Origin of the sequence: Gilliamella bombicola, assembly GCF_900094945.1 — a bacterium.
GTDB lineage: Bacteria > Pseudomonadota > Gammaproteobacteria > Enterobacterales > Orbaceae > Gilliamella > Gilliamella bombicola.
Genome location: NZ_FMAQ01000006.1, coordinates 1 through 57,671 on the forward strand (window position 1 = coordinate 1; position 57,671 = coordinate 57,671).

The window sequence follows — 57,671 nt, forward strand, 5'->3', positions numbered from 1 at the left end:
ACTAATCCATCAAGTGCAGCAAATCCGATAAGTTTGCCGTATGTGGGGAGTAACTTAGGTCATATAACAATGGTCGTCCCGTCATCACAGAGTTCAATTAGTATGAATGATTTGGTTGTTCAGGGTAATTGGGAAGATGATGATGGGGATGGACAGGGAACAAATGGAGTTACCGCATCGGGGAGTATATCGGTATCATTTACGGATAAGGATGGCAATACTGTTAATCGTAGTGATGCATTAGATATATGTAATGCTCCTTATAGGGTAAGGTTAATAAGTACAGGAGGAAGTTTAACTACCCAGTATGGGGTGCCAAGGAGTAGTAATTTCGGTGGAGCTATGGTGGATTATTATATCAATCCGTATAACACTGTTGCTCGAGTTTGTTACGCAAGGCCGAATTTGTTAATGGGTGGTACTACTATCCATTCTAATGATGAACCTCGCTTTGCCGGTTCAGCTAACATATGGAGTCCTGTTAAGGGTTTTTTAACTCAGTCAACGAGTTCATCATCTTACGACCAAAATTTTCCTACAACGGGTGCTGATGGTTTGTATTTTGATTTAGACATAGGTGGAGTAGATGGAAGTCAGTTGACGTGGTCTGTTGTCACGAATGGTAGTATAAGCGCAACGGTAAGTTGGATAAAGCCGCGTTCTGGTTCATTCACGGCCCCAGATGGAAATATCCTACAAGCTGATGAATGGATTAGAGATAAATCCAGTTATGTAACACGGGTAATGTTAAGAGGTCCAAGGGCAAGTAGTAATCAGATAGATTCAGATAGTCCTAGTCGTTTAAGCGTACCAAGTTTACCACAGACCTTTGAGTTGGTGGGAAGGGATGGTCGAGGTAATGAGGTGAGGTATGGATTTGTATTAAAGCAGTGGTTCGTCCATAGTGGTGTTAGTGAGCGTAATCAGTTTAACCTATCCTCTTGGTGTAGAAATTTGGGTTATCGCATTGCTAAGGTCAATGATTTAACTAATGCGGTTTGTTCTGGTTGGCATTCAGGATATTGGTGTCAAGGTGCAGTAGGCGCCACGCCGTCCTCAGGTTTTAATGGTTACCAGCGTCACATAGGTGCAGGATTTTTCACGGAGTGGGGCGTTATGTACATCTACGCTGATGTGGGCTTTGCCGACCACTTCTACTGGACGAGCGATGTAGCAGGTAGCACTAGCTTTGTTGTCAGCTCGGCCAATGGTGGAGTTAGCAGCCACGGTGTGTTCATCCACAACTACGCTGTTTGCACTGCACCTTAGCTGTTACTTCTTAGTCCTTAATCTTTGGGCCGCAGAGGTGGTTATAGTGAAGATAGAGATTTGTGGTCTATTTATAGTACGGCAAGGTTTCGGACGTTTTGACCTTTGGTGAATAAATTAGCTACCGTGACCACGTCCGAGCAAAGGGAATTAAAGCGAATTCCCTTTGCAATCCCACGCTTTGGCTGCAGAATGTGGCCTGCGGCACTACTCGTATCATCCTGATACTCGCCTCTACGAGGCCACCTTCGCTATGCTCAGGTGTTCAAATTTGTTCCAGACAAATTTGTCCGACGCCGCCGCTAGGTCTTGACGCACCGGCTATTATCCGTTCCAGACGGAGAATAGCCTCGCCAAACGTCCTGTTTGGCGTGCTAACCTCGCTCTGTTGTCGGCACATTCTGACGCCGGAATAAGACAAACTACATAACCTTTAGTGCTTTTTGTGAGTTATTTTTGTGTTAAAAAGCAATGCAATTACATCCAAAAAGTGGTCAGGAAAGGTATTGATTTTATTGAAGTTTTTATTTTGCTATTTTTAAGCTAAATCAATAACTTAAACAACCTAAGCAAAGCGCTGACACACAACAAATCAACAAAACCACGAATAGCGCCCTAATAAAAACAATTTAACCGCTCAAACCCTTTTTTTAACAACAATTTAAAATTAAATAAAATCAATAAATTATAAAACACTTCAAAAAAAGGGTTTTCAAAGATGAAATTGTTGTTTATCTTTATATAGCAAGATTTATCAAATCTTGAGTTCTACCTTAACGCCGTATAGGCGGTTTAGAAAACAGTATGCTAGCAGAATTATGATGAAGCCTACCTTAACGCCGTATAGGCGGTTTAGAAAAAAACCAAAAACCGCGTTAATTGCTAGATATACCTTAACGCCGTTGTTGTTAATCCGTTCTCGTCCAAGACCTTAACGCCGTATAGGCGGTTTAGAAAAAAATTGGCTTTCACTGATTCGGGGGGTAGGCCTTAACGCAGTGTAGGCGTTTAATTTAAACAAAATCAACCCTATAATTATAAAAACACAATATCCCATCCCAAAAACAATGGTTATGTTGTTTGTTTTGTTCCGGCGTCAGAATGTGCCGACAACAGAGCGAGGCTATTCTCCGTCTGGAACGGATAATAGCCGGTGCGTCAAGACCGAGCGACGGCGGACAAATTTGTCTGGAACAAATTTGAACACCTGAGCATAGCGAAGGTGGCCTCGAAGAGGCGAGTATCAGGATGATACGAGTAGCGTAGCCGCAGGCCACATTCTGCAGCCAAAGCGTGGGTTGTCAGGGAATTCGCTTTAATTCCCTGACTCGGACGTGGTCACTGTGGCTATTTTGTTCACTATAGGTCAAAACGTCCGAAACTTGCGCACCCAATTTATCCTATTCACCAAAACAAAAAAAGCCTGATTTTTCACCAAAAAACGGTCAGAAAAGGTATTGATTTTATTAAAGTTTTTTCTGGCTGTTTTTTAACAAAAAACGCCTTATAAAAACACAATAACCCTTCCAAAAAATGATGGTTATGTTATTTGTCCTATTCCGGCGTAAGAATGCGCCAACAACAGAGACAAGTATCAGGATGATACGAGTAATCATAGCCGATGCGTAATGAACACCAATTAGCTATTTTATTATTCCCTAAGGCACTTATTTGGGCCGTTATTCGCTAAAAAATCACAGATCTCTTGCTGTGATTTGAGTGTTCGAATATTTTGTAGAACTTCTGCTGCTTGAGCATAGTGCTGTTTTAAGTAAGCAAGCCACTGTTTGATGCGTGCAGAATGATAAAGCGGTTTAACGTCATCAATGGAGGATGTCGCATAGTGGATTAAAATTTCCATCACTTGTTGCCAATTGAATGATGATTGTTCAGTTCGAATCATATTGGCTAAGTTAGGAATTGTTAAAATACCACGGCCCAGCATAATGTCGTTAGTTTGGCTTTGGTTTATGCAATTTTGTGCATCCTCAATAGAAAAAATTTCACCATTAGCAATAACGGGAATATTTAGAAGTTGCTTGATTTGACCTATTGTTTGCCAATCTATTTTTTCGGCTTTATAGCCGTCTTCTTTGGTTCTGCCATGAATGGCAATTTCATTGGCACCGGCAAGTTCAATGGCACTGGCGATGTCATGGCAATGCGATTTATTATCCCATCCTAAGCGAATTTTGACTGATAATCTATGCGTTGCCCCAATCGCTTGCCTTACTTGGCTGACAATATTAAATATCTGCTCGGGATATTGTAATAAATAAGCGCCTCCGTGACTGCCAACGACCGTTTTGGCTGGGCAACCAAAATTGATATCGATACCATAAGAGCCTAATTCAATAGCTTTAACGGCATTTTCCGCCATCCACTCTGGCGATTGGCCAAGGATCTGCACTCGAACTGGCGTGCCAGATTTAGTTTTTCCGTTATGGTAAAGCTCAGGACATAGGCGATAAAAGGTTCGATTAGATAATTTATGATGGGTTACTCTAATAAATTCAGTCACACAATAATCAAATTGGTTAATTTCAGTTAAAAGTTGTCTGACTTGATAATCAAGCACACCCTCCATGGGCGCTAAAATAATGCGATTAATTTTCATTGCGAAACCTAATTAGTATGACTGTTTCCACAAATGCGACAGTTAAGTTGTTTGGTAAATTTAACTTGGTTAAATTCCATTGTCATTGTATCAATCATTAATACACGACCAATTAATGGTTTTCCATATTGGGTTAGCACTTTGATGGCTTCTAAGGCTTGCATGGTGCCAAACATGCCAACAAGTGGCGCCATGACACCCGCTTCAACACATGTGAGTTGATCTTGACCAAATAAGCGGCTCAAACAGTGATAACAAGGTTCATTAGGCTGATAAGTAAATACGCTTAATAACCCCTCCATACGGATAGCTGCTCCAGAAACTAGCGGTTTTTTTACATGAAAACAGCAACGGTTAATTTGCTCTCGTGTCACTAAGTTATCAGTACAGTCGATGACAATATTATGCTGTTTGATAAGCGCAAGGAGCTTGTCATCGTCAAGTTGCTGATGCACTGTTTCAATTAATGTATTGGCATTGATATTGGTTAAGGCTTTTTTTGCGACCTCGACTTTGTATTGATTGATGGCTGTTTCGGTATATAAAATTTGTCGATTTAAGTTGGATTTTGATATGGTGTCAAAATCAACTAACGTTAATTTGCCTAAACCTGATGCAGCCAAATAGAGTGATGCCGCACAGCCAAGTCCGCCTAAACCGACGATTAGTGCTGAACTGTTTTTCAATATTTGTTGTTTATCAATATCAAAACCACGCAATGTGATTTGTCTATCATAACGAAACAGTTCTTGATCAGTCAGTTCTTGCATAGTGGATGATTATTGGGTTAATTATGAGTTAATTATGAAAAAGCATTATAACAGAAACTTGGCACAACAATGTGCCAAGCGATTAAGATTATTTGTCAAAGCCAGATAGGAATGTTAAATATTCTTCTTTGGTCATAAGTGGCTTATATTCTGACATCAGCGTTTGTGCAGCTTTGGCGTCGTCATAAAGTAAATCGATAATTGTACAGGCCATCATTTGCGCAGGACGGATGTAAGCCATCTCTTCATCAAATACGGTATAATCTTTACCGTGTAAAACACCTCGAACCGAACCAATCCATGGGTGGCTAACAGGCATAATGTGGGATAGATCGCCTGTATCGGTGCTTCCTGTCATATGAGGGGCAACTGAAACATTTTCTTCACCAATTAACGCTTCGGCATTATGTTTTAAAAGCTCGTTAAGCGTTGGATTGTTATTTAATGGTAAATAGCCAGGCAAGTCCTTAATTTCACAGGTGGCACCAACTGCCATAGCACCTGCTTTTAACGCTTGGTTAATTCGTTCATTGGCATTAATCATTGCGGGCACATTGCCAGCTCGCACATAACTTTCCATTCTCACATCGCTTGGAACCACATTAACTAAATCACCGCCTTGAGTAATAATCGGATGGAATCGAATATAGTCTTTTTCTTGAAATGTTTCGCGAATCGCGTGTACACCCATCATTCCCATCATCGCTGCATTTAAGGCATTGACACCTGCATGTGGTGCAGCAGCCGCGTGTGACGCTTCGCCTTTATATTTAATCAGTTTACCGATAAAACCATTACTAGTGGTTGATATTTCGATAAAACCATCTTGGCGGTCATTGGGTACGCTAGTTAAGTGTATTTGCAGTGCCATATCAACATCGTCAAATTCACCCCGCGAAATTAGCTCTGGTTTGCCACCAATATATTTGATTTTACCTTCTTCAATTAAGCGATTTCGATAAGTGATTTCAACATATTCTTCAGCAGGCACCGCAAAAGGTACGACATCGCCCGCTAAAAATTGCATAGCCCCTGCATCAATTAATCCCATCGTGACTGCCATCATATTGGCAATTTGCGCATTATGCCCACAACAGTGCGCAGCGCCAGATGTTTCGTCAGCAGCAGGGTGATCAGCACAAATAATGGCATCAAGCTCGCCAATAACAGCAATGCTGTACTGACTACCTTTTCCGCCTTTTAAGCGACCTTTTACGCCAGTTAGAGCTAATTTATTTTTAAATGGTACACCTAATTTTTCAAAGGCTTCTTCGACTTTTTTAGCGGTTTTGTGTTCTTTATAACCAAGCTCTGGTTCTGCCCAAATTGACTGAGCAATCGCTTTGATGTCAGCTTTTCGGTTTGCTATTGCGTTACAAACCTTTTTTTTAAGTTCTTCTTTTGTCATACGTTAAATCCTAATTCAAATTAGATAACACCTTCCCAATGCAAGGTTATTTGTGCAATGATTGCCGCAAAAATAAAGGTACCTGAAAACACGGCTAACGAAACAGGGATGATTCGCCAAGAGATACTTTTAAATAATGCTAAATCTTTGCCAATAGCTAGTCCTGCATAAGCAAGTACTGGGGTACAGACAGCCAATAAAGAAACTTGATCAGTAATTGAAACAACTTGTTCGTGATAAGGAAAGATTGGTGATGAAACAACTGCGGCTACGACTGATACCCATAATATAACTGGAAATTTGTTTAATAGTGGAATTTTACCAACTAAGTAGCCGACTATTGAGATAGCAACTAAGATTGATAATGCTTGTAGCGACAGCATAAAATCAATTTTGTAACCTACAGTATTGCCGGCGGCCATAATAATGGCAACTAAGATCAGTAAAAATATTGTTTCTAGGCATTTCATGATAACGCTCCTTCTTTGTTACGTCGTAAGCGGGCAAAAAGGTTATATAAGAAAGAGGCAAAAGGTAACGAAAATAGTGTATAAATATAAATACCAACAATACTTGATATTAAATTTGCTGTTGTTGCATAGGCTTTGATTTCGCTAGCCATTTGAGGATAAAGGTCACTGATTGGTGCAAGTGATGCCGCCATCATACTACCACTTCCAACCCCAGCCCCCATCGCTAACGCATAAGGATGGAGGATATCTAATTTTGCCATTACGCTAGCAAGTATGCTCATCCAAATAGCGCCATAAAGCGTGCCACACACATACATCGCCATAACACCACGACCTTCAGCAGAATCTAATCCATATTTGTCGGCAACGATCGCGATATTGGGTTCGCGAGCAACTGAATAAGTTGCGCCCACCGCTTCGCGTTTCATGCCTAATATCATTGCCAGTGGTAAGCCTAATAAAATCGTGCCGGCAAAATGACCTAACTCTTGAAAAATTAAGGCTAATTTCGCATCTTCTAAAATCATATCAATTTTAGGACCAACCGAAACGCCAAGCTTGGCAACAAGTAGCATTAAAGTAACCATCATGATGGTACTGGCATGATTCATATTTTTTAGTTTTAATATTTTTAATTTGGGCAGACTAATTATTCCGCCAATAATCATGGCGTATAACATCGGGTACACTGAGATAGTCCAAATCGATTGTTTACCGATGAACTCACATACTAAAACAACGACTAGTGCAAGAGCATGCACTTTGTAGTCTTTTAACATTTCCATCCTTATGGCCTCATAGAATATTTTATTGTTAATAAAATTAGTTATAGTCACTAAAATCATAAGCAACAATTATCATTGTGTAGTTAATATACATAACCTAATTTACTTACGTCAACAAACAAGTTCCATCAATTACGCGTTAGTAAACAATATGGTAATAACAACACAAAATATTTAAACAATTAAAGAAGAAATCTCAATAAATGCCTTTATAAGGGTTTTATTTGTTTTATAATAAACACTATTTTTAAAGATTGATACTTAAACAGGATATTTTATGCGTTCAATTTATTGCGGTCAGTTAACGGCATCTCATATTAATCAAGAAGTAACATTGTGTGGGTGGGTCAATAAACGTCGAGATTTAGGCGGTATGATTTTTATTGATATGCGCGATCGTGAAGGCATTGTTCAGGTGTTTTTCGACCCTGATTATCAACAAGCGTATCAACTTGCTGGTGAGTTACGTAATGAATTTTGTATTCAGATTAAAGGGAAAGTGAGAGCTCGACCTGAAGGTCAAATCAATAAAGAGATGGCAACTGGCGAGGTTGAAATTTTGGCCACTGAGCTGACTATATTTAACCGTAGCGATGTTTTACCTCTTGATTTCAATCAAAATAATAGTGAAGAACAGCGTTTAAAATATCGTTATATCGATTTACGTCGCCCTGAAATGGCAACGATTTTTAAAACTCGAGCCAAAATTACTGCGTTTGTTCGTTCATTTATGAACGAGCATGGTTTTTTAGATATTGAAACACCCATGTTAACCAAAGCAACACCAGAGGGAGCTCGAGACTATTTAGTACCAAGCCGAATTCATAAAGGTGAATTTTATGCCCTTCCACAATCACCACAGTTATTTAAGCAATTGCTGATGATGTCAGGATTTGATCGCTATTATCAAATTGTAAAATGTTTTCGAGATGAAGATTTGAGAGCTGATCGTCAACCTGAATTTACCCAAATCGATGTTGAAACGTCATTTATGACGGCCGAACAAGTGCGTGAGGTTATGGAACAAATGATTCGTGAACTTTGGTTGCATGTTAAAAATGTCGATTTAGGCCAGTTCCCTATCATGACTTTTGCTGAGGCGATGCGTCGTTTTGGTAGCGATAAACCTGATTTACGTAATCCGCTCGAAATTATTGACGTGGCTGATATTGTTAAAGATGTTGATTTTAAAGTGTTTTCAACTCCAGCCAATGATCCTAAAGGTCGCGTAGCTTTACTTTGTGTACCAAATGGTGCCCAATTAACGCGTAAGCAGTTAGATGAATATACACAATTCATTTCAGTTTATGGTGCTAAAGGTATGGCATGGATTAAGGTTAATGAACGCCATAAAGGGCTAGAGGGCGTACAAAGTCCTGTAGCAAAATTCTTTAATGAATCACAAATGGAAGCCCTACTTAATCGAGCCAATGCTAAAGATGGCGATATTTTATTATTTGGTGCCGATAGTTATAAAGTTGTAAGTGATGCACTTGGCGCATTACGTTTAAAAGTTGGTAAGGACTTAAGCTTAACTGATGAAAGTAAATGGGCGGTACTTTGGGTTATTGATTTTCCTATGTTTGAAGAAACAGACGAAGGACTAAGTGCAATGCATCATCCATTTACCTCACCAAAAGATTATACACCAGAAGAGCTTATCAAAAACCCTGAAAATGCCGTTGCGAATGCTTATGATATGGTTATAAATGGTTATGAAGTTGGGGGTGGATCGGTTCGTATTCATCGCAGTGAAATTCAGCAAGCAGTTTTTTCAATTCTAGGTATTAATGAACACGAGCAACGTGAAAAATTCGGCTTTTTACTCGATGCATTAAAATACGGCACACCACCTCATGCAGGATTAGCATTTGGATTAGATAGACTAAGCATGTTATTAAGTGGAACAGATAATATCCGTGATGTGATAGCATTTCCTAAAACAACTGCGGCCGCATGTTTATTAACTGATGCGCCAAGTCCAGCAAATGCGGCTGCATTAACTGAATTGGGTATTGAAGTAAGTAAAAAATAGCGATATTTAATGCAAAAATTCAAAAATCCTGAATCTGTTCTGGTGGTGATTTTCTGCCAGACAACAAATCGTTGTCTTATGTTGCAGCGTAAGGATGACCCTTGTTTTTGGCAATCAGTTACAGGTAGCATGGAAGCTAATGAATCGCCATTAGATACTGCGATTCGTGAAGTCTTTGAAGAAACCGGCATTGATATTATAGGGCAAAATCTTAAGTTAATAGATGCAAAGCATACCGTTGAGTTTGAGATTTTTCCTCAATTTAGACATAGATATGCGCCAGAAGTTAATATAAATAAAGAACATTGGTTTTATCTACCTCTTATTAATGAGATAACACCTGTGCTTACTGAACATTTAGCTTATCAATGGCTAACGATTGATGAGGCTACTAGTCTTACTGTATCGCCAAATAACAGTGAGGCTATTGTTAAAATTCATAGTTTGATTAAATCTTAATTAAGAGGTCGAAAATGAAATTGAGTCTATCTGCTCTTGTGTTGTCCTTTTTATGTTTTTTTGTACCCATCAGTCATGCGGAAATAAGTATAAAAAAGTGCCAACCCAATCAAAGTGATTATATTATTTTTGATGAATATGACGCTAAAATCGCTGAGAATATCATTGATTACAAATTACATGACCAACCTGAAAAGCGTGAAAATAGTATTATTCAGATATTTGCTAATGAAAATAGTGATGATCGTAATGACTGGATCGCCTCGTTCCGATTCGATGATGAATCTGAACAATATTTATTTTATCAAGTTGATCAGGATGAATTTATTGAAATTGACAAAAAACAGTTTGAAACCCTATTACCTAAAATTGTTGCATGTAATCAAAATAAGCAAGTACCTATTTACAGTGAAAACTTTGATGCTGACTAATTCAATTGCATGATAGTTTTTCATCAAGGATTAAAAGACCTTTAGATTTTGTTAACTCAAGATGAGTCAGTAACAGGGAGTAATAATACATGCATTTTTCAAATTTTAGAGATTTTTTAGATTATCTTGAGCAGCAAGGCGAATTAAAACGAATTACTTTTCCTGTTAATCCTTATCTTGAAATGACCGAAATTGCTGATCGCGTATTACGCAGTGAAGGTCCTGCCTTATTATTTGAAAAACCGATTGGTTATGATATGCCTGTTTTATGTAATCTGTTTGGTACCGCCAAACGTGTTGCGATGGGTATGGGGCGTGAAGATACTTCAGCTTTGCGTGAAATCGGTGAGTTATTAGCATTTTTGCGTGAACCCGAACCACCCAAAGGCATACGGCAATTTTTTAATGTATTACCTAAATATAAACAAGTGCTTAATATGCCTGTTAAACATCGTTCATCAGCCCTCTGCCAAGAGGTGATTTTTAAGGATGATGAAGTGGATTTGACGCGTTTACCTATTATGCATTGCTGGCCCGATGATGTGGCACCGCTGTTATCTTGGGGACTGACTATTACTAAAGGTCCTTATAAAGATCGGAAAAATTTAGGTATTTATCGCTTGCAGCTTTTAGGTAAAAATAAATTAATTATGCGCTGGCTTTCACATCGTGGTGGGGCGCTTGATTTTGCCGAGTGGCAACAAGCAAATCCTAACCAAAAATTCCCTGTTAGCGTTGTGATTGGTGCTGATCCTGCAACCATTTTAGGTGCAGTGACACCCGTGCCAGACACTTTATCCGAATATGCTTTTTCTGGATTATTACGCGGTAGTCGAACCGAAGTGGTGAAATCGTTATCAAACGATTTAGAGGTTCCAGCTAGTGCAGAAATCGTGCTTGAAGGTTATATTGATCCTAATGAGTTAGCATCAGAAGGTCCGTATGGTGATCACACCGGTTATTATAATGAAGTTGAGCAATTTGCCGTATTTACCGTGACACATTTAACTCGTCGTAAAGATGCGATTTATCATTCAACCTATACCGGTAGACCTCCAGATGAACCTGCGGTAATGGGGCTTGCGTTGAATGAGGTCTTTATACCAATTTTACAAAAACAATTTCCTGAAATTGTTGATTTTTATTTACCTCCCGAAGGATGTTCATATCGTATTGCGATTGTGACAATTAAAAAACAGTATCCAGGCCACGCTAAACGCGTCATGATGGGGGTTTGGTCTTATCTAAGGCAATTTATGTATACAAAATTTGTGATTGTCTGTGATGATGATATTAATGCCCGTGACTGGAAAGATGTTATGTGGGCTATTTCGACACGTATGGATCCACAGCGTGATACTACTTTTATTGATAATACACCTATCGACTATTTAGATTTTGCTTCGCCGGTTTCTGGATTGGGTTCTAAAATGGGGTTGGATGCGACGAATAAATGGCCGGGTGAAACCAATCGCGAGTGGGGAAAAATTATCAAGAAAGATCCTAAAGTTGTTGCTCGAATTGATGAAATTTGGGATGAACTTGGTTTATAATTTAATATATTATGTTGTTTATTAAAGGGAAAATAAACTCATATAGCTTGATATTAAAAAATATAATTTCAAAATGAATAAGTATTAAACAAAAACTATTCCCTTTGGTCGCATTTATGTATAATTATTATTAATATCATTATAATTAAAAAATATGAAAAAAAATCAAATTTTATTAGTACTATTATTATCCATTTCTTGTTGTGCAATGGCTACAAATTATAAGGTGCAATCAAGCGATGCCCAATTAAAGCTTAAAGAGTCAGAGTCGTTGCTCCCTTCTTTGCGTTTGTCTGCAGAAAAAGGAAACGCAGAAGCTCAGTACTCATTAGGTGGTATTTATAAACAAGGATTGGGGGTTGAAGCTAGTGATGTGCGTGCTTTTTTTTGGTACAAAAAAGCAGCCGAACAAGGACTTGCCAAAGCACAAAATAATTTAGGGTTTATGTATCAAAGTGGTCTAGGTACTGAGCGTAATTTAAATGAAGCGTTTAAATATTTTAAATTAGCTGCAGCTCAAAATTATGCGTTGGCTAAATATAATTTAGCTTTAATGTATAAAGAAGGTGACGGTATAGGAAAAAACACATTAGCTGCGATTGATTATTTTTCACAAGCAGGTGATGAGGGTATTTATGATGCTTATTTAAATCTCGGTATTATGTATTTTTTTGGTGATGGAGTAACAAAAGATCGCATGATAGCGGCTGATTGGTTTAGTAAAGCTGCGAAAGATAATATTCCAGAAGCGCAATATTATTTAGGGCTAATGTCAGAAAATGGTGATGGTTTAACCCAAGATTATGTCGCTGCTAACTATTTTTATACACAAGCGGCAGAACGAGGGTATGTGCTAGCTATGTATAATTTAGCTATTATGTATGCAACCGGAACGGGAACTAAACCAGACAATACACAAGCTGCATATTGGTTTACTAAAGCTGCTGAAGCGGGTAATGCCGATGCTCAATATAATATTGGTGTGATGTACGATGTAGGCGGTGGTGTTGATAAAGATGAGAAAAAAGCCGTTGAATGGTATCTAAAAGCTGCAGAGCAAGGCAGTGTAGATGCTCAATATAATTTAGGTGTTAAATATCTGGAAGGTGAAGGTATTGATAAAGATCAAGAGCGTGCTATCTATTGGTTCACTAAAGCTAGCGAACAAGGCGATCAAGATGCTAAAGCTTATTTAGAACAGTTATTACCTAAGAAATAAAAAAGCATTGTGCTTTTTAGATTGTTGACAAACCTCGATATCATTCGGGGTTTATTTTTTTATTGGGATGCTACCCAAAATACTTAAAAATATGCTATCGGCTAACATACATTATTAAATGATTTTTATAAAAATAAAAACTTCAATAAAATCAATATGTTTTCTGACCGTTTTTTTATTGAAAATAAGATCGGTTCTTGTTCGGTCGAGGGAACTTATCTTTGATGTAGTTGGACTTAGAACATTTGAGTTTTTTCGGCATTGAGTAATAACTTTGGCTATTTTATACACCAAGGAGATCAAAGAACTCGTTAGAAAACGAGTTCTTTGTTAACAGCAGAAAAAGTATTGAGTTTTTTTATCCTGAGTTTCGCATACCAGCTGCAATTCCAGAAATAGTAATCATTAACCCCTGTTCTACTATAATATTTTCGTTATCGCTGTATTTTCGTGAACGACTTAATAACTCAGCCTGTAATAAATTTAATGGTTCAATATAAGTATTACGCAAAGCTACCGACTGTGCTATCCACGGTAAATCAGCCATTAAGCTAATATCATCGGTAACAGTTAGCACGGTATTGATATCTTGGGTTAACAAACTTCTTAGTTCTTCACCTAATGGCCATAGTGCAGGATCGACTAAACGTTGCTCGTAATATTCGTGAATATTCGGTGCGGCTTTGGCATAGACCATTTCAAGCATACCTAATCGAGCATTAAAAAAAGGCCAATTGTGATACATCTCTTTAAGGAGATTTTGTTTACCCTCTTCAATAGCTACTCTAAGTGCACTACCGGCACCAAGCCAAGATGGCACCATTAAACGGTTTTGTGTCCAAGCAAAAATCCATGGGATAGCACGTAAACTTTCAATACCACCGCCAGTACGGCGTTTTTGAGGTCTGGAACCAAGTGGTAATCTACCTAATTCCGCCTCTGGCGTTACTGCTCTAAAATAATCAACAAATTCAGCTCGTTCTCGTACATAACTGCGATAGCAATTGCACGAAATTTCAGACATTTCATCCATGATATTGCGCCATTCTTGTTTAGGGGCTGGCGGTGGCAATAAGTTGGCTTGTAAAATCGCTGATGTATACAGCATTAAACTGCTGAGCGCAACTTCTGGTAGGCCAAGTTTAAAACGGATCATTTCACCTTGTTCGGTAACTCTAAGTCCGCCTTTTAATGAACCAGGTGGTTGTGAAAGCAGGGCCGCATGCGCTGGTGCTCCACCTCGACCTATTGAACCACCTCGCCCATGGAATAGCACTAAGTTAGTATCATATTTTTCAAATAAGCTAACTAATTCTTCTTGCGATCGATATTGTGCCCAAGATGCTGCGAGTGTCCCTGCATCTTTAGCTGAGTCGGAGTAGCCTATCATCACCATTTGCTTACCTTGAATTTTGTCGCGATACCAAGGAATATCCAGCAGTTTTTGCATCACCGATTTTGCGTTATTTAAATCTTCTAATGTCTCAAATAACGGTGCAACTGGAATATATTTTTGGCAATCAACAATTTTCAATAATAAGTAAACGGCTAATATATCAGAAGGGGCTTTAGCCATCGATATTACGTAGGAGGCAATCGATTCTTCGCCAGCTTTTTTGATAACACGACAGGTATCTAAAACTTCTTGAACCATTTGATCTGGTTGCCAGTTATAAGGCAATAATGGTCGATTAGATTGTAATTCAGTTAATAAAAACGCTTGTTTTTCTTGCTCTGTCCATTTTGCATAGCTACCTAAATTAAGCTCTTTGGTTAATGCATCAAGCGCTTCAGTGTGCATAGAGCTGTCTTGGCGAATGTCTAATCGGACTAATTGTAAACCAAAACTTTTTATGCGTCGTAAAGTATCAAGTAATGGACCATGGGCTATAGTTGACATACCATGATCAATTAATGACTCATAACAGGTATAAAGTGGCATCCATAGCTGTTCATTTTTAATTAAAATATCACTGGGTGGTAATACTCGTTCATTATTCAGCAAAGCTTCAATATAATTGTGAGTGTTAATCAAACGTGTTCGTAACTGTTTCATTACAGCTCGATAGGGCTCGGAAACAGTTTTGTTTTTTTCATCTAATAGATCAATAACTGAATCACTACATTCTGTCATTGAAAGCTCACGTACTAGTATTTGAATATCGGCTAAAAATAACTCGATTGCCTTTAATCTCGCTTGTAGCATGACCTTTTCGGTCACTTTAGCTGTCACATTTGGATTACCATCACGATCTCCGCCCATCCATGAGGTAAATTTAATAGGCACATGATCAACTGGTAATTGCTCATCAAAGGCATCGACTAACTGGTCATTAAGTTCACGCAAAAATAGCGGCACACCTTCCCATAAGCTATCTTCAATGACCGAAAATCCCCATTTAGCTTCATCAATGGGGGTAGGGCGTTTTTTGCGGATTTCATCGGTATACCATGCCTGACAAACTAACTGTTTTAAGCGACGCATAATTCTTTCTATTTCATAGTCGGCTAAATCATCATGATCCAGTTGAGATAAACAGTTATTAATAGCCGTATAAGTATTTATCATGGTTCGGCGATTAATTTCGGTCGGGTGTGCAGTTAGCACCAATTCAATCGATAACTCATTAATCGCTTCTGTAATAGTTTGATTTGAAAAATTGAGATTTTTAAGTGTACTAAATAATTCAGTCATTTTTTTGGGGCTACTAGATGCTTCTCCATGGGGAGAAATACCATAATATTCAGCAGCCGTATTGACTAAATTTAAAAACTGATTAAATGCTCGTGCAACATGTAATAAATCATCATCATTAAGGTTCTCAATTAATTTGAGTAGCTCATTATGTGCTTGAGTGTTTCCTTGTTGAGCTGATTTTGATAGATTTCTTATTTTTTCAACTAAATCAAAGGTTTCATTGCCAGTGGCCCGTTTTATTGCATTGCCTAGTAAAGTGCCTAACATATTGACATTACTTCGCATTGAAGAGTATTGGTTATTCATGATTCTCTCATCTTAGATTTTATTATGCCTAAGCACCTTTAAGCTGCATGACCCAAATGACAAATTAATGGGATAGGTATAATGATTGGTTAATGTGCTTAATTTATATACTTTATAACAATTTCGCTTTGAATTTAAATAATAAAATTTTATGGTTTTTATTTTTTTTAGTTGTTTTAATTATATTTACCATGAAAGATTAACAAATAAAAATTTCACATTTCATTATGACATACTCACCCAAATACGGTTTAATAAGCTTATTTTTCGATGAACACTATGTTTGTAAACTGTATCTTGATATCATTTGGGTATATACTAACAGCATTATCAATACATATCGGATTATTTAATGATCGCTGTTTTTTATATCGCGTCGATTATTGCTGTTTTTGCCAGTATAAAAGTGATTAGTAGTTTAAGGATTGATAAAGCAATCTTATACCTTGTTATTTCTCTTTTTGCATCAGCGTTGATATTTATTCTACTTGATAACTATTTTTTTGCTGTTTTATATATCCTATTATTTATTGGTGGATCGGTAACTATTTTTTTACTTGTTGCTTCAATTTTGAAAATTAGTGTGGATACTGTAGAGCATAACAAAAACGGTATTAGTCCAAAAATTTGGTTAGGACCGCTAATTTTAGCCTTTATTTTGCTTGTTGTTCTTATTTATGGTGTAGTAAGTGTTAATTACTTAGAATTAAAGGAATCTCATGAATTAATGCATGAAATGTCCATATATGCCTACATTTTGATGGCTGAATTAGCCTTGTTTTTATTATTAGGTGCAGCCGTGATTTCGTATCATTTTATGCATCGGCTTATGTCGGAGAAATAATATGATTCCACTCATGTATTGTCTTATTTTTGCCTCTATTTTATTTGTGATTGGTTTATTAGGCGTAATGATTCGACGTAATTTTTATTTTTTATTACTTAGCCTGATTATTATGAATAATGGTGCAATAGTTGCATTGTTTGCAGCAAGTAGCTATTGGCAACAATCCGACGGACAAGTGCTTGCAATACTAGCGGTAATAACGACTTTTGCTGAAGTTTGTGTTGGCCTTGCGTTAATGATGAAACTATTTTATCGTCGAAAAATCTTTAATATTGATTCATTGAGTGAAATGAAAGGATGAATTTACTTTATTTAACTATTATTGTTCCCTTGCTCACTTTTCTAATATTAGTTTGCTTTGGAAGGCATATTCGATCAATTAATGTGATGATTATTGGTATTAGTACTATGCTAGTAATTACATTAATTACTATTTTTTCTTGTATTGACTTTATTTCAAACATAGTTCCAGACATGAGCTTAGTTTATACAAGACCATTATGGAATTGGTTTTCTGTAGGCGATTTTATTGTGCCTATTTCTTTAACTTTAGATGGTTTATCACTAATTTTTTTAGTTTTAATCTCATTCTTCGGTTTTTTGATCTACTTCTTTGCGGCCTGCTATTTAACGTCAAGCAAGGATATTTATAACTTCTACGCGTACAGTAATTTATTAATTGCCAGTATATTAACCGTCATATTAGTTGATAATTTGTTTGTTATGTTAATTGGTTGGGAAGGTGTAAGCATAAGTACTTACTTACTTATTGGAATCTACTATCAACAGGCTCGTAATGGTTATGCGGCTGTAAAGGCATTTATCATGATGCATTTAACCGATATCTTTTTAATTCTTGGCATATTTTTATTGTATCAAACTGTAGAAACATTAAATATCCGTGATGTTTTGACGCAAGCTCATGATAATTTGGCGGTCGATTCAGACATCATCTTTTGGATAACGTTAATGCTGTTCCTTGGTGCAATGAGTAAGTCTGCGCTATTTCCTATGCATTCATGGTTTGCTCAAACAACATTAGCACCAATGCCTGCGGTAGCTTTATTGCAATCTTCAACGGTGATTTTAGCTGGAGTATATTTAGTTTTAAGGCTTAGTAATTTGTTTATGATGTCAAATGACGTGCTTGCTATTATATCAATAATGTCATCGTTAACCATATTATTTGCTAGCACTATCGCCTTAGTACAATATGATATTAAACGAATTATCACCTATATTAATTTAGCGCAAATCAGTTATATATTTTATGCTTTTTCAACGCAGAATTGGAGCTTGTCTCTTAATTACTTAATTAATTATGCTGTAACAAGCACATTGCTGATTTTAGCTTCATCAATTTTAATCAAAAAATGCCAAGGTGAACGCGATATAAGCAAAATGGGAGGCTTAATTAAATCGTTTCCGATGCTATATTCGGTATTTTTGTTTATTATGATATCACTAAGTGCTATGCCTTGGATTTCATCATCATTTTATATCAAGGGCGATATCATATTGGGCTTAATGGCTCAAGATAAATTGATATCTGGGACCATTGGTTTATTAGGTATTTTACTTTCTAGTTTAAATATTTGGCGTTTAATTTCAATAATATTTTATCACAAACAAAAACAGTCTGACTTTGCAAAAACTAAATGGATAAGTTATTTGCCAATTTTTATATTACTGATATTTCCTACCGCGTTATTTATCTATTTCCCATTACCAATTCGCGGTATTGTTCCAATCGCTGAGTTAGACACTAACGGACAATTACTTTTCCAACTACTGTTAGCCGCAGTGACAGGATTAAGCTTCTTGATTGCCTATATTTTGTATGCACGTCCAAATAGCGAAGTACAAGAAGTTTTAAATACGCCAATGATTAAATTCTTTTTACGATTATGTAATAGTGATTGGCGTTATGATTATTTGTTGCATACTCTATTTGTTAAACCTTATGTCTACCTAGCTAATTTATTAAAAAAAGATCCATTAATTTTATGGGATAATTGGATTTTGTGGGGTATTAGAAAGGTAAATGAATTCATCGTTGACTTAGAAAATGGGCAAATTCGATGGTATATGCTGTCAATGGTTATAGGTAGTATTACCATATTAATGTTACTGATTTTTATTTAAAAGGTGTAATCATTCATGTTGTTATGGCTTGTTTTTTTACCTGTAATAGGCGGATTTATTGGTTGGTTATGCCATGTATGTCTACAACGAGGCGTTGTTTCTGTCAATGTACAAATTCGTTGGTCAAAATTACCAATAATTGTAGCATTTATCACTATTTGTATTACATTATTGATGACGATAATATTATGGATAGATGCCGTAAATGTATTAAATCAAGGGGAAAACTGGATAAAAGAAATTAATTTGGATTGGATCCCCTTATTAGGTATTCATTTTCATCTTGTTTTAGACGGTCTATCGATGGTTGTGATCACTGCAACTCTATTCATCGTGTTATTAACGATTGTTTATTCAAGCAAAGAAAGTCTAAATAATCTTGGCTTGTTTTATTTATGCCTATTATTTATGACATCAGCCATTATGATGCTATTTGTAATCGCTGATTTATTTTTAATGTTCTTCTTTTGGGAAGCCGTTGCGATTCCTATCTATTTTTTAATTTCACTATGGGGACGACGAGATTCAAGCTCACAATTGCGTTTTAATGGTGCCAGCAAGTTTTTGATTTATACTCAATTAAGCAGCTTACTTATGCTTATCTCTATTGTATCACTAGCCTTAATTAACTGGAACTTAACAGGGCATTGGACCTTTGATTACCAGGTATTAACAAAAACGCCAATTTCAAGCGATACCGAATTTTTGCTCATGCTTGGATTCTTAGCCGCTTTTATCGTGCGAATCCCTTTTGTTCCTTTTCATGGTTGGTTTATTGAAGCCCATATGGAATCCTCAACAACTGGATCGATGATGATCAGTGGATTGTTACTTAATACTGCAGCATTTGGCTTACTGCGTTTTGTTATACCGCTATTTCCTAATGCTTCCATCATGATTATGCCAATTATGTTAGTTCTTGCTCTGCTTACAATTGTTTATGCTGCGCTAGTTGCATTTAATCAAACGGATATTAAAAAACTTATTGCTTATATTCATATTGCGTTAATGGGATTTGTTACAGCCATTATTTATAGCGGTTCTGTTGTTGCTTATCAAGGTGTGGTTATTCAAATGATCGCTATCAATTTAGCAATAGTTGGCATGTTTATAATTAGTGGATTATTGGGGGAATGTTACTCAACACGAAACATAACTCAGTTTATTGGTCTTAAAGAGCGAGTACCTTATCTATCTTCATTTACCTTGTATTTTATCTTAGCCGTATTGGGCATTCCTGGCACAGCTAATTTTGTAGGTAATTATATGATGTTACTTGGTAGTTATAGTACTTTTTCGTTCTATACAATTTTTCTCGTAATTGGCTTATTATTGCTGTCTATTTCATTTATTGTCCGTATGCAGCCTATTTTTTATGGAGCTGTCGATAAAGGGGCCGCACCAAAATATCTTCTTAGTAAAAAAGATCTTTTGTTATTATCAAGCACTTTAATTGTCCTTATTTTTATTGGTTTGTATCCTCAAGTGGTTTTAGATATGTCTTATTCTGTTGTGAATCAAACACAACAATACATCACTACCGAGCGAGTGGGAGAGTAATCACCTATGATAGCTTTATCGCCTATTTTTGTATTAAGCTTTGCCATCATTGTTTTATTGTTTTTATTGTTTGTTTTTAAAATAGGTACCAAAGGATGCGCTATTTTAACGGTATGTGGATTATTCTGCGCATTAATTTTTTCTGTGGTGGTTGGTTATAAAATTTCGTTTAGCACGCAAGCTATTACGGATATTAGCAGTGACAATATGCAAATATCGGTATCAACTTCTGATCCTATTAAAGAACCCAATCCATCGAACGAAGAAACAATTGCAATTGATTCCGTACCTACGGAATCGGTGGAATCACCAAATGAAAACATAAGTATTGACGATAATATCGACAACAGTGCTGTTGATAATAATGGTGATATAAATATGGATGCTAACTCTAATTCCCATATTGATGATGGTTCTGGCATTGACGATCCTTCAATGGCAGAATGGAAAGCGCGCCATATCACCGCACTTTTCACCTGCGATGGCTACGGCTTACTTTATACCAGTTTGATTTTGATGATATCCATTGCAGTTGCATGCTTTGCTTATCGTTGGTTTAAGCAAGAACAGGTTCAGCACGGATTATTTTATTTAATTCTGCTTTTTATGGTATTAGGTGGTGTAACACTGGTATACGCCAGTCATTTAATCGCATTTTTTGTTGGAATTGAACTATTATCCATTCCCTTTGTGGGATTAATTGGTTATCAATATACACAGACTCATTCATTAGAAGCTGCTGTTAAATATATGATTTTATCGGCTGTTGCTAGCGTATTTTTATTGATGGGAATCGCTTTTTATTATGCAACGACAGGAGAGTTGACTTTCAGCGGGTTAAGTTACCAGCTTTCAACGATGTCTTACCCAAGCACATTACTACTAATAGGTGTTTGCTTGATGTTAGTTGGTATTGGTTTTAAATTATCACTGGTGCCATTTCAACTTTGGTTGCCTGATGTTTATCAGGGGGCACCAACGGTTGTCGCCTTATTATTATCAACAGTTGGAAAAGTGGCAGTGTTCTGTGCCATCGCAAGGCTATTCCTATTGGCACCGATCGTTAATAATGAAACTATCCGTATTATTTTAGTTATTATGGCTTTTTGTTCTATTTTGTGGGGCAATTTACTGGCGTTAAAGCAAAGTAGCTTAAAGCGATTACTTGCTTATTCATCAATAGCGCATTTCGGCTATTTATTTACGGCTTTAATTGCTGTTCAGTATCAAGTGCTTGCATTAGAAACCATTGGTGTTTACCTAATTGGCTATATTTTAGCTAATATCTGTATATTAGGTGCTATCAGTTTAGATTCGCATTCTAATGAACTGCAAGACCATGAAAACGAAATTGATCTTTCAGGTCTATTTTGGCGCAGGCCAATCCTTGCATTAGCGATGGGCATTGGCTTTTTATCTTTAGCAGGGACACCTCTAACTGCCGGTTTCGTTGGACGATTTTTATTGGTGTTATTAGGCGTAACTGCGGAATTATGGTGGTTAGTTGCCGCCGTGGTTATTGGTAGTGCATTGGGGCTTTATTTTTATGCCCGTTTAATTATCAATCTTTACATTAAACCGTCTTGTCGAGATGGCCAAATGTTAAGTGGCACTTCGATTAAGTTAAAATGGACAGATATTAGAATAAGCGAGTTAATCATCGTATTGTGTGCCTTATTGACTCTACTTTGTGGAATTTACCCTAAATGGTTATTTAACTTAGTTAGCATGGCGCAATATTTAACTACGTAATTAACTTTTATCCGCCTTCATTGCTTGGTTGGCGGAGTTATATTAACCAAAGTATCTTAAAACACTTTTTATACTAAAACGCATACTTTCCTGAAATTTTTTTACAAGAAATAGTTAATAACAGATTTATTTATTGTGTTATAATTCCGACCTTTAAAAATTTAGTTTAAAACAAGAGGACCAGTATGGATTTTTTAATCTCTAATGCCTATGCAGCCGATGGTAGCCAACCAGGTGGCGATTATATTATGCCAATTATGTTAGTTGTGTTTGGTTTATTTTTCTATTTTATGATTATGCGCCCACAGCAAAAACGCGCTAAAGCACATCGTGAGTTAATGGCTTCAATTTCAAAAGGTGATGAAGTGTTAACTAGTGGCGGGCTTATAGGTCGTGTAGCAAAAGTTAACGAAAATGGTTACATCGCGCTAGAGTTAAATGATACGACTGAAGTTGTGATCAAGCGTGACTTTATCGCATCAGTTTTACCAAAAGGGACAATGAAATCACTATAATAGAGCTTTATCTATTGTGTTCATTGTATTAATTACCTAATCCTACAAGAGAATATGTCGTGTTAAACCGCTATCCTTTGTGGAAATACATCATGTTGGTCGTTGTTATTTGCTTCGGCCTTCTTTATGCACTTCCAAATATTTATGGTGAAGATCCCGCTATACAAATTTCAGGTTCAAATACTGCCGAAATCGATGTCGCTACACGAGATCAAGTTAAAAAACTTTTGTCCGATAATCATATCCAACCGAAATCATTAGTTTATGACAACAAATCGATATTGATTCGTGTTGGTGATAACGATACTCAGCTTAAAGCAAAAGAACTTATATCTGAAGCATTGGGTGAAAAGTATATTGTTGCATTAAATTTAGCACCAGCAACGCCTGCATGGCTTACTGTGTTAGGTGCCGAACCGATGAAACTGGGTCTTGATTTGCGTGGTGGTGTTCACTTCTTAATGGAAGTCGATATGACCACTGCATTAAGTAAACTCACTCAACAATCTATCGAAAACATCAAAGCTGAATTTACTAATAGCAAGTTAAACTATAAAACGATAAGCAAAGATAGTAATCAGCAAATTGTAATGCAATTTGATAATACTGAAGATCGCAATAAAGCCATTACCAAGATCAATGGAATACAAGACTATAAAGTGATCTCTCAACGCGACAACAGTATCGTCATCAATGTCAGTGAACAACGTTTACAACAAGCGAAAAATGATGCTGTACAACAAAATACTACCATTTTACGTAATCGTGTTAACCAACTCGGTGTTGCTGAACCAATTGTTCAACGTCAAGGGGCAGATCGTATTGTCGTTGAATTACCCGGCATACAAGACACTGCATTAGCCAAGCGTATTTTGGGAGCAACGGCAACACTAGAGTTTAGACAAGTTAACGAAGAGAGTACGTCTAATTTGCCGGCTATTCTAAATGGTGATAAGCGTATTCCTTATGGTTCAGAAATTCAGTATATGGAAGACGGTCGCCCAGTACTACTTTATAAACGCATTGTATTAACTGGCGATCATATTACCGATTCTTCATATCGCGTTAATCAATATGGTCAACCCGAAGTTGCTATTACACTTGATGGTTCGGGGGGTAAAAGAATGCTTGATTTTACCCAAAAAAATCTTCATAAAGCGATGGCAACCTTATTTGTTGAATACAAAGATACTGGTAAACGTGATGAAAACGATAAACCGATCTTTGAAAAACAAGAACGAGTTATCAACGTCGCGACTATTCAGGGTATTTTTAGTGATCGCTTCCAAGTAACTGGTATTGGTAGTATTGATGAAGCTAAAAATTTATCACTATTATTACGTGCAGGGGCATTAATTGCACCGATTCAGATTATTGAAGAACGAACCGTTGGGCCATCAATGGGGCAAGAAAATATAACCCAAGGCTTAGAATCTTGCGCATGGGGTTTATTGATTTCTGTCATTTTTATGCTAGTGATGTATCGTTTGTTTGGTGTGTTTGCAAGCCTTGCATTAGTTGCAAACTTAATTTTAATTGTTGGTGCAATGTCTTTACTTCCTGGGGCAACGCTAAGCATGCCCGGTATCGCAGGTATTGTATTAACTGTGGGTATGGCTGTTGATGCCAATGTACTGATTAACGAACGAATAAAAGAAGAGCTTAGTAATGGACGTGGCGTTCAGCATGCAATTAATGAAGGGTACGCCGGCGCTTGGAGCAGTATTTTCGATGCCAACCTGACCACTTTAATTACTGCTGTTATTCTTTATGCAGTTGGTACAGGATCAATTAAAGGTTTTGCCATTACACTAGGCATCGGTATTGTAACATCAATGTTTACATCGATTGTCGGTACTCGTGCATTAGCCAATCTTATTTATGGCGGTCGTCGCGTTAATAAGTTATCAATTTAGAGGTTTATTGTGAGTATTACTAAAAAACAAAATCATGATGTTAGAGAATTGAATCATGGTCGCAGAGTCCTCGACTTTTTAAAATTTGGCTTTATTGCTTTTGTTATTTCAATGTTATTAGTTGTCGCATCGTTTGTGGTTATTTTTGTTAAAGGATTTAATCTAGGACAAGATTTCACTGGCGGTACGACAGTTGAGCTCACCGTAACAAAAGCTGTTAACCTTGATGACCTTCGTAACAGTTTACGCAATGCTGGCTATCATGAACCGATAGTACAATATTACGGTAGTAGTAAAGATATCATAATTAGATTACCTTCGGCTAAGCAAGAAGACGGTGCTGCCTCATCTGCTATTGATAATGCACTAGGTACAAAAATTTCCAATTTAATCCATAAAGATATTGATGCAGAAGCTCAAATTAAACGGATTGAATTTGTCGGTCCAACAGTTGGAGCTGAACTTGCTCAAGATGGTGTTTTGGCTATATGTGCCGCATTAGTGTGTATTTTAATCTATATTGCATTTCGCTTTGAGTGGCGATTTGGTACGGGTGCGGTTGTTGCCTTAGCGCATGATGTTGTTATTACTGCAGGTTATCTATCACTATTTGAACGAGAACTTGATTTAACTATCATTGCTGCGATGTTATCAATTATTGGTTATTCACTTAACGATACCATTGTTGTTTTTGACAGAATTCGTGAAAATTTTAGAAAGATTCGCCGAGCAGAGCCTTACGATGTTATTAATATCTCGTTAACACAAACTTTGCATCGTACTTTAATGACATCAGGTACAACCCTTGTTGTGGTGATTATTCTGTATATTTTTGGTGGTTCAATGTTAAAAGGTTTCTCTGAAACATTAGGCGTTGGTATTGTACTTGGTACAATTTCATCAATTTATGTGGCTGCGTATATGTCACTTAAATTGGGCGTAAAACGTGAACACTTTATGCCACCTAAAATTGAAGCAGAAGGCGCAGATCAACCTTCAATATTGCGTTAATTATGTAAACTCTGCCATCAATAGGCAGAGTTTTATTAGCCTGTTTTTTAAACAAATAATATCAAATCGATTGACACTTATTATTTAGTTGCATATTATTAGCTACAGTTTTATCCCTTTCTATTTGGGGCCATAGCTCAGCTGGGAGAGCGCAACGCTGGCAGCGTTGAGGTCAGGGGTTCGATCCCCCTTGGCTCCACCAATCAATATTCTGTAAGATTCTTTAAAACCCACTTAAAGTATATAAAATTCTCGAAGTATTTGTTAGCAGATGCATGACCAAAATTTTTAGTTATATTATTGTGTTATTCAGTGGTTATCAATGAAAAACGAAATTGATTTAATAAATAAAAAAATCAATTAATTATTGAATATCTCCAAATATTAAACTCAATTCTATTAAAAGTGCACAATCAATTTTGTATATATAAATATAGTGCAACGATGACATCTACTAAGTGATACTTTTGTGCATAATCTAATAGTGATAGGATATAAAAAGTTAAATAAACAAAAGGTATAAAATCGTGACTTATAAACCTACCCAAGCGCCAAACAAATGTGAGAATATGAACCACATTCGTGCCGAAATAGATCAGATTGACCATTCCATAATTAAATTGCTTGCTACACGCTTTGAATACGTCAAAGCTGCCAGTAAGTTCAAAAAAAATACCACTGACGTACAAGCCAAAGAACGTTTTGACAGTATGCTAGAGCAACGAAAACAATGGTCGAATGAATTAGGACTTAATGGCGAAATCATCAAAGATCTATATGCAAATCTAGTACGATATTTTATCGATGAAGAATTGAAATATTTCAAAAACAAAGAAAAATAAAAACAGAGATTTCATTAAAAATATTTAGATAAGATATTGATTTTATGTTATCTTTAAAGATATGAATGATCTCATAAGAAGTAGGTGACATGGCTTATGCAACTAAACAGCAGTTATTAGATGAAATAAACAAAACGGCCAAGCTATTTATTGATGAGTTTATAGTTTTATCTGAATCACAAAAAGACTCTTTGGTAGAGGGCGTTGATCGTACTCCTGCACAAATGATTGCTTATCAACTCGGTTGGCTTAATTTGGTGAAATCTTGGGATGATGATGAACTTGCTGGTAAAACACCTGAATTACCGGCTTCTGGATACAAATGGAATCAATTGGGTAATTTGTATCAACAATTTTATAAAACATATCAATACCTATCATTACAGGCATTAATTCAAGCATTTAATCAGCAAATCACCATTTGGAATGATTGGATTCAATCTTTGAACGAAGACACTTTGTTTATAAAAGATAGCCGTAATTGGACTAAACCTTATCCTGAATCTTGGACTGTTGCTCGATTTATCCATATCAATTCTGTGGCGCCTTTTAAATCGTTTAGAGCAAAAATCAGAAAGTGGAAAAAGCTAAATGCATCAGTTTAAAATTATATTCAATATAATGTAAGGAGAATAATATGGCCTTTACAGAAACAGAACGACAGCAATTGATGGAGCTTAAATTTGTGGGTGCCAAAATTATTGAAAGACTTGAAGAGATGAACTTCGATTCTTTCGATAAATTGCGTAATGTTAGTTTAGATGAAATCCTTAATAAAGGTGCGTTATTAACAGGTTCAACTTGTTGGAAAAACAGTCATCAAGCAAAAACGGCAATAAGTAATATTTTAAGTTTGGTTAACAATGCGTAGTGTTGTTTGGTTTTTTATGAAATGCGTGTTTTAGCCAGCAATCTTATTTTATCTTCGTCTTATTAATTAGGTTTTGCTCATTTAGTTGAAGTTTGGCAAAATAGGCAACTTAGTTGAGGCTTGCCTTGAATGACTGATTTTTTAATAATCAATAAGAAGTTACATCATTATGCTATTGTTAAATAGAGCAGGAATGGAATTGGGATGAATAGTCGAATTAAACAACTTATAACAGTATTATTTATCTTGAGCTGCTTAAGCAGTATGGTCATTTGTTCTGCACCTGTTTTTGCTGATGAAGAACAGCCAATGCTTCTTCAGACAGAGTCTCAAACCGAGGTCGAAGTGGGTGTTAATCCCCTAACTCAATTACCTGAAACTAAGCAAATTGATATTGTTGGTCCACACCCAATACATGAGGAAATTTATCATAAGACTATCTATTCACTTTCCGGTCACCCTAAGTATCCAGATGATTTTCAACATCTTGATTATGTCAATCCTAATGCGCCAAAAGGTGGTGTGATTAAACTGGCCGAAATTGGCTCTTTTGATAATTTGAATCGCTTTGCTAGCCGTGGTGCACCTGAACGTAATTCTGGGGAGCTATATGATAGTCTTTTTACTAATACTGAGGATGATATTACCAGTTTTTATCCACTTATTGCGACGTCAATTACCTATTCTAATCAATATCGCTGGGCAGAAGTGGCGATTAATCCTAATGCCCGTTTTCAAGATGACAAACCCATTACGGCACACGATGTTGTGTTTACTTTTGATAAATTTATGACCGAAGGGGTGCCTCAATATCGTGTTTATAATAAAGGTGTTATGGTTAAAGCGATAGATGATTACCATGTGAGGGTTGATATTCCCGAGTCAGATCGTGAAAAGCTCCTTTCATTTGTTGGTAGTATGCGAGTTATCCCTAAACATTTTTGGCAAAATCATGATTTTTCAGAGCCATTAAGCACACCGCCAGTTGGTAGTGGTCCTTACTATATTAGTGATTATAAAATGGGGCAATATGTTGTGTATCGACGTAATCCCAATTATTGGGCGCGCGATTTGCCAATTAATAAAGGCTTAGATAATTTTGATGAAAAGCGTATTGATTACTATATGGATAATAGTGTTTCGTTAGAAGCCTTTAAAGCGGGCGAATATGATTTACGCGATGAAGATCAACCTAAAAATTGGTTTACTCAATATCAAGGTAAATATTTTGATGCTAACCATATTATTAAACAAGAAAAACCGGTTAAAACAGCAACCGATACTAAGTGGCTTGCATTTAATTTACAAAAAGAGCTATTCAAAGATATTAAAGTGCGAAAAGCTATCACACTAGCATTTGATTTTGAATGGTTAAATCATGCCTTTTATTATGATAGTTACAAAAGACCTTATAGTTTTTTTGAAAACACTATTTATGCGGCAAAGGGTAAGCCAACAGAGCAAGAATTGAAGTGGTTAAATCCTTATAAACATATTATTCCAGAAGCCGTTTTTAAGAATGCTTATTCTATTCCCAAAAGTGATGGTAAGGGCTTTAATCGTGATAATTTATTAAAAGCTGCTGAATTATTAAAACAAGCCGGATGGGTGATTAAAGACGGTAAGTTGATTAATGTTAAAACGCAACAACCGTTTGAATTTGAGTTGATCAGTTATCTTGGTAACGATATTAAATATGCGGTTCCATTTCAACAGAATTTAGCCCGTTTAGGGATTACCATGAAAATCACCTTATTAGATTCAGCACAACATTTACGTCGTGTTCGTGAGCGTGATTATGATATGGTTGCACGTAATTATTATGCTGTAAATTATCCAAATTCTAGTTTGTCAATGTTTTGGGGCAGTGAGTATCTTAACTCGTCATGGAACGCTTCAGGTTTACATAATACGGCTATCGATAGTATTATCGCTGAAATTATTAAAAATGTGGATAATCAAGAAGCACTTGTCCCATTAGGGCGTGCGCTGGATCGGATTTTAACGCAAGAATATCCAATGATTCCTATGTGGTATAATAGCAAATCGTACTATGCATACTGGAACAAATTTGGGCAACCAGCTATACAGCCAACTTATTCGATAGGGATTGATAGTTGGTGGTATGATGCAGACAAAGCAGCTAACCTGCCTAAAAATCGGGAACATTAATATGCTAAATTATTTTATTCGTCGATTGTTACTGATTATTCCAACATTATTTGTGATTTTAACAATCAACTTTTTTATTGTGCAAGTGGCACCAGGTGGACCGGTTGATCAGGCGCTTGCTATGATTGAAAATGGGCCGCAAGCAGGGCAAGGGCTATTGCCGGGGAGCGATAGTTCATCTACATCAGTACAACAGTATAAAAATGAGTCAAACTATCGTGGATCTCGAGGGCTTGATCCACAAGTTATCGCGATGATTGAAAAACAATACGGCTTTGATAAACCAATATTTGAACGTTATATCGAAACACTAAAAAAATACATATTATTTGATTTTGGTAACAGTTTTTTTAAAAGTGAATCGGTATTAGGATTGATTGCCAAAAGTTTACCTGTTTCAATTTCATTGGGATTATGGAGTACGTTAATTGTCTATCTGATCTCAATTCCTTTAGGTATTCGCAAAGCGGTGAAAGATGGTTCAGCGTTTGATTTTTGGTCAAGTACCTTAATTATTATTGGCTATGCCATTCCTCCTTTTTTGTTGGCTGTATTGTTGATTGTGTTGTTCGCTGGTGGTAGTTATTGGGATGTTTTTCCTCTTCGCGGTCTTATTTCGAATAATTTTGATCAACTTGACTTTTGGGGCAAAGTAAAAGACTACGCATGGCACATGTGCTTACCGACTATTGCTATGTCGATTAGCGGTTTTGCTTCCTTGACAATGTTGACAAAGAACTCGTTTTTAGATGAAATCCGCAAGCAGTATGTAATTACTGCGCGAGCGAAGGGGTTGAGCGAAAGACAAATTATGTATAAGCATGTTTTTCGCAATGCAACGTTACTGATTGTATCGGGCTTTCCTGCTGCTTTTATCGGTATTTTATTTACCGGTTCATTACTAATTGAAATCATCTTTTCGCTTAATGGGCTTGGTTTATTGGGCTATGAGGCAATTATTCAACGTGATTACCCTGTGATTTTTGGGACGCTCTATATTTTTACGTTAGTTGGACTCATCACAAAACTGCTATCTGATTTATCTTACATGATGATAGACCCACGCATTGACTTTGAGGCTCGAAACTGATGACCACACATTATTCTTTTAATCAACAACGCTGGCAACGATTTAAGCATAATCGCCGTGGCTATTATTCACTTTGGTTATTTTCGATCTTTTTTGTGATTAGCTTATTTGCTGATTTTATTGTTAACGATAGGCCCATTTTTATTAAATATCAGGATAATTACTATTCACCAATTTTTCATTTTTATCCAGAAACAGAGTTTGGTGGGCAATTAGAAACACAAACCAATTATCTTGACCCTACTATACAAAATAAAATAGAAGCCAATGGTTGGATTTTATGGCCGCCGTTTCGCTACAGTTATAGTACGCTAATCTATGATACGCAGAATACTTTCCCGACTCCGCCTTCAGCATCGCATTGGTTAGGTACAACCGATACGGGTTTCGATGTACTGGCTAATATATTATATGGTTTTCGTATTTCAATGTTTTTTGCTATTTTTTTGACATTGTTTACTTCATTTATTGGTGTCATCATCGGGGCAATCCAAGGTTATTATGGCGGAGCAGTAGATCTAATAGGGCAGCGATTTATTGAAATTTGGTGTGGTTTACCGAATTTATTTGTGATTATTTTATTAGCCAGTGTTTTGCCACTTAATTTTTGGTGGTTGTTAGGTATTACTGTTTTATTTGGTTGGATCGGGCTCGCCAACGTTGTGCGTACCGAGTTTTTACGGACTCGCAATTTTGACTATATTCGCGCAGCTAAAGCAATGGGGGTTAGTGATAGTAACATCATGTTTAGACACATCTTACCTAATGCGATAGTGGCAACATTAACTTTTTTACCGTTTATCCTCTGCGGAGCTATTACAACGATAACCTCGTTGGATTTTTTAGGTTTTGGCTTACCGATTGATTCACCATCGCTTGGTCGATTATTGCTGCAAGGTAAAAATAATTTACAAGCCCCTTGGCTTGGTATTAGTTCATTTTTAATTATAGCTACGTTACTTTCTTTACTTATTTTTATTGGTGAAGCAGTAAGGGATGCATTCGATCCAAACAAAGGAGCGTATCGATGAGTTCTCCTTTATTATCCGTTCAGGATTTAAGTGTTGCTTTTAGACGTGGTACGCAAACTACATCCTCCATCGTGGATCATGTTAGTTTTGATATTCATGAGCAAGAAACATTGGCTCTTGTTGGTGAATCAGGCTCTGGAAAGAGTGTTACCGCGCTGTCTATCTTACGTTTGTTAGGTAAAGAGCAAGTGGTTTACCCCACTGGCGATATTTTGTTTGAAGAAGCCTCTTTATTGCATGCACCAGACAAAGTGCTTCGTAAAGTACGCGGCAATCAAATTAGCATGATCTTTCAAGAACCAATGGTGTCATTAAACCCTCTACATACGGTTGAAAAACAACTTTATGAAGTATTAGCATTACATCGTGGTATGCGTCACAATGATGCGCGTTGCGAGATTTTGCAATATCTTGATCGTGTGGGAATTAAAGAGCCAAAAAGTAAATTATCGGCTTATCCGCACCAGCTATCAGGTGGCGAAAGGCAGCGAGTTATGATTGCTATGGCAATTTTAACCCATCCAAAATTATTGATAGCAGACGAACCCACCACTGCTTTAGATGTGTCAGTGCAGGCACAAATTATTCAGTTATTAAAAGAGTTAAAGAACGAACTGAATATGAGCATGCTATTTATTTCGCATAATCTTAGCATTGTTAAAAAGCTGGCCGATAAAGTAGCTGTTATGCAAAAAGGCGAAATTGTTGAATATAATAATAAGCAGCGCATCTTTTTACGTCCAGAACATAAATATACGCAAACACTATTAAATTCACAGCCAAATGGTGATCCGGCCCCTTTGCCTGATACTCCTGGAATACTGCTTAATGTAAATCATCTGAGTGTTGAAGTTATTGCCAAAAAGCGTTTATTTAGTAGTCAAAAAAAACAAATAGTTAATAATATTGGTTTTACTGTGCATCAAGGTGAAACCGTTGGGATTGTTGGTGAATCAGGATCGGGAAAAACGACTGTTGCACTAGCCATTTTACGCTTGATTAAATCACAAGGTAATATTGTATTTGATAGCCATTCTATACAAAACCTAACTGGCAAAAAACTATTACCGTTTCGTAGCCGCATTCAAGTTGTGTTCCAAGATCCGTTCTCATCACTTAACCCACGCTTTAATGTCGAGCAGATTATTTGTGAAGGATTAATGACACACAAAAAACTAAGCAAAGATGAGCGTGAAAAGGCCTTAATTGATATTATGCAAGAAGTTGGTCTTGATCCTGAAATGCGTTATCGTCATCCTACTGAATTTTCGGGTGGTCAGCGTCAGCGTATAGCCATTGCCCGAGCTTTAATTTTACAACCAGAGTTATTGATTTTAGATGAGCCGACTTCATCTTTAGATCATACTATTCAAAAACAGATTATTCATTTGCTTAAGTCATTGCAAGAAAAGTACCAGCTTAGTTATTTGTTTATTAGTCATGATTTAGCATTAGTTTATGCAATGTGTCATCAAGTAGTTGTAATGAAAGATGGCCGAATTATTGAGCAAGGTACGCGTGAAAAGGTTTTCTACTCTCCAGAAGAAGAATACACCAAGGCGTTACTTTCATTTTTAGATAGACGACCTCGTAAGCAAAGTAAAATCTTGATACATCAGGAAAAGGTTGAAACAGCTGAAAAAGTAGAAACTACAGCAAAATTTGCTCATAACGATGATACACAACAACATCAACAGCAAAGTAAGGAGCCAGACAAAAAGGTTAATTGGGGCGATGCGCTGTTAATGCGTAAAAAATAAATATTTAAATCAATATGTTAATCTATTTAGCAGGTCAATTATGCAAAAACGAATATTACCTTTTTTATTAACACCTTGTTTATCACTGATGTCGATAAATGCGATAGCGTTAACTTGTAGCGAAAACCCAGCTCAAAATACAGTTGAAGCAAATAACTATATTTTTCAAATTTTGGATTATATTGATTCGCCTGCAAAAGGAATCAAGCAAGATATTAGAACTTCAACGACTCAATTGGGTAGTGATGCAAATAGTACGACAGTTAAGCACTCATTAGAATATGATTCCAATGGTCTTATTACGCAAAGCTATTATGACCTTTATTCAGATAAAGGCATCCTAGTTTATTCTGAACATTTACAAAAAAATAAATCGGGTTGGGAAAATATCATTGAAGATGTAGAAGACAAAACCAATAGCATTATCCAATTCAATACTGATGAACAAGGTAAAATTGTCTTTTCACTCCAAACTAAAAAAGCTGTCGATTTTGTTTTTATTGAAAGGGATAACTATGTGTATGACGATAACCACTGCCTCATTAATAAAAATGTACAATGGCAACTAAAAGAGATTGATGAGAACGGTAAATACACAGGTACAGATCAAAAAGGAACTTCAAGTTATACCTTTGCATATCGAGATCAACAGTTAGCTAACGTGTTGTATCAATTTAGTAATAATATGAAAAACGAGAGTGATTTTTCGTATCATTATGATGATAATCATCGGTTAACAACCATTGAGTCTTCTTATTTATCAGCAGGTAAAGAAGCGGCTCATTATGTCACTAAATTTTTAACTTTTAATGAAAAGAATGAATGGCTTACGGCAATAAAAAATAAAAATAATCAAGGTGATAAACAAACAGCTGTGACTCGAGAACTGACTTATTATTAGTCTTTAGAAATACAAAAAACGTTATTTGATTGCTAATGTTTTTTGTATTTCTCCCCTTATTTACAACTAAATAACATCCGTTACATTCGAATAAATAATATATAAACAGCATGTAATGTCCATGCTAATGCTAATCCAAACGTGAGTAACTTTTCGTGTTTGGGATAGATTTTATATTTATGCAAAAGAGTTAGAATTTGCTGTAACCCACACCAGATAGGTAACGAAATCATTAAAAATAAAAAGACTTTGCCTATTTCTGTATTGGCTATTTTTATAATATAAGATCGCGTTGCTACATCACCAAAGGAAATCATAAGCGTCATAATGATTAGCACAATAGGTGAAAACATAGCAGCCCATGTTCCTCCAAGTGTAAATAAACTTTTTATTACTTTTCCATCTGTGTTTTTTGTTTGAATTTGTTCATTTTTCATTGATGCAATACCACTTATTTCAATACAAGTAAAAATAAAAAAATCGATACAGCTAGCATAACTGTCCATAACCCTACAGTCAGTAATAATCTGTTAGATTTTTTATTAAACATTGCACTAGGAATCATTTTATAGATTAACCTAAACCAATTTATCGTATGGAAAACGCTAACCAACAATGCAATACAATTAAGCACCACAATAACAGGACTACGTAAAAAGAAGATAAAACGGTAAAACTCATCTTGCCCAAGGGTATTTGTGTGCATACATACTACACCATACATTAAAATTAAACTTACCCAAATCATGGAAAAAGGAACTAATTTGTGCATAATAGCAATTATACAGGGACGCTTTACATCGGTTTGAATAGCATCAAGGTGATTATTGTTATTTTGTTGATTCATAAATTTCTCTAGGTTGTATTACATTTTATGTTAGTTATTGTTTGGTGGGCTTATTGTGCACTGGATTATTATAAGCATTAATCTATTCTATGTCGTCAGTTTAAATTGGGTCATAATATAGCCTTTTAATATTGCAATGCTATGCAAAAAATGCGTCATATTTTAATGAGGCCATACATAGGCAATAAGTAATAAAATAGATAATCAAATAAAAATGAAGTTTAATATCGAGTAAGGTATTTTATTAGAATTTTAAAAGATTTATACCATATAAATATATTTTGACGATTTTAATTTATTCATGAACAATTGCTATTAAATAGAATGAAAAAGAAAAGTTTGGAGCAATTTTGCTAATTTTACTGTAATTGATAATTAAATGTAAATTGTCAAAAAAACTTATGTATATTATTTTGATTAGCAGTATCATTCTGAGCCTTATTGAGAATAATTTTAAGTCATACTAAAATGAACAACTCAAATCATAAAATTCCAGTTGGAATTGTCGGTATTATCAGTGCTATCGGCATTGTATATGGTGATATTGGTACTTCTCCTCTCTACGTCTTAAAGTCTATTATTCATGGATTACCTGATAATCAGTGGGCTAATCCATTCTATATTTTGGGAGCAGTGTCGTGTGTGATTTGGACATTAACTATTCAAACCACTTTGAAATATGTCATCATTACATTGCGTGCAGATAACAAAGGCGAAGGAGGAATTTTATCTTTATATGCTTTAATTCGTCGGCGTTATAAATGGACATTTGTTATTGCTATTATTGGTGCGGCGGCGTTACTTGCAGATAGCGCCATTACTCCAGCAATTACTATTATTACGGCTATTGAAGGGTTAAATGTTATTTATCCTCATATACCTATTATCCCGATCACGGTGTTTTTGATTCTTACCTTGTTTGTTATTCAGCCTTTAGGGACTGGCGCATTGGGAAGATACTTTGGTGTGAGTATGACAATTTGGTTTACCATTCTTTGTCTATTAGGGCTATATCGATTATTACCCCATTGTGATGTTTTAGTTGCTTTTAATCCTGTTTATGCTATTAGATTTATTATTGAAGCACCAGATGCTTTAGTTATTTTGGGTGCTATTTTTATGTGTACTACGGGTGCTGAAGCGCTCTATTCTGATTTAGGACATTGTGGGCTTAAAAATATTCGTATTTCATGGGGATATGTAAAATTTTGTTTAATTATTAATTATTTAGGTCAAGCAGCCTGGGTTATTTATAATCCTCATTTAATTAATGCTGATATCAATCCATTTTTCATGATAATGCCTGAGTGGTTTAGATTAATTGGTATTATTATGTCAACTTGTGCTGCCTTTATTGCATGTCAGGCATTAATTAGTGGCTCATTTACTATCATTAGCGAGGCGATGTCATTAGATCTTTGGCCATATGTTCACGTTCAATATCCTACCTTAATTAAAGGACAAGTTTATATTCGTTCAATTAACTATATTTTGTGTGCACTTTGTATTGCGATGGTACTTGGTTTTTGTTCATCAACTAATTTAGAAGCAGCTTATGGCCTAGCAATTACTTTGAGTATGTTGATGACGACAGTTTTATTGTTTTTCTATTTTATGAAGAACAATAAGCCACTTTGGTATAGTATCCCGTTAACCCTCTTTTTTATGTCGATTGAAAGTGGATTCTTTATCGCAAATATTCAAAAATTCTTTCATGGTGGTTTTGCCTCAATTCTTATAGCTGGTTTTATTTTTATTATTATGTATTCGTGGATAACCGGGAGAAATTTAAAGCGTGAACATAACTCATTTGATAAACTAGATGATGATTATTTGGCTAAAATTATTGCTGTCAGTCATGATAAAAGTATTGAAAAAATAGCGACGCATCTATTTTATTTAACACGTGCACAAAGCGCTCATGCGGTTGAAAGTAAAATAACTTACTCACTATTTGAACGAAAACCAAAACGAGCAGATACTTATTGGTTTATATCGATCAACCGTATGGATGAGCCATATCAATTCGAATATGAAATTGAAGTGTTAGTTCCATATAAGGTTTTTCGTATTGATTTGAATATCGGTTTCAAAGTAGATATGCATGTTGAACAGTATGCTCAACTCATTGCGACACGTACAGAACAGCAGAATTTAGTTAACTTATCTTCACGTTATTCTTCTGTTAAAGATCGTCGAGGTGATAGTTTATATGTAATTGTTGAGCGAACATTACGTAATGTAGATATTAATTTTATTAATCGCCCAATTTTAGCTATTTACTCATTTATTAAGCGTCAATTTACTTCGGATATTGACATGTTTGATATCGATCCCTCTACGGCATTAGTTGAGTTTGTTCCAATTGTTGTTAGTGAATATGAGAACGATAATAAAACATTAAAACAACTTATTGAGCAATCGAAAATGAGTGTTACAGGTAAGTTAGAATCGACAGATAAAGAATAACGCATTGATAAATTTAGGGTAGTAATCCCAAAAAATAAAAATTAGTGTACAATAACGCAATTTAGCGGGAAACGCTCCCCTGTGTTGGTTATATTTAAAAGTATCATAACAAATAATAGGAACTAAGCATGACAGGCAAATTTATTGTCATCGAAGGGCTTGAAGGTGCTGGTAAAACAACAGCTATTAACACCGTTGCACGCATTTTGAATCAACACAATATTGACGATTTGCAATTTACCCGAGAGCCGGGTGGAACACCTATTGCTGAAGCATTACGTCATATAATTAAAAATGGTTTAGACAACGAGCCTTTGACAGATAAAGCCGAATTGTTAATGCTATATGCTGCGCGTATTCAACTGATTGATAATGTTATAAAACCAGCACTTAAAGCCGGTAAGTGGGTTATTGGTGATCGTCATGATTTATCAACACAGGCTTATCAAGGCGGTGGGCGTCAGTTGGATAAAACCTTTATGGTAACATTAAAAGAACAAGTATTGGGTAACTTTAAACCTGATCTTACTTTATATTTGGATATCGATCCTGAAATTGGTTTGATGCGTGCAAGAACGCGTGGTGAACTAGATCGCATTGAGCAACAATCATTGCCATTTTTTGAACGAGTTCGTCAATGCTATTTAGAAATTGCCAAACAAGACAGAACCATTATAACTATTGATGCTGGAAAATCAATTGACGATGTGACTAAACAAATTGAACAAATTTTAACAAAATGGCTAACAAAACAGGTTTAATATTCAATGATTTTAAATGACTATCCTTGGCTTTCGTTACCTTATCAGCAATTAGCATCAGGAATTATACATAAGCGTGCTCATCATGCTTTGCTAATTAATTATGTTCAAGGTAGTGGTGAAGACGAATTTGTTTCAAAACTTGCAAGCCGTTTATTATGCCAAAATTCACAGCAATTAGAACCGTGCTTAAAATGTCATAGTTGCCAATTGTTTTTGTCTCACCATCATCCCGATTATTATGTAATAACCAATGAACAAGGTAAGCGGTCAATAGGTATTGATCAAATCCGTAATATATCCAGCAAAGTTTACGAAAAATCCCAACAAGGCGGTAATAAAGTCCTTTGGATAAAACATGCCGCTTTAATGACCGAAGCTGCCGCCAATGCACTACTTAAAACGTTAGAAGAGCCACCCCAAAATACGTATTTTATTTTAAGTGACGATCATAACAGCCACTTATTACCAACGATCCATAGCCGATGTTTTTCTTATTTTTTGTCTGTTCCTAAATTGGAACAATCTATTGAATGGTTAAAAAAACAATACAGCCAACAATACAGCGATAATGAACTTGCCTCGGCATTATTATTGAGCGAAAATGCGCCACTAAAAGCAGCTACACTATTAATGCCAGAAAAGTGGCAACAACGAAAAGAGTTTTGCAACCATTTATTAGAAGTTGTACCGCAAAATAATTATTGGCAGTTGGCTAAAATCTTTGATAACGAAGATTTTAGTGAACGTATTATTTGGTTTTGTGCATTATTAAGTGATGCGCTTAAAGCGAAGCAAAAAGTTGGGCGTTTTATTGTTAATCGTGATCAAGTGCCATTAGTCCGATTACTCGCAACTAATAGTAATGAGAAGCTTTCTGAGCTTTATAATTTATGGTTGCAAGCAAGAAACCAATTGTTAACAATTACTGGATTGAATAAAGAACTTATTATTTGTAATGTTCTTGCTCAATCCGAATTAGTTGATTAAGCAAAAATTAAGTGATATAAGGAGTGTTTTTATTTTCAGGCGTACGTTTTAAGTAAAAAAGGGTGACCGTGAGTTATTTATCTATTGAATTTGGTTTGCTTTTTATCGCTTTTTTTGCCCTGTATTGGGGGTGCCGTTTATCGCCTAAAATCCAAAATGGACTGCTTTTAGTATCAAGTTACCTTATTGTTGGTAGTTATAGCTGGCAATTTGCGCTTATCCTTTTTATTTATACTTGTGTGATTTATTTGTTTTCGTTGTTGATTGCGGCATCGAAATGTCATGCAAAACGATGGCTTGTTTTAGGATTATGCGTATCAATTATTAACCTTGCGTTATTTAAATATTTTGATTTTTTTCGTTATGAGCTGCAATATCTGTTTAATTTATTAAATTTTCCTATTTTATTGCCCGCTATCACTTTATTAATCCCTATTGGCATCTCATTTTATACTTTCCATTCTGTAAGTTATTTAGTTTCGGTAAAGAAGAAAGAGTTCCCGGTTGCTAAATTTTGGGATTTTGCTTTATTTTTGTCGTTTTTCCCGAGTATTATTGCAGGTCCGATTAACCGTGCTAAAGACTTTTTACCACAAATCAATGTTGCCCAACCTCGCGAAATTTTGGAGCCTTTTCGTGCATTTACATTGCTTATTTTTGCTGTTATTAAGGTTTACTGTGTAGGTGGTTTAATTAGCGAACATTGGGTTAAACCAATTTTTGCTAATCCATTAGAATTTAGTGTGATTGATTTGCTTGTTGGGCTTTATGGTTATGCAATGCAAATTTATTTGAATTTTTCTGGCTATACTGATTTAGTTACAGGTATTGCTTTATTGCTAGGGTTTCGTTTGCCAATTAATTTCAATTTGCCATATTTAGCGTTGAATTTAAGAGATTTTTGGGGGCGCTGGCATATTAGCTTATCACGTTGGATTCGTGACTATATTTATATTCCTCTTGGTGGAAATCGTCGAGGGCTTGTTCAAACGCAAATTAATGTCATGCTTGCCATGTTATTATCTGGATTATGGCATGGTGCAGGTATTAATTTTATTATTTGGGGTGCATTTCATGGTATTGGTATCGTGGTACTTAATATCGGCGACCGTTATTTAGGTAAAGATTGGATAACACGACGTTCGCCAACGGTGGCACGATTGCTAACATGGCATTATGTTTGTTTTACATGGCTCTTTTTTTATTGCGAAAGTTTGCCTGATGCCTTGGAATATTTAACCGCATTAGTGCATAACTTTTCAATACAACCTCTTTATGCAGGGGATTTTCTCGTTATTTGTTTTATCTATTTTTCCTATCCAATGTGTAAAAATTTCACTCAATGGTTTATTATACAACTAACCAGAATACCTCACATTTTTTTGCCTTTTGTTTTTATCTGTATTTTATGGATGGTTATTTATATTGCACCATCAGGTATGCCAAACTTTATTTACGCTAATTTTTAATTATGATGATATATAAAAAATCGTTTTCAAAAAATAACAAAAAAACAAAATCGAATTTGAAAAGACAACGTCATAAATCGCGGAATAAAATTACGCTTAAAAAAGAACCTCAAAAAAATAAAAAGACAAGTCCTCATTCAGCCCTTGTTATTAAACATTTATCTATCTGTTATATATGGATAACCTTGTTTATTACTGCAATAGCACTAATGGCGCTTTATTACAAATCTATATTGATTTATTGCCAGCAAGCATATCATATTCATTTATTTGATAGTAATACGTTTTTCGTACAAGAAACATCCACTCAAGTGCTTGAAAAAAGTAACAATGATGAGTTAAATTTTCAACAAGTTGATGCTGTGTTGCCTATCATTGAAAATGAAGGATCAAACTTAAACGCTCCTCAGTTTCAAAATGTACAACAACGTAATGAAATTGAAGCGATACGAAAAGTAAACCCAGAAACAGAAATAAACTTAAAAAGTGAACAACAAGACAGTATTGCAAATGGTAAATTAGACACAAATTTAAAAACACATTTAGACATCATTGAGCAAAACAAACCTACTCCTGAGCTTGTATTACGAGGTGAACCTAAAACTATGCAAGTAGATATTGAGTTACCTCATGAACCACTACCTATTGTATTAACGAGTAACGATAAAGTATTTTTTGCCGGTGATTCTTTAATGCAAGGCGTTGCACCATATGTTAAAAAAATGCTGTTTAAGCAGTATAAAATAGAAAGCCTTAATTTGAGCAAACAAAGCACTGGACTTGCTTATCCAGGTGCTTTTGATTGGTCAAAAACAATTAATGACAATCTAATTGCTGATCCTTCTATTAAATTACTTATTGTTTTTCTTGGTGCTAATGACCCTTGGGATTTTCCTGTTAAAGGGTATGCAAAATATGCTAAATTCAAATCTGAATTGTGGGAAGAGCAGTACCGTTTGCGTATTGAATCTATCTTAAATAGTGCTATAGAACATAATGTTCAAGTGCTTTGGCTTGCCGCCCCCTGTATGCGCAAAGCAAAATTAAACGAGGGTATGGTTTACTTAAATAACTTATATAAGTCTGAAATAGAAAAAGTTCAACAACACTTTTTAACAACAAATGAATTATTAGGTTGTACGTACGAAAAATTCAGTGATTTTATCGAAACCGGTAAAACAAAAATTAAAGTAAGGGTTGATGATGGGATTCATTTTACTCCAACAGGCCAAAAAATTCTGGCAAAAACCATTATGGAAAAAATAATTTATAAAGAATTAGAGGATCCCCATAGTGATTAAATTTTTAAAATATATTACAGCAGTAATTGCAATAACTATTACTGTTGGATGTAGTATTGCTGAAAGCAAAACTTCTAGCGTATCTGCTATCGTTGATTTTGGTGATCCTAATGCTAAACAATTTGCCAAACGTTTAAAATTGTTAGCGAATAACAAAAAAGCTAATCAAGTGGTTAATATTACTCAATTTGGTGATTCGCATTCAGCAGCCGACTTTTTTACGGGTGAATTTAGAGCATTAATGCAACAAAAGTATGGTAACGCAGGTATTGGTTGGATAACGCCTGTTGCTATAAAAGGGCAAAACCATACTGCAGTGACATGGAAATCTAATAGTTGGGAGGTATTAAGTAGCCGCACGTTAAGTAATTTAGATTTTCCTATGGGTGGTTTTATAGCTAAGCCTAATAAAGATTCATCTACTATCCAAATTGTACCTCGCGAATTAAATAACCAAACTTGGCAAGTTAGGCTAACCTTTAAGACGCTTAAAAACAATTCAAACTTACTAACACTTTATGATGCAAATAATAATAAACTTAGTTCAAGTTATATGCCTAAACCAAATATTTGGCAAACTACAACAGTTGTATCTAATTTACCTTTAGTTATAAAGGCTCAAAAAGATATTGAACTTGGTGGAATTTGGTTAACTCACAATCAACAATCTGGGGTTATTGTTTCATCGATTGCTACTAATGGTGCTAAGCAAACAATTTGGCAAAAGTGGGGGCAAAATTGGTTTAAAGAGCTGGGTGTATCAAAAAGTGATTTAGTTATTCTTGAATACGGGACAAATGAAAGCTTTGATGAAACACTAGATGTGAATCAATATCGAAAGAATTTAGTGAATAATATTAGGCTGATTCGTAAAACATTACCTAATGCGGCAATATTAATAATGACACCACCAGACACAATGGCGAATGAAACAGATATGCCTCAGTCTTTTATTAAAATAATAAATATTCAAAAGCAAGTTGCCAAATCTGAAAAAACCTTACTTTGGGACTGGCAAGTGGCGATGGGCGGTAAGTTTGTCATTAAACAGTGGCGTCAACGAGGACTAGCTCGTCCAGATCTCGTACATCAGACCCTACAAGGCTATAAAGAAAGTGCTCGCATTTTTTATGCAGATTTAAATGAATTTATTAGAAAAAACAGCTAAATTTTTTATTAAAAGGAATAAATGAGTTATGTTATCACCAATTATCGTTGCAGTTGATTTTGCGGACGTTAAATCAGCATGGAATTTTATTGATCGAGTGGATCCTAACGATTGCCGTCTTAAGATCGGTAAAGAGCTTTTTACACATGCCGGACCTGATTTTATCAAGCAGATTATGAAAAAAGGGTTTGATGTTTTTTTAGATCTTAAATTTCATGATATTCCAAATACTGTTGCAAAAGCAATTGTAGTAACTGCCGATCTTGGTGTTTGGATGACTAATGTACATGCTAGTGGTGGTTCGCGTATGATGAGTGCTGCTAAAGATGCGCTTTATTCATATGGTAAAGATGCGCCAATTTTGATTGCTGTGACAGTATTAACCAGTATGGAATCAACAGATCTTCAAGAAATTGGCATCAATGTATCGCCTTTAGAGCAAGCGACTCGATTAGCAATACTTGCTAAAAACTGTGGGCTTGATGGCGTGGTATGTTCAGCAAAAGAAGTACAAAGTTTTAGAACACGTTTGGGGGCTGATTTTAAATTGGTAACACCAGGTATTAGACCTGCAGGTACTAATCCAGATGATCAACGTCGTATTATGACACCTCAACGAGCTCAAGCGGCAGGTTCTGATTATTTAGTTATTGGACGCCCAATTACCCAAGCAGAAGATCCAGCCAAAGCGCTACAAACAATTTTAGCAACACTTGATGCAAGTAAGAGTGAGTCACATTATGTCTAGTAATCAACTTGTATATTCAACCGATAAAGGTCGAATTAAACCTGCTGAAACTGTCATCTCTCGTCCTAAAGGGGATGGCATTATTCGAATTCAACGACAAACATCAGGCCGTAAAGGAAAAGGTGTTTGTGTTATTACTGGGTTTGATATCGATGATGCTCAATTAATACAGTTAGCTGCAGAATTAAAAAAACGTTGTGGTTGCGGTGGTTCAATTAAAGATGGCATTATTGAAATTCAAGGTGATAAACGTGATTTATTAAAGTCATTGCTGGAAGATAAAGGATTTAAAGTTAAATTAGCAGGAGGGTGATTTATCACTAAAATAGCGTCAATAATAAAAAAGACGCTATTTATAAAATAGTATTTTAGTTAGAGCGATAACTACGCATTTTTTTGCTAATTTCGCGACGTTCTTTCGAAATTTCAGCATTTTTAATAATATAATCATCAACACGATCATCATAATCGCTTTTCATATTAGCAATAATCGCTTGAAGTTCTTCATAAGTCATATCGGGCTTAATATATTCACTTAAGTTTTCAAGTAGTAACACGCGTTTTTGGTTGTCACGAATCTTTTTTTCGTTATCCGAAATTTCGCGTTTTAATTTATTTAAACGACGCGATAAACGAATGTATTCTAGTACGTCTTGAAACGATGGTGCAGTTGATTTTTCCTTGTCCATCTATAACCCCTTATTTCAAAAAATGGAAAATAAATTTTTACCAATTATATACCAATAATTTTTTAAGGTCATATTAATTATATTTTAAAACGTAAATGATATTTTTAGTATTAACTGTTCTATTTTTATGCCATGTTTTCTCACAAAATTTATTTACAAAATAAGATAAAAATAAAAACAACTATTAAGAATTAGAATAAAGTATTGTACAATAGCCCCCAAATTTATAAAGAGTGCCAGAATGCGAGAATCATAATGAGCTGGATTGAAAAAATTCTTAGTAAAAATAATATATCGTCAGATCATAAAAAGGCGAATATTCCCGGTGGGGTTTGGACAAAATGTAGCAACTGTGAACAAGTTATTTATCAGGCTGAACTTGATCTTAACTTAGAAGTCTGCCCAAAATGCGACCATCATATGCATATTCCTGCCCGTGTGCGTTTGTACCGTTTTTTAGACGAAGGTTCAGATGTCGAAATTGGCTCCGATCTTCTGCCTAAAGATATCTTAAAATTTAAAGATACTAAAAAGTATAAAGATCGCTTAACAGCTGCACAAAAAGAGACCCATGAAAAAGAAGCAATGGTTGTAATGAAAGGCACATTGTTTGGTATTCCTGTCGTTGTCGCTTGTTTTGAATTTGCGTTCATTGGTGGGTCAATGTCTTCTGTTGTTGGTGCATTATTTACGCGTGCTGCTGAACAAGCCATTGCAGATAAGTGTCCGTTAATTTGTTTTTCAACAAGTGGCGGTGCGCGAATGCAAGAAGCGCTATTTTCGTTAATGCAAATGGCAAAAACCAGCGCTATTCTTGCTAAAATGCAAGATGAAGGTTTGCCTTATATTTCAGTAATGACCGATCCTACCATGGGTGGCGTATCAGCAAGTTTAGCAATGCTAGGTGATATCAATATTGCTGAACCTAAAGCGTTAATTGGTTTTGCAGGGCCTCGAGTGATTCAACAAACTGTGCGTGAAACATTACCAGAAGGATTTCAGCGCAGTGAGTTTTTACTTGAAAAAGGCGCAATTGATATGATCATTCATCGCAAAGATATGCGACCTAAAATTGCCAGTTTAATAGCAAAATTAATGAAACTAACCGATCCGTTTAATGATGTTATCTTTAACGAGACAGTTTAATTGAGCATGCAAAAACAACAACCAGATGCCATGTCTAATTTAAACGCATGGCTTTGTTATTTAGAGCAATTACATCCTACAACTATCGATTTAGGTTTAGAACGAGTAAAGACGGTTGCTCAGCGCCTTGATTTATTACAACCAGCGCCCTATGTTTTTACCGTTGCAGGTACCAATGGCAAAGGTACAACTTGTCGCACACTTGAAATGATATTACTTGAAAAAACTTTGCAAGTCGGTGTTTATAGTTCTCCTCATTTATTACGTTTTACTGAACGTGTGCGTATTAATAATCAAGAATCAATTGAGCAAGAAACCGTAAAAGCCTTTGTCGAAATAGAAAAAGCCAGAGGTGATATATCACTTACTTACTTTGAATATGCAACGCTTGCTGCGCTTTATCAATTTAAAAAAGCAAAATTAGATGTTGTTATATTAGAAGTGGGACTTGGTGGACGGCTCGATGCAACCAATATAGTTGATGCTGATGTGGCAATAGTTACAACAATTGGTATCGATCATGTTGATTATTTAGGTGATACCCGTGAAAGTATAGGACGTGAAAAAGCAGGTATTTTTAAATCTAAAAGTATCGCTATTGTGGGTGAACCGGAAATACCTACATCTATTTTAGAAGTAGCTAAATCAGTCCATTGTCCTATCTATGCTGTGGGTTGTGATTGGTGTTATCAACCAATAAACGAAAGTTTATGGACGTTTGAATCGCCAATAAAACAGTATAAACATCTACCTATTGCTAATGTTCCTTTAGCTAATGCTGCAACTGCAATTGCCGCCTTAACTTTTTCATCGCTTGAAGTAACACAAGACCAAATAACTAAAGGATTGGCAAATGCCAATTTGACAGGGCGTTTTCAAATTATTCAACGATCACCACTTGTGATTCTTGATGTAGCGCATAATCCACATGCAGCAGCTTATTTAACACAACAATTAGAAAAACTAAAAGCAGAATATTTGAACATCGGTAAAGTTAGATTTGTTGTTGGTATGCTTAAAGATAAAGATATTAAAAGCACTTTATCTATTTTAAAAGGCGATAAATGGTATTGTGCTTCGCTTTATGGTGAGCGGGGGTGTAAAGCCGAGGTGTTAAAACAACATTTATTGAATAAAGGCGAGCTTAATGTATCAACATTTGATACGGTTTTTAAGGCTTATCAAAAGGCAATACATGATGCAAAAAAAGATGATATTATTGTAGTATGTGGCTCATTTCATACAGTATCTGATGTGTTAGCTGAAATTGAGCATTAAGCGAAATTAATCATGACGAACAATCAGCAAATTAATCCTAAAAATCAAAATAGAGTAAGAAATCGGTTTGTCGGTTTCGCTACATTGTTACTCATTATCGCAGTATTTGCTCCATGGATAATAACGGATAAATCCAACTTACAAACATCAACAACGCCTATTTTACAATCAGAAGCTATTAATCATCAAAAGGTTGTAACATCAACTAACGGTGTTGATGATAGTTTTACGAATAATATTCCAGATATTCCTTACATACCTGATTCTGAGCAGAATCCAAGTTCAGATGATTCATCAGATAGTCTTGATAATGCTGATGTCTCCACAATGCAAACTAATCGTTCTATGTCGCAACAGATACAGCAAGAGTCTAAACCTTATATGATTCAGCTTACAGCATTAAAAAATAGGCAAAAAATAGAAGAATTAGTTGCACTATTAAGATTAAATAATTATAGCGTTAGAACAGTTCCTCAAAAACCTGAACCTAACCAGTTGATTAAATTACAGGTTGGTCCTTATGCTAAAAAAGAACAAGCCGAGCAAGTGATTATTAATTTACATAACCTAACAAAATTAAAAGGTATTATCGTTGCTAATTAATCATTGTTTTGCTTTTTGTGTTGTAAACAATAATTAAAATAAACATTAACAATATAAAGTTGTGAGTTATTATGATGATGAACTGGGTTGATTTTACGATTATTGGTGTGATTGCTTTTTCAGCATTAATTAGTATAGTGCGAGGGTTTGTGCGAGAAGCATTATCACTCATTAGCTGGATTTTAGCTTTTTTTATTTCTAGCCGATTTTATATCTATATTACCGATTATTTAACTTATTTTGATAGCGATGTTATCCGCATTGCAGTGGCAATTGTTATTCTATTTATCGCTACATTGTTGGTCTGTTCAATTGTGTCGTATATTATTGGTCAATTAGTCCAAAAAACGGGGTTATCTGGCACTGATCGTGTATTGGGTATTTGTTTTGGTGTGCTACGAGGAATTTTAGTTGTAGCTGCTGTTCTCTTTTTTGTTGATACTTTTACGCCGTTATCACGATCGGTGTATTGGACCCAATCACAACTTATCCCTCATTTCCATTTTATTATCCGTTGGTTTTTTGATTTTATACAACAGTCATCTTCGTTTCTAGTTCAATAAATTTGAGGTAATCATAGTATGTGTGGTGTTGTTGGTATTGTAGGGTGTACTACTGTTAATCAATCTATTTATGATGCATTGACTGTGTTACAACATAGGGGGCAAGATGCTGCAGGTATTGTTACTATTGATAATCAAAATCGATTTCGTTTACGCAAAGCGAATGGTTTGGTTAAAGATGTATTTCAAGAACATCATATGCAGCGGTTGCAAGGTAATTTGGGCATAGGGCATGTTCGTTATCCTACTGCTGGTAGCTCCAGTCCATCAGAAGCACAACCTTTTTATGTTAATTCGCCTTATGGCATTGCGCTTGCACATAACGGTAATTTAACAAATACAGACAAGTTACGTAATAAAGTATTTGAATTAGCAAGAAGGCATATTAATACGAATTCTGATTCCGAGGTTTTACTCAATATTTTTGCTAGTGAGCTCGACAAATTCCCAACTTATCCTCTTACCGCAGATAACATTTTTACCGCAATACATAATGTGCATAATATAATTAAAGGTGCTTATGCTTGTGTTGCGATGATTATTGGCCATGGTCTTGTCGCTTTTCGTGATCCTTACGGGATTAGGCCTTTAGTTATTGGTAAACGGATACTTGAGAACCAACAAATTGAATATATGGTTGCATCAGAAAGTGTTGCATTAGATATTCTTGATTTTGAATTTATGCGTGATGTCCAGCCAGGAGAAGCAATTTATATTACCCAAGATGGCCAATTATATTCTCAGCAATGTTCTGATAATCCTCAATATTACCCATGCATTTTTGAATATGTTTATTTTGCAAGACCAGATTCTTTGATGAATGGTGTATCGGTTTATCAATCACGCATTTTAATGGGACAAAAGCTGGGGAAAAAAATAGCGAGAGAGTGGAAGGACATTGACATTGATGTTGTCATTCCTATTCCCGAGACATCATGTGATGCAGCTCTTGAAATTGCTCGTATTTTGGATAAACCTTACCGACAAGGTTTTGTTAAAAATCGATATGTTGGCCGCACATTTATCATGCCAGGGCAAACAGCCCGTAAATTATCAGTAAGAAGAAAGCTTAATGCAAACCGTATTGAGTTTGAGGGGAAAAACGTATTATTAGTTGATGATTCCATTGTGAGAGGAACAACCTCAAAAGAAATTCTTGAGATGGTGCGCTCAGTTGGTGCTAAAAAAGTTTATTTAGCTTCTGCTGCACCAGAAATTAGGCATCCTAATGTTTATGGTATTGATATGGCTGTTGCAAGAGAACTTATTGCCTACCATAAAACAGTTGATGAAATAGCGAAAGATATTGGTGCTGATAAGCTTATTTTTCAAGATTTATCCGATTTAATTGATTCAATCACGGAGCAAAATCCAAATATTCATCATTTAGAGTGTTCTGTTTTTGATGGAATATATGTTACTGAAGGGGTTGATGATAACTACCTATCATTATTAGAACAAAAAAGAGGTGAAAATAAAAAACACTCAGTTTCTAAAGAATTAGAAAACTTAGAAATTTATAATGAAGGCCAATAAATAACGATAATCCATCAACAAAAAATATTATATAAAAAATTGAAATTACAAATTTAGCTGTTTTTTATTTGTTTCTTGTAAATTTTATTTAAATTTTTATCTGTAATTTTTCCTAATTTCTTAATAATAATTGTAATTTTTAATTGATTAAGTAATTGTATTTTATAAGTATAAAATACAATTTACAAAAAAAATCAAAAAAATAAAGAAATAATTTGGATAAATGACTTTTTTGTAATAAAATTGAAAAGGCTAGGTAATGTAAAGAAATGTAAAGAGCATAAAATATAAAAATAAATGAGCACATAAATACTTAATGAAGACAAGTTAGTCTTAGTTAGAAATTCTGTGTTATGCGGTTTGTCGTAGGAAAATAAGGAATGTTAAGATGAGAAAAAATCTTAATTTAACAATTATCTCTGCATTTGTGATTGCTACATTAGGATGGCAGTCAGCTTTTGCTATTGGCTCTCAGAAACCACAAGATTCTGTAGATAGCAATAAGATAATTAAGTTAAAAGATGGTTCAAAAGCTCGTGAGATGATAAATGATCAACAGCGCAGTCTTTATCAAATTGCACTGTTAAGTAGTATTTCGGTTTCGGAATTACGGGCAATGAATGCAGGGCGCTTTGATAAAAAAGATGTAGTTGAGGTCGGAGAGCGCTTGGTCTTGCCTGAAAGCTCACCATTATTGCCTGCAATTAAACAAAAAAGTAATAAAAACGATAAGTATGCCAATCTACCTCAGTTAGGCTCAGATGAAAATTATAATGTAAAAAAAGATAAAGACACACTTTCGACCCAAGTCGCTTCAACATTACAAACCTTAGCTAGTCAAGATTGGAAACAAATAACTTCGTCAGATAACGGAGGCTTATCTGGGCATTTAAAGAATAGAGGTAAAGATTACGCAGAGAATTATGTGCGTAATGGAGCTAAAAATCAAGTTGTAGATCCTGCTCGTAGCGCTGTTCAAGACTTTTTAGGGCGTTTTGGTACAGCTCAATTGCAGTTTGATTTGAGTGACAAAGGTACATTTAATAATGTCAACCTGAAGTTATTTAGCCCATGGTACGATACCGAAGATACATTAATATTTAGCCAAATGTCGTTTCAAGAATATGAACATAACCGTCGAATAGGTAACTTTGGTGTTGGTCAACGTTGGGATGTAGATGATAAAAAATGGCTACTTGGTTATAACGTATTTTTTGATCATGACTTTCAACGTGCGCACAATCGTTTAGGTGTTGGTGCCGAAGCATGGACTGATTATATGAAGTTTGCTGCTAACTATTACCACCCTTTATCTGATTGGAAGGATTCTAGAGACTTTGATGATTACTTAGAACGAGCCGCAAGAGGTTTTGACGTTCGATTCCAAGGTTATTTACCACAATATCCACATTTGGGTGGATCACTTATGTATGAGCAATACTATGGTGATAAAGTCGCATTATTTGGTAAAGATAATTTACAAAAAGATCCAAGAGCCGTTACTGTAGGGCTTGATTATACACCAGTTCCTCTTTTTACTATCAAAGCAGATCATAAACGAGGGCAAGATAACAAAAAGGCAACTAAAGCTGAGTTAACGATGAACTATCGTATTGGTACTCCATTAAAAGACCAATTAGATCCAGATATGGTTCAATCTGCTCGTTCTTTAAAGGGTAGCCGTTATGATTTAGTCGATCGTAATAATTACATTGTTCTCGAATATAAAGAAAAGAAAATGTCTGTCGATTTGGGGCTTGAACAAACTCAGTTAATTGAGGGACAAACCTATCCATTAAGTGTTAGCGTTCATAATGCTAAAAACTTACAAAGTTTAGCATGGGCAGGTAATATGCTAGACATTGATGCTGGTGGCGGTTTCTTATGTGCGACAGTGGGGGTATGTACTGCTTCTTCATGGCTTAATCCACCAATTGATACAAATAACTGGAAAATTGTTGCCCCTAGTTATGTTAGTGCAAATGGTCAGCGGCTACCTGTTAGCACAAATGGAAAATATTCTTTATCTTTATCCGTCTCAGATAGTCGCGGTAAATCTGCAACATCTAACACTGTTAGTTTTGAGGTATTACCAGACCCTGTGATGCGTAAAGTCGGTGTATGGGCTGTTGATACTTCAGGAAATAAGACAGTAATGACGTCTCAAACGGCTGATGGGTTAAGTAGTTTGACAGTATTAGCAACTCTTGTTAAGCCTAAAGTGTACAATGGCGCAATTAACACATTTCTAGATGTAGATGGATTTAGTGATGAAAATGTAACGAACAGTATTCCTGAAACATTTAGCGAATTTTCAAAATTATGGACGGCGACGAGTAATGGTAGAAAAATTGCTTTAATTGACGGTACTTCTGGCAATATAAACCAATGTCCAGGGCAAATTGCTTGTGTTATTGTGAAATCATTTGAAAAAGTAGTAAAAGACCATAATGTATCATCTCGTGCTTCAACTGCTGCTGGTTTACAAGTAATTGGCGATAGTTATGCATTGGATGTTGCTTCAAATATTACTGGAGCGGTTGATTTTTCAATTTCGCTAGAACAGTATGGTTTGGGTAAGTCATTTAATAGTGCTACCGTCGATTTTACTGGTGGTAGTGCAGGTCTCCTTGAAGTTTGGAATACTTCTGGAGTACTAGTTGCTAGAAGTTCAGGTTCTTTACTTCAGTTTGACCCTGCAGGTCCAAACGAATGGCGTGTTGGTAAGGAATATCTTGTTAAAGCCTTTGCAGCTGATGGTACTCCAATCGTTAATCCATATGTGATTTGGTCATTGGTTGGTTCAAATGCAGATGCTTGTCTTGGTGTTGCCCCGACAACATTACCAAATGCTGCTAGTAATCCAAATGGGCCTTGGTTTAACGTTGCAATGGGAACTGATGCCCATTATATTATAAAAGGTAGAAACGACAGTTATGCAACATCAGGTACTAGTATTCCAGCGGTACAAGGTGCACCAAATAATCTAGATTTAAGGCAAGTAACATCTTCTCCTCGTGCATGTGCTGGGGACCAAGGATTCAAGTTGCAAGTAACCGTTTTATGATAAATAAAAGTTTAGATTACCGATAACTGTCGGTAATCTAGTAGAAGGGACACCAACTTAATGGTGTGTTTGTATAACTATAATACATTAGTTTATAGAAAAAATAGGAAGTTAAACATGAAAAATCTTACAATTAAAAAAGTTGCACTAGGCTTGTTTTTAGCTGGCTATGCAGCAAGTAGTGCATTTGCTGCTTTACAGAAAGAAACTGCTAATCTTATCAGCGGTAATGCACCAGTATTGAAATCCCATGCAGGTGTAGCTGACAAATTGACTGTCGATGTATTCCATGCGGATGGCTCAGCATACGTTGCAGGTGACGTAGTTAGAGTAGGTGATAAAGTTCATATCAAATATCGATTAGCCGATTTAGATGGTGATACTGATACTGCTAATGCAGGAAAAGTAAAAGCGTCACTCGAAGTTTCTGGAAAAGATTCAAGTGGTAACTGGGCTCCCATTTCAATACCTACGGTAGTATCAACTTATGATGCTACCGATCCGGAATTAGGTGAACTTGTATTTGAAATTACCAATGATTTCGTTGGTAAAAGCAACATCGGTTTCAAGGTTTTAGCAGAAACTGAATTTGGTCTTCCTACAAAAGGTAAGTGGGTATGGGTAAGTGATATCTTCGGGGCAGGCGACCCTGCTCATGGTACTAATCCACCAAGTAACCCTGGAGCTCCTGGTGATAATGGTAACCCTGGGGGGCCTGGTGAGGGTAACATCCCTGGTACAAACCCTGGCCCTATTATGCCTTCAGGTGGTGTGTTAGGTATTTTCCTAGTTAATAGCACAGGTGACCTTGTAAGTCGCGAAAGCTATACTAATTTAGGTTCTACTTTAACACCTAAATATGGCGAAAGATATGCAGCTATAGTATGGGATGATGCAAATAGTAATGGTACTTATGAGGCTGGTGAAACTGAGTTTACTAGTGGCTTTAAATTTGAATGGCATGTAGTAGGTAATGGAAATCTTCCTGTTGGTACAAATGGTAATATAGGTGGTGTACCAGCTGAATCTGGCTTCCTTACCGGTGATGGAAATAGAGCAGGTACAAATGATACTATCTTCTTAGGTTCTAGTACCTCTGGTACTAAGCATAACAGTGTTTATAGCTTTAGCACCCATAAAGCAGGTATTCAAGGCTACCAACTTCAAGTTAAAACATTGTAAGCTAGTTTCTTACATTATAAAAACCACTCTTCGGAGTGGTTTTTTTATTAGCTTGTGGTTTTAATTTAATATTGAACGTATTAGGTAAAATATAGTTTGCATCTTGTCTATTTAGCCTTGATATAAAACCGATAAACTCAGTAAAACTATAATAATTAAATTCTCACTTCTTATTATTAATTTAATCATTTAAAATGGCATCAAATTTAACTCGATGTAATTTACAATGAATATTCCCTGGCAAGATCTTGACCCTGAAACGTTAAATAACCTTATAGAATATTTTGTATTGCGTGAAGGTACTGATTACGGTTTACACGAAACATCATTACAAGAAAAAGTGAACGATGTTAAACTTCAGTTAGCAAATGGTTCTGCAGTCATATTTTGGTCACAATTACATGAAACAATTGATATTAAACTAATTAAATAATGATTAAAATGATTGTATGGTAATATATGATTTATTGTGTAACTTTGTTATAGTGTCTTGGATGTAAATTAAATAGAGAGGTAGCAATAATGATTGGTAAACCGCAATCGGATACAACGTTAGAATGGTTTTTATCTCACTGCCATATTCATAAATACCCAGCTAAGAGCACCCTTATACACCAAGGTGAAAAAGCAGAAACTCTCTATTATATTTTAAAAGGTTCTGTCGCTGTTTTGATTAAAGATGATGAAGGTAACGAAATGATTTTGTCTTACTTGAATCAAAATCAGTTTTTAGGTGAATTAGGCCTTTTTGAAGAAGGCACCGAGCGAAGTGCTTGGGTTAAAGCTAAAACAAGTTGTGAAGTGGCCGAAATTTCATACAAAAAATTTAAACAACTTGTCCAAGTTAATCCTGATATTTTAATGCGTCTTGCGAGCCAAATGGCAAGTCGATTACAAGTAACTTCTGAAAAGGTCAGCAATTTAGCATTTTTAGATGTAGCTGGACGCATTGCACAAACACTTTTAAATCTTGCAAAACAACCTGATGCAATGACTCATCCTGATGGTATGCAAATTAAAATTACACGGCAAGAAATAGGGCAAATAGTTGGTTGTTCACGAGAAACAGTTGGCCGAATTTTAAAAATGCTTGAAGATCAACATTTGATTTCTGCACATGGCAAAACGATTGTTGTTTATGGTACACGTTAATTGGTCAAAATAATAAATTGATAAAATGATTGATACAATACGAGATATGGCATGACTCAAGAAAGATGTATTCCAAGTCATGTGGCTATAATTATGGATGGAAATGGACGCTGGGCACAACAACGTAACCAATTGCGTGTCATTGGTCATCGAGCAGGTTTAAAAACTGTACGAAAAATTGTTGCTTATGCGGCAAGATTGAAGGTGAAAGTTCTTACTTTATACGCATTTAGTAGTGAAAACTGGAAGCGTCCGCCTAATGAAGTTTCAGCTCTGATTTCTCTTTTTATTTATGCATTAAATCGAGAAATCAAAAACTTACATAAAAATAATGTTCGCTTGAATATTATTGGTGATATTTCTCGGTTTAGTGAACATTTGCAAGAAATGATTGTTCGCGCAGAAGATCTAACCAAAAACAATTCAGGCCTTGTTCTGAATATTGCTGCCAATTATGGTGGACGTTGGGATATCTTACAATCTGCAAAAAAAATGGCTATGCAAATAAAAAAGGGAGAAATCACTTTAGAACAAGTGACAGAAGATCGTTTTGCTTCAATAATGTGTATGGGAAAATTTCCCGAAGTTGATTTAGTTATTCGTACAGGTGGTGAATATCGGATTAGTAATTTTTTACTATGGCAAATTGCTTATTCTGAGCTTTACTTTACCGATACCTTATGGCCTGATTTTAATCAGACTTTATTTGATGAAGCAATCAATGTATTTAATGCCAGAGAACGACGTTTTGGAGGCATTCATAATAAGGAACACTCATGTTAATCCATCGTATACTTGCTGCAATTGTGCTTATTCCGCTTGTTATAGCGGTTGTTTTTTTTGTCCCGTTATCAGTATTTTCTTTAATTATTATTCTGGTTTGTGGACTAGCAGCGTGGGAATGGGCTCAGTTTCTTCATATTACTAACAAGTATTCAAGGTTGGTTTTTGCTATTTCAATCGTTGTTTTGCTAAGTATACTTTATTTGATTCCCAATTCCTGCGAACTAAAAATAAGGGTATTTGCCGTTATTTTATTTTTATCGATTATATGGTGGATAATTGCTTTGTGTTTAGTACTTAGCTATCCTGATACAACTAAATATTGGCGTAATTCAATTGTTATAAAATTGTTATTTGCTTTTTTTACTTTAGTGCCGTTTTTTATTAGTATGATTGAATTACGATCCATTAACTATAATTCTAATTCTTATATAGGCGCAATTTGGTTGCTTTATGTCTTTGTGCTAGTATGGGCTACAGATACTGGCGCTTATTTTGCAGGGCGAACATTTGGTAAGCGAAAATTAGCAGCAAAAGTATCACCAGGTAAGACTATAGAGGGCTTTATTGGTGGTGTTAGTTTGGCAGTCATTATTAGTCTAATTGCTTACTTTTTTAATTTGTTTGATATGGCATTTAGCGTATTTTTTATTAGCTCTTTGTTAGCAATTTTTGTTTCAGTATTAGGTGATTTAACTGAAAGTATGTTTAAGCGTGAAGCTGGCATTAAAGATAGTGGTCATTTAATTCCGGGGCATGGTGGTATTTTAGATCGTATTGACAGTTTAACTGCTGCTGTTCCTGTTTTTACTGCATTATCTTTTTGTTTACTATAAAAGGTGATAGATTTTGCTGTGGTCACTATTATTATTTGTTATTACTATCAGTATATTAGTTACTATTCATGAGTTCGGGCATTTTTGTGTTGCTCGCTTATGCCAGGTTAAAGTTGAATGTTTTTCAATTGGCTTCGGTAAAAAACTTTGGTCACATAAATTTTTAAGTGGAACCGAGTTGGTAATTGCTATGATTCCACTTGGCGGTTATGTTAAAATGCTCGACGGAAGAGCAACAATCTTATCAAGCAATAACGAAAAATTTGCATTTGATAAAAAAAAGATTTGGCAACGTGCTTTAATTATTTTTGCCGGTCCATTTGCTAACTTTATATTAGCTTTGATTATCTATTGGATTATTTTTTTGATAGGGGTAGTACATTATCCAGTTAAAGTAAAAGATGTAATACCTAACACACCAGCAGCTTTGGTCTCAATCCCATCTGGCGCTGAGTTGAAGACCATTGATAATGTTAAAATTGAAAATTGGAATGATGTCAATTTGGCCTTAATTGCTGTAATGGGTAAAACAAATATAACTTTCTCTTATATTGATAGTAGTGATGATAGTAATCAAAAAGAAGTGAAAAAAAGTGTAGATATTAACAATTGGCATTTTGATATAGAAAAAGATTCAGCTATTATGG

50 protein-coding genes, 1 tRNA gene and 1 pseudogene (1 of these 52 running past the window's edge) are annotated in these 57,671 nt (G+C 35.6%); 43 read left to right on the forward strand and 9 right to left on the reverse strand.

The window, feature by feature from the left end; translation table 11 throughout:
* Nucleotides 1-1,269 (forward strand): hypothetical protein (locus GA0061081_RS11095; protein WP_167349320.1); only part of this gene is annotated, 1,269 nt, incomplete at its 5' end.
* A gap of 1,651 nt (nucleotides 1,270-2,920) precedes the next feature.
* On the opposite strand, the gene dusC is transcribed toward GA0061081_RS11095, so the two are convergent.
* From dusC to GA0061081_RS06490, 5 genes are all read right to left on the reverse strand, one after another.
* Nucleotides 2,921-3,886, reverse strand: coding sequence for a tRNA dihydrouridine(16) synthase DusC (dusC, locus tag GA0061081_RS06470; protein ID WP_091348502.1), 966 nt, complete (start codon nucleotides 3,884-3,886; stop codon nucleotides 2,921-2,923).
* An 8-nt stretch (nucleotides 3,887-3,894) separates the two neighbouring features.
* Entirely contained in the window at nucleotides 3,895-4,656 is a 762-nt protein-coding gene (locus tag GA0061081_RS06475; RefSeq protein WP_091348504.1) for a molybdopterin-synthase adenylyltransferase MoeB, read from the reverse strand.
* An 88-nt stretch (nucleotides 4,657-4,744) separates the two neighbouring features.
* Nucleotides 4,745-6,064, reverse strand: a complete 1,320-nt coding sequence (locus GA0061081_RS06480; RefSeq protein WP_091348507.1) for an amidohydrolase — start codon at nucleotides 6,062-6,064, stop codon at nucleotides 4,745-4,747.
* A 20-nt stretch (nucleotides 6,065-6,084) separates the two neighbouring features.
* Complete coding sequence (locus GA0061081_RS06485; protein WP_091348510.1) at nucleotides 6,085-6,534, reverse strand: hypothetical protein; 450 nt, start codon at nucleotides 6,532-6,534, stop codon at nucleotides 6,085-6,087.
* Nucleotides 6,531-7,322 carry a DUF3100 domain-containing protein gene (locus GA0061081_RS06490; RefSeq protein WP_091348514.1) on the reverse strand — a complete coding sequence of 264 codons (792 nt, stop codon included), beginning with the start codon at nucleotides 7,320-7,322 and terminating at the stop codon, nucleotides 6,531-6,533. Before GA0061081_RS06490 ends, GA0061081_RS06485 begins: the two co-directional genes overlap by 4 nt.
* Before the next feature lie 277 nt (nucleotides 7,323-7,599).
* Between GA0061081_RS06490 and aspS the strand changes: the two genes are divergently transcribed.
* The 5 genes from aspS to GA0061081_RS06515 all read left to right on the forward strand — a co-directional run bounded on the left by aspS (nucleotide 7,600) and on the right by GA0061081_RS06515 (nucleotide 13,019).
* Nucleotides 7,600-9,357 carry an aspartate--tRNA ligase gene (gene aspS, locus GA0061081_RS06495; protein ID WP_091348518.1) on the forward strand — a complete coding sequence of 586 codons (1,758 nt, stop codon included), beginning with the start codon at nucleotides 7,600-7,602 and terminating at the stop codon, nucleotides 9,355-9,357.
* 9 nt (nucleotides 9,358-9,366) lie between these two features.
* Complete coding sequence (nudB, locus tag GA0061081_RS06500) at nucleotides 9,367-9,816, forward strand: dihydroneopterin triphosphate diphosphatase (RefSeq protein WP_091348521.1); 450 nt, start codon at nucleotides 9,367-9,369, stop codon at nucleotides 9,814-9,816.
* Nucleotides 9,817-9,830: 14 nt separating this feature from the next.
* Nucleotides 9,831-10,247: a hypothetical protein gene (locus GA0061081_RS06505; RefSeq protein ID WP_091348524.1), complete on the forward strand. Its 417-nt coding sequence runs from the start codon at nucleotides 9,831-9,833 to the stop codon at nucleotides 10,245-10,247.
* Between the two features lie 89 nt (nucleotides 10,248-10,336).
* Nucleotides 10,337-11,800: a 4-hydroxy-3-polyprenylbenzoate decarboxylase gene (gene ubiD, locus GA0061081_RS06510; RefSeq protein WP_091348528.1), complete on the forward strand. Its 1,464-nt coding sequence runs from the start codon at nucleotides 10,337-10,339 to the stop codon at nucleotides 11,798-11,800.
* 154 nt (nucleotides 11,801-11,954) lie between these two features.
* Nucleotides 11,955-13,019: an SEL1-like repeat protein gene (locus GA0061081_RS06515; RefSeq protein WP_091348531.1), complete on the forward strand. Its 1,065-nt coding sequence runs from the start codon at nucleotides 11,955-11,957 to the stop codon at nucleotides 13,017-13,019.
* A gap of 358 nt (nucleotides 13,020-13,377) precedes the next feature.
* On the opposite strand, the gene ppc is transcribed toward GA0061081_RS06515, so the two are convergent.
* Complete coding sequence (gene ppc / locus GA0061081_RS06520; RefSeq protein WP_091348534.1) at nucleotides 13,378-16,023, reverse strand: phosphoenolpyruvate carboxylase; 2,646 nt, start codon at nucleotides 16,021-16,023, stop codon at nucleotides 13,378-13,380.
* A gap of 352 nt (nucleotides 16,024-16,375) precedes the next feature.
* Here ppc and GA0061081_RS06525 point away from each other — a divergent pair, with 352 nt between their 5' ends.
* The 17 genes and pseudogenes from GA0061081_RS06525 (at nucleotide 16,376) to GA0061081_RS06605 (ending at nucleotide 34,436) form a co-directional block, all read left to right on the forward strand.
* Nucleotides 16,376-16,867: an NADH-quinone oxidoreductase subunit J gene (locus GA0061081_RS06525; RefSeq protein ID WP_091348538.1), complete on the forward strand. Its 492-nt coding sequence runs from the start codon at nucleotides 16,376-16,378 to the stop codon at nucleotides 16,865-16,867.
* Between the two features lies 1 nt (nucleotide 16,868).
* The gene (gene nuoK, locus GA0061081_RS06530) at nucleotides 16,869-17,171 is read left to right on the forward strand and encodes an NADH-quinone oxidoreductase subunit NuoK (RefSeq protein WP_091348541.1); all 303 of its coding nucleotides are present in this window, start codon (nucleotides 16,869-16,871) and stop codon (nucleotides 17,169-17,171) included.
* Nucleotides 17,168-19,015 (forward strand): NADH-quinone oxidoreductase subunit 5 family protein, encoded by a 1,848-nt coding sequence (locus GA0061081_RS06535; protein WP_091348544.1) that lies wholly within the window; start codon nucleotides 17,168-17,170, stop codon nucleotides 19,013-19,015. Before nuoK ends, GA0061081_RS06535 begins: the two co-directional genes overlap by 4 nt.
* A gap of 15 nt (nucleotides 19,016-19,030) precedes the next feature.
* Nucleotides 19,031-20,575: a complex I subunit 4 family protein gene (locus GA0061081_RS06540; protein WP_091348547.1), complete on the forward strand. Its 1,545-nt coding sequence runs from the start codon at nucleotides 19,031-19,033 to the stop codon at nucleotides 20,573-20,575.
* Nucleotides 20,576-20,581: 6 nt separating this feature from the next.
* The gene (locus GA0061081_RS06545) at nucleotides 20,582-22,327 is read left to right on the forward strand and encodes an NADH-quinone oxidoreductase subunit N (RefSeq protein ID WP_091348551.1); all 1,746 of its coding nucleotides are present in this window, start codon (nucleotides 20,582-20,584) and stop codon (nucleotides 22,325-22,327) included.
* Between the two features lie 185 nt (nucleotides 22,328-22,512).
* Nucleotides 22,513-22,842, forward strand: coding sequence for a preprotein translocase subunit YajC (gene yajC / locus GA0061081_RS06550; protein ID WP_091348553.1), 330 nt, complete (start codon nucleotides 22,513-22,515; stop codon nucleotides 22,840-22,842).
* A 59-nt stretch (nucleotides 22,843-22,901) separates the two neighbouring features.
* Nucleotides 22,902-24,758, forward strand: coding sequence for a protein translocase subunit SecD (secD, locus tag GA0061081_RS06555; protein WP_091348556.1), 1,857 nt, complete (start codon nucleotides 22,902-22,904; stop codon nucleotides 24,756-24,758).
* 15 nt (nucleotides 24,759-24,773) lie between these two features.
* On the forward strand, nucleotides 24,774-25,769 hold the full coding sequence (gene secF, locus GA0061081_RS06560) for a protein translocase subunit SecF (RefSeq protein WP_091348765.1): 996 nt from the start codon (nucleotides 24,774-24,776) through the stop codon (nucleotides 25,767-25,769).
* 126 nt (nucleotides 25,770-25,895) lie between these two features.
* Nucleotides 25,896-25,971, forward strand: a tRNA-Ala gene (locus GA0061081_RS06565).
* Nucleotides 25,972-26,338: 367 nt separating this feature from the next.
* On the forward strand, nucleotides 26,339-26,611 hold the full coding sequence (locus GA0061081_RS06570) for a chorismate mutase (RefSeq protein WP_091348768.1): 273 nt from the start codon (nucleotides 26,339-26,341) through the stop codon (nucleotides 26,609-26,611).
* Between the two features lie 89 nt (nucleotides 26,612-26,700).
* The gene (locus tag GA0061081_RS06575; RefSeq protein ID WP_091348559.1) at nucleotides 26,701-27,216 is read left to right on the forward strand and encodes a ClbS/DfsB family four-helix bundle protein; all 516 of its coding nucleotides are present in this window, start codon (nucleotides 26,701-26,703) and stop codon (nucleotides 27,214-27,216) included.
* 32 nt (nucleotides 27,217-27,248) lie between these two features.
* Nucleotides 27,249-27,482: a Pathogenicity locus gene (locus tag GA0061081_RS06580; protein ID WP_091348561.1), complete on the forward strand. Its 234-nt coding sequence runs from the start codon at nucleotides 27,249-27,251 to the stop codon at nucleotides 27,480-27,482.
* Nucleotides 27,483-27,686: 204 nt separating this feature from the next.
* Complete coding sequence (locus GA0061081_RS06585) at nucleotides 27,687-29,654, forward strand: extracellular solute-binding protein (protein ID WP_209435382.1); 1,968 nt, start codon at nucleotides 27,687-27,689, stop codon at nucleotides 29,652-29,654.
* Between the two features lies 1 nt (nucleotide 29,655).
* Entirely contained in the window at nucleotides 29,656-30,744 is a 1,089-nt protein-coding gene (locus GA0061081_RS06590) for a microcin C ABC transporter permease YejB (protein WP_091348563.1), read from the forward strand.
* On the forward strand, nucleotides 30,744-31,775 hold the full coding sequence (locus GA0061081_RS06595; RefSeq protein WP_091348566.1) for an ABC transporter permease: 1,032 nt from the start codon (nucleotides 30,744-30,746) through the stop codon (nucleotides 31,773-31,775). The genes GA0061081_RS06590 and GA0061081_RS06595 overlap by 1 nt, the downstream gene beginning before the upstream one ends.
* Nucleotides 31,772-33,346, forward strand: a pseudogene (yejF, locus tag GA0061081_RS06600) (microcin C ABC transporter ATP-binding protein YejF); the annotation flags it as partial. The gene GA0061081_RS06595 and the pseudogene yejF, both read left to right, overlap by 4 nt.
* Nucleotides 33,347-33,575: 229 nt before the next feature.
* On the forward strand, nucleotides 33,576-34,436 hold the full coding sequence (locus tag GA0061081_RS06605; RefSeq protein ID WP_091348572.1) for a hypothetical protein: 861 nt from the start codon (nucleotides 33,576-33,578) through the stop codon (nucleotides 34,434-34,436).
* 80 nt (nucleotides 34,437-34,516) lie between these two features.
* Here the strand turns inward: GA0061081_RS06605 and frdD are convergent, their stop codons facing one another.
* Both frdD and GA0061081_RS06615 read right to left on the reverse strand, forming a co-directional pair.
* Nucleotides 34,517-34,873, reverse strand: coding sequence for a fumarate reductase subunit FrdD (gene frdD, locus GA0061081_RS06610; RefSeq protein ID WP_167349321.1), 357 nt, complete (start codon nucleotides 34,871-34,873; stop codon nucleotides 34,517-34,519).
* A gap of 14 nt (nucleotides 34,874-34,887) precedes the next feature.
* Nucleotides 34,888-35,283, reverse strand: a complete 396-nt coding sequence (locus tag GA0061081_RS06615) for a succinate dehydrogenase/fumarate reductase transmembrane subunit (RefSeq protein ID WP_091348578.1) — start codon at nucleotides 35,281-35,283, stop codon at nucleotides 34,888-34,890.
* Between the two features lie 468 nt (nucleotides 35,284-35,751).
* Between GA0061081_RS06615 and GA0061081_RS06620 the strand changes: the two genes are divergently transcribed.
* The 8 genes from GA0061081_RS06620 to yciH all read left to right on the forward strand — a co-directional run bounded on the left by GA0061081_RS06620 (nucleotide 35,752) and on the right by yciH (nucleotide 44,502).
* The gene (locus GA0061081_RS06620; RefSeq protein ID WP_091348582.1) at nucleotides 35,752-37,752 is read left to right on the forward strand and encodes a KUP/HAK/KT family potassium transporter; all 2,001 of its coding nucleotides are present in this window, start codon (nucleotides 35,752-35,754) and stop codon (nucleotides 37,750-37,752) included.
* 128 nt (nucleotides 37,753-37,880) lie between these two features.
* Nucleotides 37,881-38,513, forward strand: a complete 633-nt coding sequence (tmk, locus tag GA0061081_RS06625) for a dTMP kinase (protein WP_091348586.1) — start codon at nucleotides 37,881-37,883, stop codon at nucleotides 38,511-38,513.
* 6 nt (nucleotides 38,514-38,519) lie between these two features.
* The gene (holB, locus tag GA0061081_RS06630) at nucleotides 38,520-39,503 is read left to right on the forward strand and encodes a DNA polymerase III subunit delta' (RefSeq protein WP_091348589.1); all 984 of its coding nucleotides are present in this window, start codon (nucleotides 38,520-38,522) and stop codon (nucleotides 39,501-39,503) included.
* 68 nt (nucleotides 39,504-39,571) lie between these two features.
* Nucleotides 39,572-40,972: an MBOAT family O-acyltransferase gene (locus GA0061081_RS06635; RefSeq protein ID WP_091348773.1), complete on the forward strand. Its 1,401-nt coding sequence runs from the start codon at nucleotides 39,572-39,574 to the stop codon at nucleotides 40,970-40,972.
* A 185-nt stretch (nucleotides 40,973-41,157) separates the two neighbouring features.
* Nucleotides 41,158-42,273, forward strand: a complete 1,116-nt coding sequence (locus tag GA0061081_RS06640; protein WP_167349322.1) for an SGNH/GDSL hydrolase family protein — start codon at nucleotides 41,158-41,160, stop codon at nucleotides 42,271-42,273.
* A complete protein-coding gene (locus GA0061081_RS06645) occupies nucleotides 42,266-43,441 on the forward strand; it encodes an SGNH/GDSL hydrolase family protein (RefSeq protein ID WP_167349323.1) in 1,176 nt (391 codons plus the stop codon). The genes GA0061081_RS06640 and GA0061081_RS06645 overlap by 8 nt, the downstream gene beginning before the upstream one ends.
* Before the next feature lie 28 nt (nucleotides 43,442-43,469).
* On the forward strand, nucleotides 43,470-44,189 hold the full coding sequence (gene pyrF / locus GA0061081_RS06650; protein ID WP_091348599.1) for an orotidine-5'-phosphate decarboxylase: 720 nt from the start codon (nucleotides 43,470-43,472) through the stop codon (nucleotides 44,187-44,189).
* Nucleotides 44,182-44,502 (forward strand): stress response translation initiation inhibitor YciH, encoded by a 321-nt coding sequence (yciH, locus tag GA0061081_RS06655; RefSeq protein WP_091348603.1) that lies wholly within the window; start codon nucleotides 44,182-44,184, stop codon nucleotides 44,500-44,502. Before pyrF ends, yciH begins: the two co-directional genes overlap by 8 nt.
* Before the next feature lie 55 nt (nucleotides 44,503-44,557).
* Here the strand turns inward: yciH and tmaR are convergent, their stop codons facing one another.
* The gene (tmaR, locus tag GA0061081_RS06660) at nucleotides 44,558-44,878 is read right to left on the reverse strand and encodes a PTS system regulator TmaR (protein ID WP_034910282.1); all 321 of its coding nucleotides are present in this window, start codon (nucleotides 44,876-44,878) and stop codon (nucleotides 44,558-44,560) included.
* 255 nt (nucleotides 44,879-45,133) lie between these two features.
* Between tmaR and accD the strand changes: the two genes are divergently transcribed.
* From accD to rseP, 12 genes are all read left to right on the forward strand, one after another.
* Complete coding sequence (accD, locus tag GA0061081_RS06665; RefSeq protein ID WP_091348607.1) at nucleotides 45,134-46,024, forward strand: acetyl-CoA carboxylase, carboxyltransferase subunit beta; 891 nt, start codon at nucleotides 45,134-45,136, stop codon at nucleotides 46,022-46,024.
* 6 nt (nucleotides 46,025-46,030) lie between these two features.
* Nucleotides 46,031-47,302: a bifunctional tetrahydrofolate synthase/dihydrofolate synthase gene (folC, locus tag GA0061081_RS06670; RefSeq protein WP_091348610.1), complete on the forward strand. Its 1,272-nt coding sequence runs from the start codon at nucleotides 46,031-46,033 to the stop codon at nucleotides 47,300-47,302.
* Nucleotides 47,303-47,314: 12 nt separating this feature from the next.
* Nucleotides 47,315-47,905: an SPOR domain-containing protein gene (locus GA0061081_RS06675; protein ID WP_091348614.1), complete on the forward strand. Its 591-nt coding sequence runs from the start codon at nucleotides 47,315-47,317 to the stop codon at nucleotides 47,903-47,905.
* A 77-nt stretch (nucleotides 47,906-47,982) separates the two neighbouring features.
* The gene (locus GA0061081_RS06680; RefSeq protein WP_091348777.1) at nucleotides 47,983-48,468 is read left to right on the forward strand and encodes a CvpA family protein; all 486 of its coding nucleotides are present in this window, start codon (nucleotides 47,983-47,985) and stop codon (nucleotides 48,466-48,468) included.
* Between the two features lie 18 nt (nucleotides 48,469-48,486).
* Nucleotides 48,487-50,004 carry an amidophosphoribosyltransferase gene (gene purF / locus GA0061081_RS06685; RefSeq protein ID WP_091348618.1) on the forward strand — a complete coding sequence of 506 codons (1,518 nt, stop codon included), beginning with the start codon at nucleotides 48,487-48,489 and terminating at the stop codon, nucleotides 50,002-50,004.
* A 388-nt stretch (nucleotides 50,005-50,392) separates the two neighbouring features.
* Nucleotides 50,393-53,071 carry an inverse autotransporter beta domain-containing protein gene (locus GA0061081_RS06690; RefSeq protein WP_209435383.1) on the forward strand — a complete coding sequence of 893 codons (2,679 nt, stop codon included), beginning with the start codon at nucleotides 50,393-50,395 and terminating at the stop codon, nucleotides 53,069-53,071.
* A 117-nt stretch (nucleotides 53,072-53,188) separates the two neighbouring features.
* The gene (locus tag GA0061081_RS06695; protein WP_091348622.1) at nucleotides 53,189-54,253 is read left to right on the forward strand and encodes a hypothetical protein; all 1,065 of its coding nucleotides are present in this window, start codon (nucleotides 53,189-53,191) and stop codon (nucleotides 54,251-54,253) included.
* A gap of 226 nt (nucleotides 54,254-54,479) precedes the next feature.
* Nucleotides 54,480-54,686 (forward strand): YheU family protein, encoded by a 207-nt coding sequence (locus GA0061081_RS06700; protein ID WP_091348626.1) that lies wholly within the window; start codon nucleotides 54,480-54,482, stop codon nucleotides 54,684-54,686.
* An 86-nt stretch (nucleotides 54,687-54,772) separates the two neighbouring features.
* Nucleotides 54,773-55,405: a cAMP-activated global transcriptional regulator CRP gene (crp, locus tag GA0061081_RS06705; RefSeq protein ID WP_065560787.1), complete on the forward strand. Its 633-nt coding sequence runs from the start codon at nucleotides 54,773-54,775 to the stop codon at nucleotides 55,403-55,405.
* A 51-nt stretch (nucleotides 55,406-55,456) separates the two neighbouring features.
* A complete protein-coding gene (locus GA0061081_RS06710) occupies nucleotides 55,457-56,188 on the forward strand; it encodes an undecaprenyl pyrophosphate synthase (RefSeq protein WP_091348628.1) in 732 nt (243 codons plus the stop codon).
* Complete coding sequence (locus GA0061081_RS06715; protein ID WP_091348630.1) at nucleotides 56,182-57,024, forward strand: phosphatidate cytidylyltransferase; 843 nt, start codon at nucleotides 56,182-56,184, stop codon at nucleotides 57,022-57,024. The genes GA0061081_RS06710 and GA0061081_RS06715 overlap by 7 nt, the downstream gene beginning before the upstream one ends.
* A 13-nt stretch (nucleotides 57,025-57,037) precedes the next feature.
* Nucleotides 57,038-57,671: the 5' portion of an RIP metalloprotease RseP gene (gene rseP, locus GA0061081_RS06720; RefSeq protein ID WP_167349324.1), read on the forward strand. Its footprint extends 686 nt past the window's final position; only the first 634 of its 1,320 coding nucleotides appear in the window; the start codon lies at nucleotides 57,038-57,040; its stop codon lies off the right edge, out of view.

Bases quoted from the DNA above. Each gene is read 5' to 3' on its own strand.
- GA0061081_RS06475 (WP_091348504.1), bottom strand. From the start codon at position 4,656: ATGCAAGAACTGACTGATCAAGAACTGTTTCGTTATGATAGACAAATC.
- nudB (WP_091348521.1), top strand. From the start codon at position 9,367: ATGCAAAAATTCAAAAATCCTGAATCTGTTCTGGTGGTGATTTTCTGC.
- GA0061081_RS06490 (WP_091348514.1), bottom strand. From the start codon at position 7,322: ATGGAAATGTTAAAAGACTACAAAGTGCATGCTCTTGCACTAGTCGTT.
- GA0061081_RS06505 (WP_091348524.1), top strand. From the start codon at position 9,831: ATGAAATTGAGTCTATCTGCTCTTGTGTTGTCCTTTTTATGTTTTTTT.
- frdD (WP_167349321.1), bottom strand. From the start codon at position 34,873: ATGAAAAATGAACAAATTCAAACAAAAAACACAGATGGAAAAGTAATA.
- GA0061081_RS06605 (WP_091348572.1), top strand. From the start codon at position 33,576: ATGCAAAAACGAATATTACCTTTTTTATTAACACCTTGTTTATCACTG.
- GA0061081_RS06540 (WP_091348547.1), top strand. From the start codon at position 19,031: ATGTTGTTATGGCTTGTTTTTTTACCTGTAATAGGCGGATTTATTGGT.
- ppc (WP_091348534.1), bottom strand. From the start codon at position 16,023: ATGAATAACCAATACTCTTCAATGCGAAGTAATGTCAATATGTTAGGC.
- GA0061081_RS06535 (WP_091348544.1), top strand. From the start codon at position 17,168: ATGAATTTACTTTATTTAACTATTATTGTTCCCTTGCTCACTTTTCTA.
- GA0061081_RS06620 (WP_091348582.1), top strand. From the start codon at position 35,752: ATGAACAACTCAAATCATAAAATTCCAGTTGGAATTGTCGGTATTATC.
- GA0061081_RS06525 (WP_091348538.1), top strand. From the start codon at position 16,376: ATGATCGCTGTTTTTTATATCGCGTCGATTATTGCTGTTTTTGCCAGT.
- GA0061081_RS06595 (WP_091348566.1), top strand. From the start codon at position 30,744: ATGACCACACATTATTCTTTTAATCAACAACGCTGGCAACGATTTAAG.
- accD (WP_091348607.1), top strand. From the start codon at position 45,134: ATGAGCTGGATTGAAAAAATTCTTAGTAAAAATAATATATCGTCAGAT.
- yciH (WP_091348603.1), top strand. From the start codon at position 44,182: ATGTCTAGTAATCAACTTGTATATTCAACCGATAAAGGTCGAATTAAA.
- nuoK (WP_091348541.1), top strand. From the start codon at position 16,869: ATGATTCCACTCATGTATTGTCTTATTTTTGCCTCTATTTTATTTGTG.
- GA0061081_RS06695 (WP_091348622.1), top strand. From the start codon at position 53,189: ATGAAAAATCTTACAATTAAAAAAGTTGCACTAGGCTTGTTTTTAGCT.
- folC (WP_091348610.1), top strand. From the start codon at position 46,031: ATGCAAAAACAACAACCAGATGCCATGTCTAATTTAAACGCATGGCTT.
- GA0061081_RS06715 (WP_091348630.1), top strand. From the start codon at position 56,182: ATGTTAATCCATCGTATACTTGCTGCAATTGTGCTTATTCCGCTTGTT.
- GA0061081_RS06615 (WP_091348578.1), bottom strand. From the start codon at position 35,283: ATGAATCAACAAAATAACAATAATCACCTTGATGCTATTCAAACCGAT.
- GA0061081_RS06515 (WP_091348531.1), top strand. From the start codon at position 11,955: ATGAAAAAAAATCAAATTTTATTAGTACTATTATTATCCATTTCTTGT.
- holB (WP_091348589.1), top strand. From the start codon at position 38,520: ATGATTTTAAATGACTATCCTTGGCTTTCGTTACCTTATCAGCAATTA.
- yajC (WP_091348553.1), top strand. From the start codon at position 22,513: ATGGATTTTTTAATCTCTAATGCCTATGCAGCCGATGGTAGCCAACCA.
- GA0061081_RS06690 (WP_209435383.1), top strand. From the start codon at position 50,393: ATGAGAAAAAATCTTAATTTAACAATTATCTCTGCATTTGTGATTGCT.
- purF (WP_091348618.1), top strand. From the start codon at position 48,487: ATGTGTGGTGTTGTTGGTATTGTAGGGTGTACTACTGTTAATCAATCT.
- GA0061081_RS06590 (WP_091348563.1), top strand. From the start codon at position 29,656: ATGCTAAATTATTTTATTCGTCGATTGTTACTGATTATTCCAACATTA.
- GA0061081_RS06585 (WP_209435382.1), top strand. From the start codon at position 27,687: ATGAATAGTCGAATTAAACAACTTATAACAGTATTATTTATCTTGAGC.
- pyrF (WP_091348599.1), top strand. From the start codon at position 43,470: ATGTTATCACCAATTATCGTTGCAGTTGATTTTGCGGACGTTAAATCA.
- GA0061081_RS06675 (WP_091348614.1), top strand. From the start codon at position 47,315: ATGACGAACAATCAGCAAATTAATCCTAAAAATCAAAATAGAGTAAGA.
- GA0061081_RS06485 (WP_091348510.1), bottom strand. From the start codon at position 6,534: ATGAAATGCCTAGAAACAATATTTTTACTGATCTTAGTTGCCATTATT.
- GA0061081_RS06575 (WP_091348559.1), top strand. From the start codon at position 26,701: ATGGCTTATGCAACTAAACAGCAGTTATTAGATGAAATAAACAAAACG.
- GA0061081_RS06700 (WP_091348626.1), top strand. From the start codon at position 54,480: ATGAATATTCCCTGGCAAGATCTTGACCCTGAAACGTTAAATAACCTT.
- ubiD (WP_091348528.1), top strand. From the start codon at position 10,337: ATGCATTTTTCAAATTTTAGAGATTTTTTAGATTATCTTGAGCAGCAA.
- GA0061081_RS06570 (WP_091348768.1), top strand. From the start codon at position 26,339: ATGAACCACATTCGTGCCGAAATAGATCAGATTGACCATTCCATAATT.
- aspS (WP_091348518.1), top strand. From the start codon at position 7,600: ATGCGTTCAATTTATTGCGGTCAGTTAACGGCATCTCATATTAATCAA.
- GA0061081_RS06710 (WP_091348628.1), top strand. From the start codon at position 55,457: ATGACTCAAGAAAGATGTATTCCAAGTCATGTGGCTATAATTATGGAT.
- GA0061081_RS06580 (WP_091348561.1), top strand. From the start codon at position 27,249: ATGGCCTTTACAGAAACAGAACGACAGCAATTGATGGAGCTTAAATTT.
- dusC (WP_091348502.1), bottom strand. From the start codon at position 3,886: ATGAAAATTAATCGCATTATTTTAGCGCCCATGGAGGGTGTGCTTGAT.
- tmaR (WP_034910282.1), bottom strand. From the start codon at position 44,878: ATGGACAAGGAAAAATCAACTGCACCATCGTTTCAAGACGTACTAGAA.
- tmk (WP_091348586.1), top strand. From the start codon at position 37,881: ATGACAGGCAAATTTATTGTCATCGAAGGGCTTGAAGGTGCTGGTAAA.
- GA0061081_RS06680 (WP_091348777.1), top strand. From the start codon at position 47,983: ATGAACTGGGTTGATTTTACGATTATTGGTGTGATTGCTTTTTCAGCA.
- GA0061081_RS06545 (WP_091348551.1), top strand. From the start codon at position 20,582: ATGATAGCTTTATCGCCTATTTTTGTATTAAGCTTTGCCATCATTGTT.
- GA0061081_RS06480 (WP_091348507.1), bottom strand. From the start codon at position 6,064: ATGACAAAAGAAGAACTTAAAAAAAAGGTTTGTAACGCAATAGCAAAC.